This window comes from Legionella nagasakiensis, from assembly GCF_900639915.1.
In the GTDB taxonomy this organism is placed as follows: domain Bacteria; phylum Pseudomonadota; class Gammaproteobacteria; order Legionellales; family Legionellaceae; genus Legionella_A; species Legionella_A nagasakiensis.
In genome coordinates, this window is record NZ_CAAAID010000016.1 from 1 (window position 1) to 51,311 (window position 51,311).

A 51,311-nucleotide genomic window follows, 5' to 3' on the forward strand; every position below is an offset into this window, starting at 1 on the left:
GAATGCATGACCCTCATCTGCTTCATGCTCTTTTATCCAACGACTAAGCACATTCGGATTAAGCGACAAACTGCGAGCTGCTTCCGCCCGACTGTAGCCTTGATCTTTTACAAGGCTAATTGCATCAAGCTTAAATTCTTGTGAAAATTTTCTTCTAATTGTCATATCTTTTACTCCAGTTAAGTTTATTATCTCTTAACTGGTGTGTCCGAATCCATTAAACCACATCAATGTTTCTGAAGTGAGTCATGATTTGGTTAGGTTATACTTAGACCGCGACCGCTTAACGGCCAGCGGAGTATGGTCGCATGTAAAAGATGATATAGTTGTGAATGATGATGGTTATGTCATATTTTGGTAATGCACATCAGGTGATACGAGGAATTGGGCTAGTCAATTCGACTAAAAGGTATGCCTGAACATTTAGCGATGAAAATGTTTTCTGTTGCTGTTTCTTCCAACAGGACAGATTATGTCGTGACTAACGACCATTCTCAGCACTGCACTGATGATACAAAGAAAATTTGTGCCATCAGATGGTTTGTTGAGCAATTTCATCGCGAAATAAAACAGCTTACCGGAATTGATAAATGCCAATGTAGAAAGCAACGAATACAGCGAAACCACATTGCATCCGCTATTCATGTTTGGGTTAGTTTGAAAAAATTGGCATACAAAACAGGCCAAACTGTTTATTAGATCAAGAAAAATTTGCTCAAAAATTATCTGGTATATCAGTTACGAAATCCATCCGTTGTTATGAGTTTTGCGTAAGTCCTGATTTAGCATGCTCAATGATTTGGGTGAAATTATAAATATGATTAAAAAGTGGTCTTCAATTGAGGACATGCCCTAATGTAAGAGAAACATTAAAGCCAATCCAAATGATTTTCACCGCGGCACTACTGCACCCCATTATTTTGAATTAATCAAAAATATGAAGATTTAACGCTTCCTGCGCCAGATTATTTTCTGGCGCCTTTTTTATACAAAAGTGCATGGCCTTGGTGAAGCATAGCCAGTAGATAATTTATATTATTACCTTGCTGTGCCTGATTTGAGGAATCCAGGAAGCATAAAATCGAATTCCCCAGCCTTATAATACTGGGTCAAAGCAGCCCCAAGCCGCACCCCACCGTCACCCATCCCTGACCACTGACCAGCCCCTCCTGAGACCTCAGATAAACTATTTTTATCTAATGGTGTATGCTTACCTTTAGAAATAAGCTGCAGCGGGATAGTTTTGGGAGGTAAGTTTACTAATTCGGACTCATCTGAAATCATTTTAAAGTCAAAACCCTTCTTTAATCGTCCCCCTGCAGCAAAAAATACTTCATTAAAGTCCTTAATTTCATGATTCATTAGTGCAAGAGCCTTATTAAGGGCCACATCAAAGTCTTCCTTTGTCATATCCGTTATATCTGAAATTTTATAGTCAACCATACTTCTCTCCAAAAAATAAAGATATTTTGTATAAATATAGTAGATATTCAGCTGGCTTGCTGCGTTCTATGTCCAACATTGCCTAACCAGAAAATTTTAGGGTGTTACCTCATAACAGATCTAACTCAACCCTAAAGAAAAGATTTTTGCAAAGAAAATAACCACACAATAACAGTCATATTCCTGAACATGCTATAATTAACCTAATGATCTAACATGAGGGTTGGATATGCTACGCTCGGAAACTCATCGCACAGACTCGCACAACCTCAATTGTTTTGCTTACCTACGTCAAATCGTGCTTAATACACCAGACGAGATTAAGCCGCTATTTAAGGATAAAGCAATTCAACGTTTTTTCCGTAATCCAGAACCTTATGATCCAACGATATCCTATGCTAATTTATATACACGATTTCTAACCCATCTTGAATCTCAAATTGAAAAAAAACCAGGCTCACTCCTTGATGCATTTGTAGCAAAGGATGCCACTCATGGAGCAGAAAAATATCGACGATGGATTAATGCAATTTATCAAAATAGAAATAATATCTTACCAGATACCTATGAGCGATTTAGAGGTGCCTTAGCGACACGAAGATTGGTGGATTCCAGGCCGGAAGAACGAGTTCGCACCGCACTCGAAACCTCCACGATGTCTCAAGCGTCTCACGAACACACCCCTAAAGCGGCAGGCAGTTACTTGGGAAGGCTCAGGGCGACAACCTCTGATACCTTCAAGCCCATGCTAACTACGAGCATTCCTTCTACTCGAGATTATCAATATACTTTACTGTCAAGAGCAGCAGATGAGAGCTATCCGCAAGAATTAAGATTTGGAACACAAGGTCAACGTCATGACAACAAACCACGAGTCTCACCTTTATTCAAAGAATGGTTACGCCAAACACAACCTGAGGATGATAAAAAAATTTCACATGTTTATTTTAATTTATTAGGCTATGACCGAAGCCGCTATGAAGGGCTTAAAGAACGCGAGCTAAGTTTGGCATTGCATGAACTTGAAAAAGAACATCCTAACATCGTTGTCATTACCTTACCGGCTGACAAAGGGTTGATGGATCAAGATGCGTTTAAGCACACACAAAAAAACCCTGAATTAACCACCGAAGCAGCATTCGCCGAGATGATGGACATTGCAAATGGCGAGAGCTCGCGTCCAATTAAAGATTTTGTCATTAGCCCCAAAGCCAAACAATTATTATATGGAGAAGCAGCAGGCCAACCTTATGACAAAGCCAAAGAAGCGGAAGTTCTTGCCCGATTATTACACAATAGCTTTCGAGCAATGAGTCTAGATATCAATAATAAAACGTCCTTAAGTCCCGCCCAACAACAAGCTGTTTGGTTTCATTTTACCAAATATGAGATGCCGCAGTATGTTTTAACGACATTAAAACCCGACACCTGGAACGCCTCTTGCAAAGATGCCATCGACCGGGGAGGCGTTGCTTCGGCCTACCTGAATCTTATCCGTTCATTTAAATCGCTCAGCCCAATGCCCCGAGATGAATTTGAGCAGGCCCTGCATGCTGCGGCCGCATTAGTCAAAGGCCGTGGTTTAAACCATCACTATGAAATCATTTGGAATGCCATTGATAAATACGTCGATGCTAATTTTGCTAGCTTATCTGCCAACCCCGATAAAGCATGGCTGATTCACTGGCGCAATGATAACACCCCTCATGTCATTGCACGCATGCACTCAAACTTTGATAAGGTTCTCAAACAAAATGCAATACTATTGCAGCAAAAATTAGATGAACTGAGTGTTTTACCACAACCTCATGAGCCTTTTACCACCAAGCATATAGAAGCCATTAGAAAAGCTCAGGGCATATTAGCATCCGTTCAAGACCAATTATTTGATGCGGAGGGCAACCCTAAGGCAAGCAGCGGCAAACGGTTATTGCTGGAAGTCGTTTCACATACGACACAAATGGCATTATCTCCCAATACCCCGCCAGCAAAAGACTTAAGCGTGGTGCTGTCCGAATTGGGTGAAAATCCAACGTTAGGAAAAATTCGTGGGGGATTCAAAGTATTTGTTGGCTTCATAGCTTCCTTTACCGACTGGGGTAAAAAATTAATGCAAAAAGGATTCGATACGCTTGAACGATACAGTGAAGACAATCTAGAACGCCGTTCTGAGATAGAAGCCAAATTTAAAGATATGAAAGCAGAATTAGAGCACGCAAAAACACCAGTCGATGAGGAATCCCCTGGCTTCATGCCACACTGATATATAAATTTCATACTCGTTAATGACTTTATTTAATATATTTTATGCTTTAAAGCCCTCTAGGATAAACTTATTATATCCGCGGAATAATATTTAAGCGTTCTGAAAAATCTTCATCCAAAGATTTATCATATTCAATCATTTCAACCGTTTTTTCCCTGACGTATTCAATACAACGCTTAAAACGCTCGTCCGGATAATGATTGAGAATGTAATCATAAGCAGCAGCACTGCCCTCGGGCGTTGAATATCGACTTGATATAGCGGGTGCGGCAAACATGCCGATACCGTATTCCTCAAGAGAAGCAGGCAAATATCGATGGCGGCAAATTTGTTGAGTATAGTTTATCTGCTCAGCTAACTCATGGTGCAAAAACATTCCTCGCAGTGAAACACTCGGCTGCACTTCAACGTCTGCATCTTCTGCTTTAAGAATATCATGCAAAATTTTTTGTTTAGCCACCCGTTTCACCAGATGATCCTGTCCATCTGCGATAAACCGCAAGTCAACTACTAACTGTGCTGCGTGAAGTGCGCCTTCACACACAAAAAAATCTTCTAAACAAACTGCTCCCCCCTGAGCAGGCCAAGCATCCACAACCAACAACTTCTTAGCACCAGGCCCCATTAAAGAAATAATACGCTCGCTTCCAAGGTCGCCTATTACAACAAACGTATGAGGAAAGTCACGCCCGCGCATTCGCATGCCACAAATATTAATCGGCGTTCCAATAGGTAATATGGCACGCAACAACGTTGCCAACACAAAAGCATGCTGATCACAATTTCCAGTTAAACTTAATACAGCGCAGGCCGCATTTCTTGCCACGTAATTCTTATGAGCATTTTTAGGTTCATAAGCAGGAATATGATAAAAAAATGTTTGACGTAAACCCACCTCGAATAACTTTTGCCATCCTTCATCATCTCGCTTTGCTGATGTTTCTTCTCTTACACCATGATCAGTTCGGCTTAAATATAACCAGTTCGTTCGATACTTTCCAGCCTCCCATGAGCGTCCACGACTGGTTAAAACATCATCCAGGTTATTTTCCGCCCCCAAAGCAAGCAAGGCTTTTGTAAGATGAGCTGCTGCATCGCATAATGCGATTAGGCCAGGGTTTTCTCCTGAACTTAAAACATCCTCTCGCGGCCGTTTTCTTTCTGGTGCGTCTTCTTCAAGAAAACGCTTTATATCTCGTTCATTGCTGGACATATTAGCTGTTTTTTGGCAATTAATTTTCAAACAGTGTAATATTAAATCATACATTAATATAGTTTATAAAGAACTTAATGGCCAAGTTCTAAAGATAAACAAGGAAAATATTATATGTTTACTAGAATGATCATCCATGTAGCACTTATATGCAGCCTATTAGGCATCAATTTATCAGCTCACACCGCTCTCGCTGAGGAATCTACTGCCTCTGCCGCCAATAACTACGTGACATTGAAAGTCATAGAGCAGTTTATTGTTGTAAACGATAAGAAAAAGAAAGTCTATAACATCATTCAACCGGATGGTTCAGAGGGAATAAAAGCAAAAAAAGGTCAATTTTTTAATATTCTTCTTAAAAATGAAACTCCGAAGGATATTTCTATTCATTGGCACGGCCTTATATTGCCAAACAATCAAGACGGTGTTCCTTACGTTACTCAGTTACCTCTTAAACCAGGAGAGATAAGGCCCTATCACTTTAAACTTATACAGTCTGGAACTTACTGGATGCACTCTCATCTTTCTCTTGATGAGCAAGATCTTATGACCGCCCCGCTCATCATTACCGATCCCACCACGCCATCCCCTGCGGACAAAGAAGTTGTGCTGATGTTTCAGGATTTTACGTTTAAAAACCCCGAAGAAGTGTTGGCTGAATTAAAAAAGCCTAAAATGAATGACATGAAAAACACACCAATGACGATGGATAGCAAACCAGATATCAGTGATGTGAAATATGATGCTTTTCTTACCAATCGTCGTACGTTACAAAATCCGGAGATTGTCATGGTTAATCCAGGGCAAAAAATCCGATTACGCTTGATTAATGGTGCTGCAGCCACCAATTTTTGGGTTGATACTGGCCAATTAAAAGGAACAATAATCGCTGCGGATGGTGCGGATACAAAACCACTTGCAAGCACTCTGTTTCAAATTGCCATTGGACAGCGATTAGATGTTATTGTCACCATTCCAGAGGCAGGGGGAGTCTTTCCTATCTTAGGAAAACCTGAAGGCACGAACCAACAAACCGGACTTCTTCTTGCAACGCCTTCTGCAACCATTCCGCAATTAAGTGAAACGGCTTCAGTCACCATGCCCGCCTTAAACAATGGACAAGAGATGAAACTGCATGCCATGCACCCCCTTCCTCCAAAACCGGTCACTAGAACATTAAATTATCAATTAGGCGGAAATATGCAGAATTATGTTTGGACGCTTAATCATGAAATATGGCCATTAATAAAACCATTGACCATCTCGCAAGGGGATCGAGTCGAGTTGGTTTTCACCAATAATACCGGCATGGCACACCCCATGCATTATCACGGCCATGTATTCCAGGTAACTGAAATCAATGGAAAACCACTTGCAAATGGCCCATTACGCGATTCTATTTTGGTATTGCCACACCAGACAGTAAAGGTTCAATACGATGCGGATAATCCTGGAATCTGGATTATGCATTGTCATGTTCTTTATCATTTAATAACCGGCATGGCCACCACTATAAATTATAAAAATTATCCTCAACCAAGTTACTATAAGAACCTGTTGCAAGGAAAAATTAAAGAATAATCCAATGTATTTTAATTGTTTCAATCGCTGAAACTCTTATAAATCTTCTTTTTAATCAACTGCCTATCCTGTAGTTATTTCTCATAATCATATCGAAAACCTACCCTGATTCATTCTTACCCGCCATAATGACAAAATAAAACACAAGTTACTTGCTATTTTCTCAGAATATCGAGTAATCTGTAATTGGTTCACCACGTATAAGGAGATCTAAAATGGATGGAAAAGATAAGCGTTATACGAGACCACGTAAAAGACCTGCCCCCTCAAGCGCTGAACGTTCAACCACTTCTGGTTCTTCAGCAGCTGAGCATTCACTGGCTTCTAGCTCCACCCACGCCGCCTCACCTTCTCACCGCACTTCATCAGCCACAGCACCAGGTTTCTTTAATTCAGCGTCACCAAAGGTGCAAATCAGTTTTGATCAGCCTTCTCTTATTTTATTGATGGGCATATTGCAGGAACTAAGAACCCGAAATGAAATTGAGCTGGCAAAAATAAAGATTGAGGAAGCTCAAAGACAAATGGAAATAGAAGCTGCACGCGAGGAATTGGAAGCTGCGCAAAAAGCGCAAAAAGAGGACGAAGAACGATTTAACAATGAAATAAGACCTAGGATGTATGCATAAATCCATTCGAGCCTTTAATTATCCATTAAAGGCTCAGTTTTGTTTCTTCGCCCATTAAACGCAATCCCTACCAAAGGACATCAACCCAAATCATGCCATGCAAAAAAAATCACTCCGCCTATTGACCAACCATCATGAAACCTCTATTTTAACCCATCCATGCCATCTGCTATGCTTTTGATGACCCTCGGTAGGCTTTCTCATCGCTAAATATAAGGAGCATGTTCTCTATGAGGTCAAAAAACTTTCCTGCTTTAATTTTAGGATGCGGCGTTGCCTTAAGCGGTTTTTTTATTGCAAAAGGGTTAATTGACTCCAGAGAGTACAGCCGTTTTGTTCAAGTCAAAGGATTGGCCGAACGTGTTGTAAAATCCGATGAAGCCATATGGACATTAAATATTAAGCTGGTTAGCAATGAGCTCCCGGCTCTCTATCAGGCTATCGACGAAGCACAAAGTAAAACACAGCAATTTTTAAGTAAACAAGGCTTTAAAGACAGTGAAATCAGTACCAATCCAGTTGCTGTAACTGATAACCAAAGTGTTTCATACAATCAAAATCAGGATATGCCACGCTACAGTGCTGATACAGGACTAACCGTCACTACCGCCAATGTGGATAAGGTAGCGGCTACGGTACAAAAAACAGGTGATCTTGTCCAGCAAGGGATTGTCGTCACAGCGTCTAATGTAATATATCGTTTCAATGACTTGAATGCGATTAAACCAGAAATGCTGGATGACGCCACGCAAAGTGCCTATGAAGCAGCAAAAAGCTTTGCCAGCAATGCCAAAGCTTCCTTAGGCTATATCCGCCTTGCTAAGCAAGGGCTGTTTACCATTGCTGATGCCAACTCCAACTACGATAGCGGCAACGCCATTATGAAAAAAGTGCGAGTAGTCACAACGGTTGAATATCAATTGAAATAGACATGAAACAATTTTTTATGTTATGAACGTCGAATTAATATAATAAAACACCTGAAGGGTTATCAAATCCCGTCCCCTTGGAATCCCGGCATGCACTTAAAGTGCCGTCCGTTAAATCAACTAAGCAAATAAATACTTTATGCAATAAAGAATTGGGAACATAGGCGCGCGTTCCTTCATCATTAAATCCAATGTTTCCAAACCCATCAAAGCGCCCATCCGTTCTCTCGCAACTACTCAAAGTCCCCAAATTAGCATCCACTCGACAACGAATAACCCGATTATTGTTATTATTGGTAATGTATGCAAAACGCCCTGAAGGACTTATAGTAATCCCTTCAGGTCCATTAAATAAATTATCACCATTCGTAGTGATGCATACAGGACTCAGCGTCGCCCCAACAGTATTGCAAACAGAAACCGAATTACCAGTAAAGTTTGATATATAAGCTAATGTTCCAGTAGCATTAAGCGTCATATCTGATGGCGTGGCAAAATCTGGGCGCACAGCGACATTACACGGCACTTGCAATTCACCTGTTGCCCCATTAACTTGACAAATAGACACACTATGATCGGCGGCATTCGAAATATAAGCCAACGTTCCGGCGGGATTAAGAACAATTCCATCTGGTCTATTGAAAGGACCATTGTTTATGGTTCTGCAATTACTTAATGCCGCCGTTGTACTATTAATATTGCAATATGAAACTGTATTGTTACCAATATTGGCTACATATAAAGTAGCTCCATCAGGATTGACTGCAATCGCTTCAGGATTGCCAAACCCATTAAACCCACTTGCTGTGATCGCACAATCTTCCAATGAGCCATCAGCTGGATTAACCTGGCAAAGAGAAATACTATTACCCTGCCAATTGGTTATATAAGCATGCTGCCCTGCAGGAACCGAAGAAATTGCCAAACCATCATTTTGGCTTGGTTGAGAACAAAGAAATGGATCCGGACTTGGATTATTTGGTCCTTGAGTTTTACAGACCTCAGGCCCGCCATCAATGCGTGCTGGAATCTGATTGCCGTTGATCTGCAACGTCAGCAAACAATATTGTCCGGAAACCAGCGTGAACGGGTTTGAACAATAACCATTTCCACTCGTAATTTGCTTTACACCAGTGATTGATTTTATGGTTAACGTGCGAGTGATGTTTGTCTTATTGGTAACCACATACTGCACCGTCTTAATAAAGTTGATTGGCAATAAAAAAGCCGTTTGCGTCGTTGGAATGATGGTAAATTTAGGCTGTGTCTCCGCATACGCTCCATTTCCCAAGCAGAGTATGCACAATGCCAGTAATATATTCCTAACGTATCTTCCATTCATTTCTTAACCTTAGGTAACATAAATTATGGTAAATTGCAGTTGCTGAACGTGCAGATGACTGAGTTTCAATCCTTCATTGAGCGACTGATATGGCGCGCGGGCCAAATTATTGCGACCCCAATCAGCAAACTCATAACCAATCCCTGCTTGCCAGTGAGGCGACAATGATTTTTGTATGCCGGCTCCAAGGGTATAACTAAATGTTGCCTTAGTGTTGTCTCTAAAATTTGGTGCAGGAACTTCTTCGAAAATTTTAGGGGTAATAAAAAAATCATGGGCACGATTAAAACCAACACCAAGGCTGCCACTGATATAAGGTTGAAGAAAACGTTCTGCAAACCCAATAATCCGACCTTTAAATGCAACTCCAACATGATTGATTTTGTAATTATACGTAAAGTTATTAAAATCCGGATTGGCATCCTCCCAAATATCGCCGGACAGACCAGCATTTCCTGTGGCATTAATGGCCAGTCCAAATTGTCCAATAAAATTAGAATTCAGATTTTTCTGCAGCCCTAAAAACAATTCTCCTGTAGCAAAGGAACTAGAGTCTTTATTAGCTGTATACGTTTTTTCAATATCAGGTTGCAAAAAAAACGTTTGGGTTTCGCCACCATTTGCCCAAGACGGGGCAACACTAAGGCCAATGATTGGCTTCCAATTATTTTGGACCACTTCTGTGCTTATTGTACCCGCCTTGACATGAATAGAGGGCAAGACACAGCACAAAGCCATTATTTTGCTGATGTTCTTCATTGTGCGTTTAACCCATCATTTTCAGTTTGAAATCAAGATAAGGCCCATTTAAACTTAAAGTACTTTGTCTCGTATCTGTTGATTGAATAGCCATGGTTCCCGTTGCAAACTCAGGCGTTGCAACATGATCTCCTACTTGCACTAATGTTGCAGGACCAACATTGGATATGGCGTTAATATAACTGGCCACACGATAACCTAACTCAACGGTGAGGTTAGATAAAGTCTTGGAAGACCATTGATAAGCCAGTCCCAACTTCGCATCAAAAGCAGGGACAACCTGAGTCATGGTAGGAGCATCTACCCATTGCTTACTGACCGGAATTCCAACTTCCGTTAAACGTCTTGAAGTTGAGGTAAAATGATCACTGGAACGAATGGTTCCAACCGTTAACATACCCTGGGCTTGAGTGACTACACTGAATCCATGTTTCATGTGATAGCGTGCCTGTAGACCAAAATCAGGCCCAGCACCAAGGTATTTGGAAGTGTTTTTTGTTTGAAATGAATACGTAGGATCTGGTGCCAAGCCATAAGTGACCGACGTTGGCAATGCGCCAGGAAAATCACTGAATGTGGTAGTGACGGTTTGATTAAGATTAAGAATATTAATTCCACTAAATAGCCTGGCTTGCAAGGTCCCCTCATCAAAGGTAAATAATCGCCCTATCTGCAACGCAATATTATCAAAATCAATCTTCACTGTACTGCTCGCATGTTTAATGCCGAAAACAGCAGGCCCTACGTCATAAGGAGGTGCAACGAATTCAACATTTACAAGACTGACAGCTGGATCCGCTTGCTTGGACGCTGAAGTAGAGGTATTTAAATGTAACCAATCAATTGATGCATTATAAGGAGAGTTATAAAGGGAATAATCAGCACCAAGCTCGAATGCAGGTGCATAAGGAGGGTTTAGGACCTGATAAGCCCAATCCTGACTATAGGGCTGAGTATTAAAAACAAACACTGAATATTTTAAATCGTTATTAGTCGGTTGTAGATATAACAGTGACGCGTGTACATCCACTTTTCCCTTTTCAGATAGGGGGATAGCTTTTTCGCTGGACTTTGCAAAAGAACTTGAAGAACTGAAACCTAAAAAAAGACTCACTAAACAGAAAGATAACGCTCGATACTTCATAAATCTTGATCTCCTATCAAAGCAGGAACATTCCACTGTGGTACTCATCGATTCAACAATCAGGCGTTTTTAAAAACGCAAATTGCGTCGGCGATAATACTAATTCATTTAATACGGATTTAGCAAAAAATTTTTTAAAGTCTGGTAAATTGGATTTTTAGTATCTTACTTCAGCAGCCGTAGGGTTCATAAGGGAAAACATGACACAGCTTTATACACCAGAAGAAATGCTTCTTCTTCGCCGCCAGCAATAGGCTAAGACATTGTTTTTATAGCATGTTCTTTTATAAGGGATTTATCATGTTTGGAAGGCAAAAAAAGAATAGATTATAGAGGAAATTCTTGCTGCAGTTCTTAGGTTTAAGTGGATGTCTCTTGTTGTATTTTAGGCTTCTTAACTTAGATTAAGCTTGCACACCATACTAACAATCTGACTTCCTATACTAGGCTTGTTAGCTGAGCAAGAATTTCACTCTATGGTTATTATATTACGCCAAAGACGATTGGAGAACAAGACGCTCATGGACGTTAAAGTGTTAAATTTTCGAAAAATCAAAAAGCAGTTATTTGTACACCAATATAGGTTCTGGACAAATCATTGACAGTCCAACCATACCTATGACATTATTATTTAGCATTAACTATTTTTATGCATTCACTTTGAGAGAATAATGTTGTTAAAGGACATGGTTTTTTTCCGCACATTCCTTCTAGGCACCCTCCTTCTCCGCTGATGGCGGAGTATATCTATTCACACATTTTTTTCATCACCCAGTAAAAATCAAATTCGATGATCTGGAGTATTTTCTAATTATTTTCTTGAGAAAATTATGGTTATTTCACAAAGTATTGCATGGTTTGTATGGTTGATTGCGTCTCTTTTCTATGCTTATCAGTACCTATTAAGAGTGATGCCTAATATAATGCTGGTGGATATTATGCAGCAATTCAACATAGACGCGGCTGTTTTTGGGCAATTTTCCGGCATTTATTATATTGGCTATTCCTTAATGCACTTACCTATCGGCATCATGCTCGACCGTTACGGCCCAAGAAAAGTCATGACTGGCTGTATTTTGCTTACCGTCATTGGTCTATTACCCATTATCTTTGCAAAACAGTGGCTGTATCCAATCCTAGGTCGTGCATTGATTGGCATAGGCTCTTCGGCGGCAATCCTTGGGGTATTCAAAATCATACGAATGACATTCACTGAACAGCGATTCACAAGAATGCTAAGCTTTTCGGTCACCATTGGCCTTGCCGGCGCTATTTATGGCGGAGGCCCTGTCAGTTATATGTGTGCTATTTGGGGTTACAAGACGGTGGTACAACTCTTTGCTGTCGTAGGCCTGGTGCTTGCCTGCATCACTTATTTTATTGTTCCTGATATTAAGTCAAATCACAAAGCAACGATTTTTGCTGATGTAAAAGCGGTTTTTACTAACCGCAGCGTGATGTTGGTTTGTTTCTCAGCAGGCATGATGGTGGGGCCTCTCGAGGGTTTTGCGGATGTATGGGGTTCGCAATTTTTAAAACATGTGTATGGCTTTGAAGCATCAACAGCGAACTACCTTCCTTCGATCATTTTTGTTGGTATGTGTTTTGGTGCACCTGTTTTAAGCCTTATTGCCGAAAAAACGGGTTATTATTTGGGAACCATTATTGGTGCTGCCAGTGCAATGTTCATCATTTTTACTTTATTAATCACAGGAGGATTGACAATCAACTGCATCGTCATCGATTTCATTCTCGTTGGTATTGGCTGTTCTTACCAAATTTTAGCCATTTATAAAGCATCGACCTACGTTTCAGAAAATATGGCAGGTCTCACCACCGCCGTTGCCAACATGATCATCATGAGCTTTGGTTATGCATTCCACAGTGTCATTGGGTTTATCATTCATACTTATGGCGGCCCCAGTGCAAGTCATTCCTTTGCTTATGGAATAAGCGTTATCCCCATTACTTTATTGCTGGGGATGATGGGTTTTCTCATTTTAGGTTTTCTAGATAAAACCATGTTCAGAACATTAACAGTTCATGTGAATAAACCTGCTGCTGTAGATTGAGCGTATTACGGCATGCGTTGTACAGCTATATTATTTAGCGCCAAGCTATAAAACTTCAATTCAAGAATGGAGGATAAAATGTCATTTGAAAATAAATTAGTCGCGATCATAAATAAAGACATTGAAATAGGCACCGCTATGAACGCTATTGCTCATATGACAATCGGACTTGGTGCTCAGCTCAATGCTGAGATTCTACGCTTGAATGATTATCAGGATAAAAACGGTAATATTTATCCTAATATCTCTCAAATGCCTTTTATTATTTTAAAAGGAAAATCAGGAGAAATCAGGAAAGCGCTCCACAATGCCAAAGAACTGAACATTAAACACGGTATATTTACTAATACCATGACAGGAGGAACTTACCGCGAACAACTCGAGACGACGTTCGTCACTCCGGAAGAACAGCTGATTTATTATGGAGCAGTGCTATTTGGTGAATGGAATCTTATCAGCCAAATCACCAAGAAATTTTCGCTGTATAAATAACGGGGAACTCTCATCATTTTTGAACAATCGGTTGGGAGGAATTAGAGATGTTTGGTGCATCCGGATTTTTGCAAATCATCGGAGGTTGCATGGATCGCGTTTCTCCTGATTTTGATTTTTGTTTTAATCATGAGATAAACCCCTGGCAGTATAAATAAGGTAAACAGTGTTCCCCACATAAACCACTAATTAAGATCATCCCTATTGCATGGCGCGATTCTGTACCTGCGTCATGCGATAAAACAAGAGGGATAGCACCAAACACCATAGCCCCGATGGTCATCAGCGCACTGGCCTCAACCGCAACACCACTGCTTTCTCCATTGCCTCGGCGAAGGAAGTGCCCTTCTGATGAAGCTGATTTGCAAATTCAACAATCATCCAATATCCACGGCGAAGTACTGCCCTTGACCGTTAAATGGTAAACAACGTCATCTTTTTCAAAAATCAACAATAACAGATAACAAGACCAAATATTTTTATTTAAAATCAAATGATTAAACAAAATAAAACCCATGAATCACCAAGTTGGCATAACTATTGCTTGTTCTAGAGAGAAAAAGCGGACAAATGAAATGTCCATGTTGTTAGCTTAAATGGAAAGAAAAAATCATGAGTATGACGAGTTCACCGATATCAAGAGCAGAAATTTCTGAAACCCTTGAAAAAATTAGAGCGCTCTCAAGCCAGAATAAGGCTTTGAACGCTAAAAGCGTTGCTGAAGCTACGGCCGGTACAGAAGAAGCGCAATTTAATCAAGTCCTATCTGTGGCAAAGAACTCTCTATCAGACATTAACAACCTGCAACATCAAACGGAATTACTAAAAACGGCCTATATTTCCGGCGATGCAAATGTATCCGTGTCTGAAGTCATGGCGGCAAAAATGAAATCAAGCATTGCTTTTGAAGGCTTGCTCGTTGTCCGGAATAAATTATTAGATGCGTATAAAGAAATTATGAATATGCCAATTTGATAGCAAGGTGATTGAGCATGGAAAAAAAATTTGAAAGCATCCTTGAAACCATTAAATCTCTGTTTGAATTTAACCTGACGCGCCGTTTATTCTTTTTAGCCGGTATCGCAATCAGCGTCACAATTGGTTTTAGCATGTATCAATGGATACAAGAGCCTATTTATCGCCCATTAAATTATCGAGTCAACGATCAAAATTTCGCTTCCATCATTGAGGTGTTAGAAAAATCATCCATAAAATATAAAGTAAATGACATCAATGGAACCATTTCCGTCCCGGCAAAGGATATTAATCTCGCTAAAATAAGACTATCTTCCGCAGGTATTGCGAAAGAAGATGGTTTTACCTTCTCATTTTTAAATGAGAAAAATAAATTTGGCTCCAGTAATTTCATAGACAATGCCCGCTACATTCGGGCTCTGGAAGCCGATTTGGCAAAAACAATCAGTTCCATTCAAGGCATTTCAAATGCCAAAGTACACATCGCCGTGCCCCAAAATAATATCTTTGCTAACAATCACGCGAAAACGACCGCCTCTATTATTATTAATCTAGCCCCCGGTTATGAAGAAGATAAAGAAAAAATCAGAGCCATCATTCAACTCGTCGCGGCCAGTGTTCCAAGTCTTGATCCCAAAGATGTTTCAATCACCGATCAATACGGCCATTACTTGTCTTCAATGTCTGACCAAGACTCCATGCTAAACCAAGAACATCTTAACTATCAAAATAATCTACAACGCTATTATGAAAAGCGAATCCAGTCTTTAATTTACCCAATGGTGGGCGAGAATAAAGCCAGTATTAGTGTCAATACAGAAATTGATTTTACACAAAAAGAAGAATCTAAAGAAGAATATGATCCTGAACATACGCCGCTGCGCAGTGAACAATCAGTAATGGAGCAAAACTCATCTACCGGTGCTGCAGGCGTTCCTGGTGCCCTATCCAATCAAGCGCCCAACAATAATAATAACGCCCAGAATCCTGCCGGACAACAGACAGGACAAAGTCGTAATGAACTTATAAAAAATTACGAGGTCAGCAAATCAACGCACTATGTCAAGGCAACCTCGCCTAAAATTAAACGAATCTCTGTCGCCGTCGTTCTTGACAATGAAATGGTTTATGATGAAGACGCTAAAAAGACGATCAGTAAACCACTTGATGAAGAAAAAATAAAGAAAATCACTGAATTAGTTAAATCGGCAGTGGGTTATCATGAGGAGAGGGGCGATACAGTGACGGTCATTAACAGCGGTTTTATCATTAAGCAACCCGTTTCTGAAAGCCGCGCTTGGTTCTGGGAAGAGCCTTGGTTTTGGGATTTATTTAAAAAATTATCTGGCATCATTTTAGGCTTTACCTTCTTATTTATCCTCTATCGCAAATTTTCCTCAGAATTAGTAAAGAATAAAAATCAGGGAACAAATCTCACCGATCCTAATGCTAAAAATTTTTCCATCACCCCCGAAATGCTTAAATTAAAAAACCAGCAGTTGCAAATTTTACAAGACATGGTCGACAAAGATCCGAATAAAGTCGTTGGAGTTATAAAAAAATGGATAGCCAAGTAACATGGATAAGCTAAAGAATGCCGCCATTATCCTTTTAGGAATGGGCGAAAAATGTGCGGCCGACATTTTAAAAAATCTGACGCAAAAGGAAGTCGAATCAATCATTGAAATCATGAATAATATCGGTGAAATTTCAGAATATGATGTGATTAAAGCCTTAAATGAATTTTTTAATGATACCAAAAAAACCACTGGAATTAACGTTACTTCCGGAACCTACATCCGCAATACGTTAGTATCGGCCGTAGGTTCGGACCGCGCCGCCTCCCTGATTGAGGGAACGCCCAACGCCGAAGGGTTAAAAGGATTCGAATTGCTCAAATGGCAACCCTTATACTTAATTGTCGATGCTTTAGAAGAAGAACATCCACAAATCATTACCGTTATTTTAATGTGCATGGACAGCGAGAAAGCCGCTGAAATTCTGAAATGGTTACCAAAAGATCTAAGCAAAAATGTCATCAAACGTATGACCAATCTAAGTCCAGTATCTCATTATGCCATGAATACACTTTCAGACTATTTAGAAGAACAGTTTACCTCCTCTGAAAAATACAAACGGATTACTTCCGATGGCATCAATATGGCTGCCAATATTATCTCTTATCTGGATAGCGACATTGAACATGAAATCATGTCGTATTTAACGGAAGAAAACAAAGACGTCTATGAAAAATTACAAGGAAAGCTGTTTCCATTTGAAAAATTGGCAAAAATGGATACAAAAAGTTTACAACTCCTGCTTTCTGAAGTCCCGCAAGAAGATTTGGTCTTGGCGTTGAAGGGTGCAGATAATGAATTAAGAAACGTATTTTTTAAAAATATATCAGCAAAAACCGTTGATCTTATAAAAGATGATTTAGAAGCCAGTGGTCCCGTAAAAATAGAAGATGTCCTTGCGGCACAGAAAAGAATGATTGAGCTGGCGAAACAATTAAGTGACGAGGAAAAAATCGTACTGCCCAGTGCAAAAACTAAAAACACCATCTTATAAGGTTAAAACATGAGCGAGTTTTACCATAACGAAAAGAACTTCAACGTTTGGCGATATCCAGACGTTGAAGAGAAATTAGACAGGGAACCTGTTTTACTGGAAACAAAAATACCAGTTGAAAATATTGAGCAGTCCGATGCCCAAAATGAACCCGAACCGCCTCCACCAAATCTTGAGTTAACGAAACGCCTGACTTATTTAGACGCCATTGCGCACGACTTGAATGCCTATGTCACTCAAATCGATCGTGAATTATTGATGTGCCTGGTTCGCGTCATAAAAAAAACAGTAAAAAAAATTATATTGAAAGAATTGCAACACGATGAATCATTACTTCCACAGATGATTGATGAAACCCTATCGCTGCTGAGTCAGCTTGAAGGATGCCAGCTTTATGTTTCTGAGAAAGATTACGCTTGTTTTACTGATAAGGAGATCATGCCGGCGCAAATTACCATTAAGACGGATAAAACACTCGAACCAGGTGATTTTATCATTAAATCAAAACATAATCAGATAGAAGCCATTTTATCAGATCGCCTCGATGCTCTTTTTGGAACTTGATTATGCAAACTAGTTATCGTTTAAAAGAATATCTTGCAAAACTTGAACACCTCAGCAAAGAAACCCAAGATATTATCGTCTATGGAACAGTAACCAAAATATCAAACTTTATGATAGAAGCTGTTGGTCTCGTTGCTGCAGTAGGTTCCATATGCAAGATTCATCTTGAAAATAAAAATAAGACCATTCTTGCCGAAGTCATTGGTTTTGCTCATGACATTACTTATCTCATGGCGTATGAAGAAACCATTGGCGTATTACCTGGAAATAAAATTAGTTTTTTTCAAAAATTTTTACACGTTCCCGTTGACCAGTCGTTACTTGGCCGGATTGTCAATGGTATTGGTGAACCCATTGATCATCAAGGCAAACTTGAAGCATCCCAATATTACCCTTTATATACTCCCACAATCAATCCTATCCAACGTACCCGCATCACGCATCCTCTTGACGTAGGGGTACGAGCCATTAATGCCTTAATGTCCGTAGGACAGGGGCAACGCATGGGAATTTTTGCCGGCAGTGGCGTTGGCAAAAGCATGTTGCTTGGCATGATCACTTGTTTTACCCAAGCAGACGTGGTGATTGTTGGTTTAATTGGTGAAAGAGGACGGGAAGTTAAAGAATTTATTGAGGAAAATATTGGGCCAGATAATTTAAAAAAAACCGTTATTATCGCAGCCCCTGTGGATACTTCCCCATTAATGCGAGCGAACGGTGCTTTAGTGGCAACCACGTTCGCAGAATATTATCGCGATCAGGGCCTGAATGTATTACTGATCATTGACTCTTTAACCCGTTATGCTCAGGCATTAAGACAAATCTATTTAACGTTGGGTGAACTTCCTTCCTCAAAAGGATTCTCTCCATCCGTATTTGCCAAAATTTCACAACTTGTTGAACGAACCGGCAATGGAACAGCACAGCAAGGTTCAATCACGTCTTTCTATACCATCCTCGTTGAAGGAGATGATATGAACGACCCAATCGCTGATCACGTGCGCTCTGTTCTTGACGGCCATATTGTTTTATCAAGACAATTAGCGGATGCGGGGCATTATCCGGCCATTGATATCAGTGCTTCCGTAAGTCGCACTATGATTTCGATTGTGGACGAAGCCCATATGGCCAACGTTCATCGATTTAAAAAATTGTACCATGCATACAGACAGAATCAGGATTTAATCAAAATGGGGATGTATCAGCCAGGATCAGATCCAGTCGTGGATGAATCGATGAGATATCATGAGAAAATGATTGATTTTCTAAAACAAGCGATTCATGAGCCCTCAAATTTTGCGACAGATACGGCCAGACTGATGGATTTATTTGAATGACAATCAGCCGTGATCCAAAACAACTGCAAACGATTATTAACGTTTTAGAATTAAAAAAAACAAAACTAGAACGCAAAATACATCAATTAAACGAAGCGATTCATCATAAAAATAATCTATTGCATACTTTTAAAAATTATTTACGTGAATATGAAGGTGCACAATATGAACATTCATTAAATGCAAAAATATTACAAAATCATCAATTATTTATGGGAAAAATTATCCATTTAATCCACAACGAGCAAAATGAAATAACTAAATTGGAAGCAACCAAAACAGAAGGCATTACAGAATGTAAGATGTGTCAAGGAAAGATTGAGGGGTTAAGACATATGCTGCAAAATGTGCAACATGAAGAAGTCAAAAGGATTAATCAACTTATAGAAACAGAATATCATGATTTATCAGTCATTAAGACAGGGAATAAGAAATGAGTGAATTATCCATTCTATCCGCGCTGCAACATGTATTGATGATTACCATGTTCGCCGTCTTTATCATCACCATGCCAACATTAATCGTTGGCGTTGTCATTTCTATTATTCAGGCCGCCACTCAAATTAACGAAATGACGATCACGTTTATTCCCAAATTGATGATCATGTTTGTCGTGCTGTTAACGCTTGTACCATGGTTACTAGAGCATCTCGTTTCCATGACGCAACAGTTTATGATTGATTTACCCAACTACATAAGATAACCATGATTAATGAACAATTCATCGCAGCCATTGGTCAATACGCCTCGATATTTGTTATTGTTTTGACAAGAATTGCCGCTACTTTTTCAGCCTTGATTTTTTTTAAACGTGAGGTTTTTCCGGCAAAAATTGCCGTTTTATTCTCAATGGCTCTAACAGTATTTATTTTGACGAATCACATCGACAAAATTCATATTGAACCCGGCTATTTTCCATTGTTGTTCAATTTAATCATTCAATTATTTCTGGGCTTTATCGTTGCTTTTATCATGAATTTGTTTATTGAAATATTTTTAAGCTTAGGTCAAATCATTTCAATGCAATCAGGAATGGGATTTGCTAATTTACTCGTCCCCCGGGTAGGACCTATTACACCTATATCCGAGTTTTTTATGATAACGGCCACCTTAATTTTCTTTGAACTCAATGGCCATTTGGTTTTAATCAAAATGATTGTTGAATCCTTTCAAACGGATTTTTTGCAATTCAATACCTTCAATCCTGAATTGTTTATCCAAATTTTACTATTTGCAAAAATTATATTCAGTGGCGCATTGATGCTCTCCCTATCGACGCTGATTGCCATATTATTATCAAATATTACTATCGCCGTTATGACTAAGTTCTCTCCACAGCTTAATATCTTCACGGTAGGCATTAATATTTCCATGCTTGTCTGTTTTTTTGCGCTCTACGTCAGTTTTGATTTAATCCTTGAAAACGGAAAAATTCTCCTAAATCAGTTTTTAGAATTTGTCCAGTATGTTGAAATACATGGAGCAAAAACATGAGTGAAGATACGCAAGATACGCAGGATAAGCAATTTAAGCCCACACTCAAACGGTTAAAAGAACTCAAGAAGAAAGGAAATTTTCTACGCTCAAAAGATATGGGGGGTGGAATCGTTCTGATAGCAGCGTTTATAAGCCTTATTTTAATGTCCAATGTGTTTATCCAAACCATTGAATCCAATTTCACCTCCAGCTTTACCAACATTAACAAAGTATCTTTATGGATTGAACAACCTGCCGCCTTATATAAACAATTAGCGTACAACAATTTTTTACTCCTTCTGCCATTCGCTGTTATTTTAGTTTTGGTTGTTTTTTTAGCCAATTTTGCCTTTGGCGGCTATGGATTTGCCATCGGTTTATTGAAATTCAAAGCAGAACGGATAAACCCTTTAAAGAATATGAAGCGAATTATCTCGCTCAATAATCTCATGGAATTATTCAAATCCATATTTAAGTTTCTGTTGTTCATTTTGATTCTTGTATTTTTTTTGCGAGCTAAGAATCATGAGTTATTCAACTTGATTAATCCCGATAAAAATCAAGCCTTATTCGATGGGTTTCAATTAGTAGAATACTACCTATTATTGCTGACTGCAGGCATTCTTCTGATTATGGCCATTGATATGGCATACAGCTATACAACCCATCATAAAAAGATCAAAATGACGTTTCAGGAAGTTAAGGATGAACAAAAAGAAACCGATGGCAGTCCAGAAATTAAGAAAAAAATTCGTTCGGCGCAATTAGCTCTATCCCGTCAGCGGTTGCATCAGAGCATCCCCTTAGCCACCGTTGTCATTACCAACCCAACACACTACTCGGTTGCTTTAAAATACAATGAAAAAGAAGACAAAGCACCTAAAATTATTGCTAAAGGCAAAGACAGAATCGCCTCGCAAATCCGTAAATTAGCAATAAAACATGGTGTCCCAATTTATGAAGCGCCGGAATTAGCAAGAGCAATCTATTTTACAGGGAAAATAGGCAGTTACATTCATCCAGAATTATATATGGCTGTAGCCATTGTACTGTCCTATCTTTATCAGATAAAACAATATCAAATGGGTATAGGAGAAATGCCCGCCTATGTTCAGGATTTGAATATCCCAAAAGAATTCCAGTATAAATAATTAGTATAAAATATCCGAGATCAATAAATGTTTGAACAACTTATTAATGGAAACTATTTAAAACAAGCCAGTTTAGGTTCTGCTTTTCTGGTCATTGCCATGCTGGTAATGGTCATCATACCCTTGCCACCATTGGCGCTTGATTTTTTATTCTCATTTAACATCACGGTTTCACTCATTATCCTAATGGTGAGCGTTTATGTCGTACGCCCACTTGAATTCAGTCTGTTTCCAACCGTTCTACTTATTGCCACCCTTCTTCGCCTGACGTTAAACATTGCCTCCACGCGAGTTGTGTTGTTGCATGGTCATGAAGGCCCACAAGCTGCTGGTGAAGTCATACGCGCATTTGGTGAGGTGGTTATTGGTGGTAACTTTATTGTTGGACTGATTGTGTTTGTTATTTTAATGATCATTAATTTCATCGTGGTCACTAAAGGGGCAGGCAGAATTTCCGAGGTCAGCGCGCGATTTACTCTTGATGCCATGCCAGGAAAACAAATGTCTATTGATGCTGATTTGAATGCTGGTGTTATCACGCAGGACGAAGCAAAAAAACGACGTCAGGATGTGATTCAAGAATCTGACTTTTACGGCTCCATGGATGGCGCCAGTAAATTTGTTCGCGGCGATGCCGTTGCCGGTTTGCTCATTTTATTAATTAATATGATTGGTGGGATCATTATTGGCGTCTTTCAAAACGGGATGACTTTGGATTCAGCCGTTACAACATTTTCTATATTAACCATTGGTGATGGACTTGTCGCTCAGATTCCTTCGTTGTTGTTATCCATTGCGGCAGCCATCATTGTAACGCGCGTTTCTAATGAACAGGATATGAGTCAACAGACATTAAGTCAGTTGTTCAGCAACCCTAAACCATTGATCGTCTCCGCCATGATTTTATTTAGTATCGCATTGATTCCCAATATGCCTCATGTGCCGCTCATGTCCTTCTCATTGCTGGTTCTCCTATCCGTCATGTATCTAAACAAAAAAAACGAAAAAAGCACAGCACTTCCGGCATCAGAAGGCACGCAAGCAGAAGCAGTAAATACCCCGATGGCAGACATTGATTGGAATGATGTGGTTTCTATTGATAGAATTGCATTGGAAATTGGCTATGGCCTTATCAATCTAGTTGGCATTAAAAAAGATGGTCAACTCATTGCAAGAATCAAGGGAATTCGCCGAAAAATTTCGCAAGATCTTGGATTTTTGATTCCAACCATCCACGTTAAAGATAATTTAAATCTCCCGCCAAACACCTACCGAATCTATCTAAAAGGCGTTGTCATTGCTGAGGCAACGGTATATCCTGATAAATTATTAGCGATTAATCCTGGACATATCAAAACACCACTCCATGGCATCCCAGGCAAAGATCCTACGTTTGATCTTGATGCTTATTGGATTACTGAAGAGCAGCGAGATTATGCCCAAAATGCAGGCTATACCATTGTTGATTTAAGTACCGTCATTGCCACAAACATCAACCAAGTGATTCGCAGCAATGCGGCTCACATTCTGGGCTATGATGAAGTGCAACAACTCATTAACCGTTTGACTGAAAACGAGCCAAGACTCGCTGAAACATTAAACTCCAGCGCTAATGGCATACCGTTGAACATCATATTTGGTATTCTGCAAAAGTTATTGCAGTCTGGCATTCCCATCCTTGATTTTCGAACAATTGCTGAAAAAATGGTGGATTCATGGTCCAAATCAAAAGATCAAGAGCAATTACTCGACGCTGTGCGAGTCGCTTTAAAACACCTTATCGTTTACAGCATTTGTGGTAATCAAAAAGAACTGCCTGTCGCAGTGATTGACAATGAATTGGCACAAATTTTGCTTAAATCTGTACAGGTAAATCAAAGCCTTGGTGAACGAATGATTATCTTGGAACCATCCCTCACAGAAAAAATCTACACAAAGCTACTGGAATACGTTCACAAGTGCGAACTTAATTCATACCCAGGAATTTTATTATTAACTAATGAGTTACGTCATCTTATCGAGAAATTATTTAAACCTAACATTCCTAACCTGCATTTCTTATCGTTTGCAGAAATACCGGAAGATAAACAACTAAAAATTATCGAAAGAATTGGTTAGGCTTAACATCAATAAAGGATTATGAGCATGAATAAGTCAGTGAGAGTCATATCAATAGCCGGTGGTAAAGGCGGGGTTGGCAAAACAACGCTTTCGGTAAATTTAGCCGTTGCACTAGCAAAACAAGGCAAGAAAATCTTATTATTTGATGCTGATTTAAGCTTGGCCAATGTCGATCTACTATTAGGCATAAGAGCAACCAAAACCATCCATGATGTATTAGCTGGTACTCATACGATTCGCGATATTTGTCTTACGGTTGCCCCAGGATTAAAAGTTATTCCCTCTGCATCCGGAATACAAAGTCTTGCTGATTTGAATCCGCGCCAAACCAGTGAACTCATTCGTTCATTCTCTGAATTGGACGACGAAGTTGATATGATGATTGTCGATATCGCCGCCGGAATATCGAATCAAGTGATCCATTTAACCAATGCTTCCCAATATATTGTCATTGTACTTTGCAATGAGCCTTCTTCTTTAACCGATGCTTACGCCATGATGAAAATTCTTTATCAGCGACATGGTCGTGCTCAATATGGCGTCGTCATCAATAAAAGCGCCAATGAAAAAGAAAGCCAGGACGTGTTTTTACGGTTTCAAAATGCGGCAACAAAATTTATAGACATTAACATTCAATATCTAGGATACATCCCTCACGACGATTATATCATATTTGCAAGTCGTGAAAAAAAATCTGTGGTTAACCATTATCCTCACTCAAAAGCCACTGCCGCTTTTCGACAATTATCAAATACCATCTTAAGTTGGCATCAAGACTCTCTCACTTTCGGAGGAATCCAATATTTTCTTGAGCGGTTTGTTCAATGCAGTGAAGCGTAATGGAGAAAAAGGCCATGCAACGTATTAATTCTTACTTGCATGTTGAACAACAGACTGATATGACTGATTTTGTCAGTCAACACGCTATTCTAATAAAAAAAATTGCTCTTCATATTAAAGCCACGTTACCGCCCCACATTGAGTTAGACGATTTATTGCAATCAGGCTTGATTGGCTTATTGGAGGCCAAAGCCAATTTTTCCCCGGAAAAAGGGGCATCCTTTACCACCTATGCTGCGATAAAAATACGCGGCGCGATTATTGATGAGCTGCGAAAAAACTCAGGAATAACACGTGATATCGGGCAAAATATGAAACGAATCGCGGAAGCGATCACTAAAATTGAGAATAGCATGCAGCATAATCATCCCATTATTTCAGCAAAAATGATTGCAGAAGAAATGGGTATTTCGCTGGAAAAATATGAGCAAATGGAAGCAGAAATAAATACTTATAAATCCATTTCCACCCCTGACACAGAACTCATTGAAGAGCTGCCAAGCACTGATTTTATTGATCCCTCAACCCTGGTTGAGAATGACGATATCCGTAAATTAGTTAAGAAAATGATTCTGATGCTCCCACAACGCGAACAAATCATTTTAGCTTTATATTATAATGAACAGCTTAATTTTAAAGAAATAGCAAGCGTCCTTAATTTAACTGAAGCACGAATTTCACAGCTGCACCAACAATGCCTCATTAAAATTAAAAAACGCTGCAATGAACATATGGGTAAATGATGGTCATCCAAGCAAAACTTATGGCCATACTGTTATTGATAAGCATGAATAGTTTTGGTCAAACCTGGTATGGGCAAAATTTATGTAAGCAGGCAGATTATCATTGCATTAAAGCAAAAAGAGGGGATAGCTGGGGAACGTTATTCCCTAATACAGAAAAAAGAGACCTCATACGCCGAATTAATCGCATGAATATTTTTTTACAACCCGGTATGGTAATTGCTGTTCCAAATAATCTTAACAATCTAACGATCTATGATGTTTCTCCCTTTCCTCGTTACATCGAATCTGACGGAGAAAAATCCATTTATGTTGATTTGCATAAGCTGGCATGGGCTGCTTATGATGTGGATGGAAAACTGTTATGGTGGGGCCCAATTTCTCCAGGCGCTGGTCAAATATCCAAGTATCCCAATGCACCCACAACGCCCACAGGAACCTTTCATATTTTTCGCAAACAAGGCGCAGACTGCATATCCAATTCTTTTCCTCAACGCATCGATGGTGATAATGGTGGCGCCAAAATGCCATTTTGCATGCATTTTTACCGTGGATATGCACTCCATGGCAGTGTTGAATTGCCAGGATATGCTGCAAGTGAAGGCTGCCTTCGATTGTTCATTGAAGACGCCCAGTGGTTAAATGAACGATTTGTTGATCTTCCTTCCGCCAATAAGAAGGGAACACGAGTGGTTGTTTATGCGCAAGGAAATCCGTTTGGCATTAAAATGCCTACTCAATGAATAGGATAAACACAAGATAAGGAGAAAAAAATGAGGATGTGGGCGATGTTATTGATGTTTTTTGTGGGATCCGCATTCTCACAGGACCTGATTACAAAAGTCATTAATTTGCATTATCGCCAAGCTAATGAAGTGACTCCTTATCTACAACCATTATTGAAACCAGGAGAGTCTGTCAATGGCACCGGGACATCCCTCATTGTCAACGTCAGCCCGGATACCTTAACGCGTCTGCGAGTAGTGCTCAATAGCCTCGATAAACCTCCCGTCACCTTTGAGATCAGCATCCATCAAGATGCAGCAGATTGGTTGGATAATCAAGATGACGATGATAATGTCTATGCAACCTCTTCTGGGGCAATCGCCAAAAATGATCAATCCGTTCAAGTGAGTAACGGTGAATCCGCACTCATCACCACAGGCAGCACACGGCCCGTATTAAGCTCAGTTTCTGGAGGAATTTGGCCTGGTGTCAGCTATCAGCAGCAAGCTGTTAAGCAAGGATTTTTAATTGAACCCTTACTGCAAGGCAAGAATGTAAAGATCAAGATTCGCCGCCTTCGTGGGGAAGTCAATCAAGTTAATCAGGAACAAACAACCAATCAACAGCTTGACACAACCACCATCATTCCTTTGAACCAATGGGTCAAACTCGGCTCAGCGGAGCAAAGCCAAATGGACTCAGACAGTGATACAATAAGCTATCAAGCAGGTAATACATTTTCAGCCGACTCAACACTATTTATACGAGTGCGAGTCATTCAATGAACGAACGTCAGACAATAAGGCAAAACAAACTATTTTGCGAAATAACGATTCGCCGGAAAAACGGTCTTAGAGCTTGTTAACAAATTCTACTAACCTCCCTTTTAAAAAAAGGAGGATTTAAGAAGTCGATTTATGCAGCAACAACTATTTTAATTGAAGCTAACCTCATAAAAAATCTTTATTTTTCTATAAATTGACAATAAAAAAAAGGGCTGTTAATCTGAATTAGCGGATTGATTGATTTAATATGGACATATGGTAGACATTATTTATGACAGAGGTAAACAAACACCTGTTTCTTCATGATTCATGTACTTCCTGTAATTACTTGCAACATTCTTTTTATTTGTTAAAAATTCCTGTTCACACATTAACGCCATCGGAAGGAAAGTCATTACAACTTAACGCACCCCATAAAGGCATTATTTTTCTTTGCGAGCATACTTTATCAATGTTCAATCAATCGCCTGAGCTGCAGAATCAGACGTTTTCTGAGAGTCAGCTCATTGTTGCTGTACAAAATCCAACCCGAATCACCCCCGGATTTCCCTACACCGCTATAAAAACACCTTTTTCAATCTATGAATTGAATTCAGCATTACTGGCAGCAAAAGAACAAGCCGACGAATATTACAATTTTCATCCCAAGCTAGACACTTTAGTAGGCAACAGCAAGCTCATTAACAAGCTCAAATTAATGATAATTCAGGTTGCCCCATTTAATACAAGCGTGTTAATTCAGGGGGAATCTGGTGTAGGGAAAGATGTGGTCGCCAATTGTATCCATCAATTATCGGTAAGAAAAAACAAAGCCTTTGTGCCCGTTAATTGTGGCGCAATACCCAGTGAGTTAATGGAAAGTGAACTGTTTGGACACGAAAAAGGAGCATTTACGGGTGCTTATTGTCGAAAACAAGGGCGCTTTGAAATGGCCAGTCATGGTACACTTTTCTTAGATGAAATTGGCGACATGCCATTTTCCATGCAAGTAAAATTGCTGCGTGTTATCCAGGAGAATAAAATTGAGCGCGTAGGCGGCAGCACATCCATTGATGTGGATGTGCGCTTGATTGCCGCAACCAATAAAAACATTGAACATGAAATTCTGGAGAATCGTTTCCGGGAAGATTTGTATTATCGCCTCAATGTATTTCCTATCTACGTTCCCAGCCTGCGCGAACATCCTGAGGATTTACCCTTATTAATTGAAAATCATTTGCAGAAAATCCAGTCAAGACTGCAAAAAAATATCTCATTAGCTAACGATACGCTTGAACTTTTAACGCATTATGAGTGGCCGGGAAATATCAGGGAACTTGCCAACTTCCTGGAACGTATGGTTGTTCTCTATCCAGACCAAGTGCTTACACCCGATCTTATCGATGAAAAATACAAAGTAAAAATCAAAAAAAGTCGTGGTCGGTCAAAACAACATGCATTTAAGGAAGGTCATAATCTTGAAGCTGTTTTTTAGCAAACCGATGGTTGTTTATAAACGAGGCATCTCGATAAACCATTTATTCTGCATCATGAGAGGCTGTCTGTGCGATATGGTTGTTTTCATTCGCCAGAAGCGAGTGTGGGTATTGCTGCTTGCTTTATGGTCACACAACATACAAACACACGCTGATGAATGGCAAGAATCCGGCACCATTGAAGCTCTAGTAAAAACGTACGTCACGCAAAATATCGAGCTTCGTCCAGATGAAACGCTTGAGGTACGATTTAACCAACTTGATCCCAACAGTAAATTACTGTCCTGCTCAAAAAAAATCGATATTAGCTTTGCACAAGGCTCAACCCCAATGCAGGCAAACGCTGTGGTTTTAAAGTGTATGGAACCTTCCAGCTGGAATCTGATCGTACCGATTTCAATACAAATTTACACGAAAGTCATCGTTGCAGCTCGTAATCTTGCAGCAGGCGACATCATCACTGAAGAAGACATTGTTTACGAAGCACAAGATAAAAATCGATTATTTGATGGCTATTTTAAAAACGCTGATGAAATCATCGGTTTGGCAGCCACACGTTCAATCACCGCTGGTGCGAGATTTACCAAAAAAAATATAAAACCGGTCGCCTTAGTAAAAAGAAATCGACCAGTTACTCTAGAATTACGACACGGCACTATTCAAGTTGACATGGTTGGCATTGCAAAATCGGATGGTTATCTCGATCAAGCCGTAAAAATTTTAAATCCTTCTTCAAAAAAAATAGTAGATGCAATCGTTATCGGCAAAGACAGGGCTAAAATTATTACATAATAAGTGGTTGATGTTTTTAACAACTGCTAATAGAACAAGAGTTATTATCATGCTGGTTATTGTTGGTTATTTAATCATCCTGTTTTCCGTGTTTGGCGGATTTGCCATGGCCGGCGGACATCTCTACGCGCTCCTGCAACCCATTGAACTTCTTATGATTGGTGGCGCAGCACTTGGCGCCTTTGTTGCAGCCAATAATGCAAAAACCATTAAAACAACGTTTAAAGCCGTATTTTCCACCATCACCAGCTTTCATTACTCTAAGACATTTTATGTGCAATTATTATCATTATTGTATGAACTGGTGAATAAAATTAAACGTGATGGCGTCTTATCCATTGAAGCGGATATAGAAAATTATAGAGAAAGTGCAATTTTCAGCATTTATCCCCTCATTCAAAAAGAAGATCAAATCATGGAGTTTCTATGCGATTACCTGCGATTAATTATTACCGGGCGGGTCGATGTGCATCAATTAGAAAATTTAATGGAACAAGACATTGAAACATTTGAATGTGAAAAAGAGCAGCCCATTCATGCCATTAATAAGGTCTCCGACGCTCTTCCAGCCTTTGGTATTGTTGCCGCCGTTATGGGCGTAGTTCATACGATGGGTTCGGTTGGAATTCCACCTGAAGAATTGGGAGAGCGCATCGCGCAAGCCATGGTGGGAACTTTTTTAGGGGTGTTGCTCAGTTACGGATTTACAGCACCCCTTGCTGCCTTACTTGAGCACAAAATGAAAGCCACGCTTAAAATATTAAATGCAATTGAAGTTGTTCTGCTTGCCACCGTCAATCAGTTTGCTCCCACCATTGCGGTAGAATTCGGCCGAAAAGTCATTTATTCCACCGACCGACCCAACGGCAAAGAATTGGAAGACATCATTAAAGACATCAAGATCAAAAAATCAGGTCCGCAGAATGAGTGAACAGGGAAATAAAATCGTTATCATTAAACGGATAAAAAAAAATAAAGCACCTCATCATGGCGGCGCCTGGAAAATTGCCTACGCTGATTTCGTAACAGCGATGATGGCTTTTTTTATGCTGATGTGGCTACTTTCTTTACTCAATAAATATGAGCTCGAAGGCATTGCTGAATATTTTAAAAAACCTCTGGTTGGAACACACGCAAACAAAAAAGATAAAATATCTCCAGAAAAAATTGAAGATACTTTACCTGAAGAATATGAAGAAGAAGAAAAAAACTCATCAAATCAGGAAACTACCCCCAAAGATACCTCACTTGAGGAAATCAAGAAAAATCTAGAGGAATCGTTATCAAAAAACGAAGAGATAAAACATTTTTCTGACCAGCTTAATTTCGAAGTGACCGAAGATGGTTTAAAAGTTGATTTGCATGAACTGGAAAATAAGGCAATGTTCCAAATAGGCAAATCGGATTTTAACGATCATGCCAAGCGTATTATTCAATGGCTAAGTAAAGAATTGAACAACACCTCTCATAAAATTGTGATTATCGGCCACACAGACTCTTATCAGTTTAAAAACGATGGCCGCTACACCAACTGGGAACTTTCTGCCGACCGAGCCAATTCCATGCGTAAACTTCTGATACAATATGGCATGAGCTCTGATAAAATCATTCGCATTCAGGGAGCTGCGAATACCGATTTACTCGACAAAACAAATGGCGATGCCCCTAAAAATCGCCGAATTGAAATTATTATTTTAACGGACCGTGCAGCAACAAAACTTACGAATTGAGTAAAAGACTTATTATGGATAATTCAAAGGTAATGACAGAAGAAGAATTGGACGCGATTGTAAGCCTTACAAACGCTGCAAATCATTCCAACAGCCTTTTGTCTCAAAAAAACGGTAAACTCGTTCCGCTGGAAAATGCAAAAGTGCTTAATCTCATCGAATCTTTTGTTGCTGAAAGCCAAAAGAAACTGTCCTCCTTCTTAAGAAAAAAAATTATCGTTCAGTTTATTTCAATCACTGCCTGTGATTTAGGTAAGCTCCATAGTGAAGAAAATAATATTATTTTTTCAACCTTTGAAATACCCTCATTGAAACAAAAAGGACTTATTTATTTTGATTTTTTATTTTTGCATACCGTCATCAATCTGCTGTACGGAGGCAACATTGATCCCAATGAACCCACCATAACCGGCTTAGGTAAAGCCGGCATCAAGATCGCTGGTCATATCTCTGGTGTGTGTCTGAATATATTGCAAAAAGCGTTGGAAGAACTAATAACAACGGATATCAATTTACTTAAAACGTCACAACAATTAAATTTACTTATCAGTCAACCTACCCCAGAGCCTTGTTTTCATCTTGTTTTTCAAGTTAATTTTGGCGAGATTTCATCGCATTTAAACTTCATCATCGCCGAGCAGGGGTTACAACACCTCGTGGCAGACCAATCTACTGAGCCTGTTGAGACGAACCATTCAGCAAGCCAGGATGAACATTTCCGCGCCTTATTAAAAAACGAACTGATTGACTCCACCGTAACCATTCGTGCCTGCTTGCCAGAAATTAAATTAAAAGTCAAAGATGTTATGAATCTCAAAGCCGGTGATATGATACCCATTGGTGACCCAACCATTGGGTATATTATGCTGAATCAAAAAAAATTATTTAAAGTCCTGGCCGGAAAATCAAATTCCATACGCGTTCTTAAGATCATTGATAATATTTAAGGAGAATATAGCCATGCCCTCCAAAAAAAACCCTGATAAGCCCATTGAAGAAAATCCAAATAAACAAGCGGCAGAGAATGTTTCCGAACCCATAGACACGCCAATATTTTCGAATGAAAACATTGATATTCTGCACGATATTACCTTGGAAGTAACGGTTGAAATTGGCAGTACAAAAATCAAATTGAGTGATCTGTTAAATCTGAAGAAAGGTTCTGTTATTGAATTAAACCAGGAAGCGGATGAACCTTTAACCATTTATGCAAATGATAAACCGATTGCCAAAGGTCTCGTCATGGAAGCCAATGGAAAATACTGCATACGAGTGATTTGATCATGAATACAATGATTTACAACTATGCCGTTTTATTTTTTCTTATTCCTGTTCTATTGATTACTGCATTCATGCTAAAAAAATGGCTCCCCCTTCGTTTTAAAGGAAATGAGCATATTAAATTGATTAATCAGATTTCTATTGGTTCAAAAGAGCGTGTCGCATTATTAGAATTCAATGACGCTCGAATTTTAATCGGCATAACAGCCCATAATATTTCAACATTATATGTTCAAAATCATGATGAACACGAAAACTAATTGTTTGAAATGGATTATTTTTCATCTTATTTGTTTCTTATTGCTTTATAGCGCCACCGCCTCAGCAGATTCAACAACCATTCCTTTGCTCGTTTCAAAATCAACCAACGGTGAAGTCAGTTATAGTTTAAGTATTAAAATTCTTATCGTGATGGCTTTTCTAACCGTCTTGCCAGCACTCCTTATTACAACTACTGCGTTTACCCGCATTATCATCGTATTTTCTATTTTAAGACAAGCCGTAGGGGTGCCTAACGTTCCCAGCAATCAAATTATCCTCGGCTTATCCTTGATCATGACGATTTACGTGATGATGCCAGTCTTTGAAAAAATGAATGCTCAAAGCCTACAACCATTTATGCAAAATAAAATCAGCGAACAAAAAGCGTTGGAAATTGCCAGTGATGTGCTTAAAACCTTCATGCTCAAACAAACAAGACAAGCCGATTTAAATATGTTTGTTAATTTGGCAAAGCAAAAAATCCACAACGCCGATTATCCCTTGTATGTTCTAATGCCGGCTTTTATTACCAGCGAACTTAAAACAGCCTTTCAAATTGGATTTTTGATCTTTTTACCTTTTTTGGTCATCGATCTGGTAACGGCCAGTGTGTTGATGTCAATGGGAATGATGATGTTGTCGCCGATGATTATTTCTCTGCCATTTAAAATACTGTTTTTTGTTATGGTCAATGGGTGGTCGTTGATCATCACCAGCGTGGTTTCAAGTTTCCGTTAGCAACTTTAAAAAAATTTAATCTGTATCGATGTATGTTTTTAAATGCTTTAAATTATTAAGCACCGCCGCTGTTTTCTCATATTCTATTTTTAACCGCGTCAGATTATTTTGTTCTTCTTGCATCAATTCGCGCAACTTAGCCACATTTTTTTCAGCGACAAGCCGATTAATTTCCTGAGTTCTGGCTTCGAGAAGGCGTTCCATCATTAAGATGGCGTCTTTTCCTGAGTCATCCAGTGCTGCAATAATGTCATTTATATTCAAAATTATCCCACCAGGAATTCAAATGATTGATGATTTCACGGCAACGTTGTAATGCTGCCGCATCGTTTTTATTATTAGCCACGAACAATTGTGCCTCCAAATACCCATAGATGCCATCAAGCCTTTTTTCAAGTTCAGAGCGCCCTTGTTCTTCTTCAGCAAGCAAGCCTCGTAAAAAAACAACAATGTGATGCGCCTTGGAAATTGCCTCGCATTTCTTTTTTATGTCTTGCTGTTCCAACGCTTTAGAAGCAGTCTCGACGTCTGCGCTTAACTTATTAAAAAGCAACTGAATCTGTCGGTGACCGGAGGCGCCCAACACTTCACTATACATTGCAACATCCTGATACGCTTGTACTGAATGCATGATAGCCCCTCCTGCTATGATTTCTTGGTAAGCATATTTTCGATGGAGTCAAGTTGCTGGGTAAGCCAACTGAGTTTTTGATCCTGCATGGTTAATAAGGTATCCAGTTTTGTAAAGCGCTCTAATAATTGCGCCTCCACCCGACCTAGACGCTCTTGCTCTTTATTAATAAGATAATCATTGCGTAATGCCTCTTGTTGAACGGCATTGAGGCCGGTGATGAGGGGACCTGCTATCTGGGTTAATTCCGTGATCCCTTGATTTAAATATTGAATAAACCCGTTGGCAGGCGTTTCACCCCCGGTAATAAAGTCCCGTTGAGCAAAAAACGCAGCAACTTCATCGTAATGCTCATTTAATGCCGCATACAGCACATCCGGATCAAAGCTCAACTTGCCACTCGCTGTATATTCCACGCCATTGCTGTTTGTTAATTTTTCACTTGCTGCAAGTTTAATGCCCAAATCAAACAAAGAGTTCACCGCCCCGCCTGTTCCACCAATTGATTGGTTCATCATATTATGCAAATACGTTTTAACATGTCTAAACGCATTGTCTTTCAACAGTGGCTGGGATTGCGTTTTATCAATAAAACTCATGATGTTGTTATAGGCATCCACAACCGATTTCAAAGCATTGGCAATATTATCCGCTCGGTTCACATTATCTGGGGTGACCGTCAAAGTCGCGCTGCTGGCCGGACTATTCAGGGTAAACGACACGCCTTCAAGAACATCGCTGATGGTATTGGATGAGCGTACGACATCAAACCCATCTACTTTGAATTCTGCATCTTGTCCTTGCACCAGCACATTGAGTTCGTCGCCTTCCTGGTTTAAGCCCAACAAGGCAGACTGAGATTCGGGAGGGATGGCAAACGATTGAGAAAGCCCCGATAATCCGGATTGAATAATTAAACGATAGGCCGGAACGCCGTCTTCGGTGGTCGCGATGATGGTGGCAACAAGGCCGGTAGTATTTTGCTCTGAATGATTGATGTTATCGCGAATCTGCTCCAGGGAGTCCGTAGGATTAATTTGAACGTTAAGAATTTCTTCTGCATTATTGTTGTGTAACACAAGCGCCTCATTAAGACCAAGGGCAACATCACGCTCACCGAATGCTGCACCAGCCACTTTGTGAGCTTGCGCCAGTTGTGTCACTTCAATCAAATGCGCTCCAGGCGCTGTGGAAGAGGTATTGTTTAGTAAGGCACTGACGCTATTGTCGTTTGATGACGTAATGCGATAAGCATTTTTATTTAATAAAGTAGCAAGCTTATCGAAGCTGCTGTTTAAGGTGGTCAAAAGTTGGCTCAGTTGATTATATCCTTTGGATTTCTCAGTCAGTACGCTTTGATTCTGATTTAAGCGATTCAGTTGTTTTTGTTCATATTGCATCAGACCGCTGACGATTCCCTGGATGTCTAACCCACCAGACGAAGCATTGACGCTAGCCATGACAAATCTCCTTTCATCCCTCACAAAATACTTTTTTCACGAGACACAAACCAGTTTAGTGAATAACCTGGCTACCACCAAGTTGATAAATGTTATAAAACCCTGGATAGTGTAAAACACTATCCAGGCTACCGTCTTGTTTTTATTGTTGTAACAGTTGCAAAATGAGCTGCGGTTGAGTATTCGCACGTGCTAACATCGATGCACCCGCTTGTTGCAAGATTTGGTATTTGGCCAAATTCGCACTTTCTTCCGCATAATCCGTATCGACGATACGAGAGCGAGACGCTTCAAGCTGGGTAATATCACTCAGATTACGATTGACTGCTGCTTCCAGTTTGGAATTATCCGCCCCCAGTCTGGACAAGGTTTTCGTCACCGAGGTGATGGCATCTGCAATGCTGTCCAATGCATCATTTGCATCCGTGTCGGTTAAAATATTCATCGCGCCTGCCCCAGCGCCAAGAAGCGTTGCTGCACGCGCATCAACGAGACTCAAAGACACAGGCGCACTGGTTCCAAGATAAATACTAATGGTTTGCGGATCTCCTGAATTGGGGTCCAAATGCTCGCCTGCGACACCACCCCAGGCTGCCCAGTTAGCCCACTCAGCCCATTCATCATCGGCAAGATTCGTCAAGGCCGTTTCCAGAGCAGTATCAAGATCGGTAACAACACCTGCTGCATCGGCACCAGCACCGCCTGCAACATCACCACCAATCCCCTCAATCAGCGCAACCAGCGCCCCGGTAATACCGGCTTGTAATTCAGCAGTCATTCCCGTAACACCGGAGGTTTCGTTGGTCACAAGCGCTGTCAATGCAGCAGTTTCATTACCACCACCATCCGTATACAAAGCCAACTGCGCGGCAACAGCGTCCCTGGCATCTTGACCAGCATTACCGTCACCTGCAGCCGTAGCCGCCTGTGCCAAGGAAGCATACAAATCATTGAGAATGTTCGTTGCAGCAGTAACAACGGTAGGATTCACGGCATCAGCCTGATTAGCGACATTCAACAAGGCGACTCCATTAAACTCCGTTGTATTAGCCACATTATCCAATTCTGCCAAAAGGGCAACAAACTCATTATTTAAATTATCACGGTCACTGGCAGAATACGTTCCAGATGCTGCCTGAGAAGCGAGCTGACTCATGCGCTGCAATGAACCAAGGGTGGCATTCAACGCTGTTTCAGCGGTCTGCAACAGGGAAATACCGTCGTTACCATTACGAACGCCCTGTTTATAACTGTTAACTTTAGTTTCCAGTCCCGCAGCGATGGCAAGTCCGGCCGCATCATCTTTCGAACTTAAAATACGAATCCCCGTTGACAAGCGGTTAATGGTTGCAGACATTTTGTCCTGCGTCTGGTTCATATAACGTTGTGCCGTTAATGAAGCCATATTAGTATTAATTGAGAGTGCCATGGTTTTCTCCTTATTCTAGGCATTCACTTCATCTATCGGGGATTTAAGATGCAACTTAAATTTATTTTATGCTCGATGATGTTCAGTCACCGGATCGGTAATTCGGTAGCCTGAATAACACGAAGCAATGTCCGGGAAACCCTGTGCGGCATGATGATATGCAAGAAATTAGGAGCAATCCTTATGAATTAACAAGCGATTACTCTTTTGCCAATTGCCCGGAACGGTCATAAACCGGATCGGCATGGATTTTATGTTGTGTGAGAGACGCTAAAATGTCCTTGAGATAACTCAGATTATTATTGATGATGTTATGATTGACGGTCATCAGTTCATTACACTGTGAAAATTCCTGCTGTAACGTCGACAAGGCTGCAGTTATCTCTTGTTTTTTATGACGCTTAGCAAAGTCTGTAATCCTGCCAAAAACATCGCCTTTATCGGCCGACAAATCCGGAATACGGTCAAGAGCATGCATTAATTCATTTAAACGCTGTGTGGTTGCTATTTTGTGTATGGCATTTTCTTCGAGTAAATCCAGGCGATTCTGGGTAAAATACTCTTGATCCTTGCGCAGCAAATCACTCATTTTACGAATGTTGTGGATGAATTCATTTAATATGGATAACAGCGTCTCATGAGTCATCGTATTTGCTTACTCCCCAGATAAATAACCCTACACCCTAAAAATCATTTATAATATGTTGCGCTAATTGATCAAAATCAATTCTGTAGGCATTAGCGGCTATTTCATGTTTAAGCTGGCTGATTTGCTTTTCTGAATCAATCTCTTCAGGAGCATTCTTGACCAATTGAATCAAGTAGGCAAGTTGATTGACCTCTGCTTTGTTTTTTGCCGACTGAGATAGGCCATTCTTGGTAACGGCTGGCGTTACTTCATTTGTTCTTTGTGGAAACCCGATGGGGTTGTTGTTGTCTATCGTAGTCATCTTGCCCTCCATCCAACTCAAACCAGCGCCACCTATAGGTATATCGGGGAAATAAAACAAAACTTAAATCTGATTGTTTACCCTTTGCTTCTTAACCCGGTAGCCTAGATAACGCGAAGCGATATCCGGGAAACCCTAGGCACTTATACCTGGTTAACGCAGGCGTTAACCAGGCTACCATTAGACATACTTCATAACACCTAATTGCTCAATTAACTGATTAAATTTCTTGCTCGCAAAAATCTCCATGATTTTTTCAGCGTATCGTTCATCAGTCGCGTAATGAGCATTTTGCAATGATTGAGCAAATTGCTCAGGGTTCGAGGCTACTTTTAAGGCATCTCTATATCGCTCATTGTGCTTTAAAAAATTAACATAGTCGAGAAAACTCTCGCGAAATGAATCATAAGCCCGAAATTTTGATGTTTCTTTTACGAGAACCCCATCTTGCTGTTCAATGGTCTCTAAGGACGTCATGTTATCCTGCCAACTCTTATCAGCCTTAATATTAAACAAATTATGCGTCGTACGTCCATTCTTATGAGCAAGGATATTTTTACCCCAATTGGTTTCTAATGCAGCCTGAGCCAGAAGAAATCTGGGATCGGAATTAAGCAACTGGGCCGCAGCCTTGGCATCCGACCAAAGGGATTTAATAAAATCAACCGCACTGTCGAATTGAGACTTCACTGGCGTTAATTCAGTCGTTTGACTGTTCTGCATCATTTGCCGGAATGGCTTGGGAATCACTTTTTGCAGATTTTCTTCTTCCTCAGTTTTAATTTGAGTACTTCCTTGTGTTTTACTCAGATAATTTTCAATATTTTTCGCCAACCCAATGCCTGATTTAGACATGACTAAAGCAAGTTGTTTATCAAATAAATCCTCATAAAAAGACCCTTCCTCACTCGACATAAGGCCGCTGGCAAACTCCTTATTGCTATCACGCATGCTTTTAATCAGCATTTGCAACAAAAGAGACTCAAATTGCTCAGCGACTTCTTTTTGCGCCATATCCGGATTGTTTTTGTACTTGTGCCGCAGTGCTTCCAAGCCTTGAATATTCGTGTATAACCCTGGGTCATTTAATTTAATATTATCCTGCATACGATATCCTTATATGACTTCTAAATCAGCATGCAATGCTCCCGCCTGCTTAATGGCTTCTAAAATGGAAATCAGATCCCCAGGAGCCACACCCACTTTATTGAGGGCGTTGACAATTTCTTTGAGTGATGGCCCAGGGGCAAAGACAAAAGCGCGCCCTTTTTGCTGATCAATTTTGACATCAGAATCCTTACCTTGCACCGTTCGTCCATCAGAAAAAGGTCCGGGCTGACTCACAAACGGCGTTTCCGATACAGAAATGGATAAATTGCCATGAGAAATGGCAATGGGTGAAATTGTTACATCTTGTCCTACCACGATGGTTCCGGAACGAGAATTTACCACCACACGGGCAGCAGACTCACCAGGCATAACTTTTAGATTCTCAAGATCTGAAATAAAGCTGACGTAACTATTGCGCTTCAGATAATTTCCCTTTGAGGTGCTGTAATTGCTTCCTGCCTGCACTGCAACAGCACCTGCATCCAGTGGCTGCGCCGCTTTGTACCCCAACTCTCTATTAATGGTTTCTGCAATCCGCCGGGCGGTTGTGAAATCCGGATTATTAAGCTCAAATACAATGACACCGTTGTGAACATAAGGAGACTCAATCGTTTTTTCAACCGTCGCGCCATTGGCAATACGGCCCGATGCCGTGACATTAACCGTTACCTTAGAGCCATCAGCACCGCGCGCACCAAACCCTGAGACAACAACATTCCCCTGGGCCATGGCATAAACCTGATTGTCTGCACCCCGCAACGGTACCATCAGCAAAGTCCCTCCCCGTAAACTCGGCGCATTCCCCAAAGAAGAAATGGTGACATCGATCTTTTGTCCGATACGGGCAAAAGGGGGCAACATAGCACTGACACTGACTGCGGCAACATTTCTAAGCTGAACATTTTTGCCGGCAGGCAAGCGAATGCCAAATTGCAGCAGCATATTACGGAACGTTTGATCGGTGAAGGGAGCCTGCGCTGTACGATCGCCCGTTCCATCAAGCCCAACCACCAAACCATAGCCAACCAGTTGGTTTTCTCGCACACCAGCCAGTGTCGTAATGTCTTTAATACGTGCTGCCTGACTATTTACGGCGATTAAGACAACCATAAATAAAACAATAAAAACCTTATTCAACCATGGAATAAACTGGAGCGAAGTGCCATTTTTTATTGTTTTAATAAGCTCTAACGCCATTGAAATTCCAGATTAATCAATTTCCTAACCTAATAACCTTACAGCCTGGATAGCGCGAAGCGATATCCAGGAATCAAAACTCACTTAACTCTTTAAGTCTATCCAAGCAATTTTCATGCCAGTTAACTATTCCAGCGATTCAACAAAGCAAAAAATGTTTCCTGAATTCTCAAATAACTTTGCTGAGTCACTTGGATAGCAGCTAATTTTTGTGACAAATCGGCAATCACCTGCGCCATATCCGCATCTGACAATTTACCCAAAAGAATTTTTTGTTCCGTAACAACATTTTCAGTAAATAGCTTTTGATCATCGATGGTTTTGGCACGATTACCCAATTCATTTAGCCTTAACTGCAAATGATTGAATATTTGTTGCATGGAAGAAGCATGTTCATTCATTGCCTGATGAAAGTCAGCCTTTTCCTTGGGAGTATTTACAGGCGATTCTAAAGTATCGATTATCGCTTGCAAGGTATTAAATACATTTTGTCTGCTGCTGGGTTTAACATTAAATGTGTCCCCAGCATGGGGCTGCCCACTTACCTCGAGGCTAACTCCATTAAATTGAATCACCGCTCCAGGCTGATAAACCGGCGCCTCATCAGGCGGAACAGGAATAACCTGGCCAGATTCCTGGCCTGTCACTTTATAAGCCAGTTTTCCACTGTCATTTACAATAAAGGTGATGGTGTATTCATCAGGAATATAATTGGTTAAAGCCTGGCCTGAGCTAATAACGCCTGTACCCGTATTATTTATAACATCTGCACTGACTGAAAACGTCCCATTTCCTAGAAAAATATCCCCAAAAACAAGATAACCTGAATCATGATAAGTGATAGCCTGATCGCCACCGATGGGAATCATGAATGCTTCCTGGCTTCCCTGATATTCAAAACCGGATGCACCTAATTGATAAGCAGGTGTCTTTGTATTAAGACCTGAAAAAATATAATCACGATTACCATCCTGAGCATTGGCAATCATCAGCAAGCTGTTTAAATGCCCTCTTAATTGCTCCGCAATATTTTTTTTATCCTCTTCGCTCGTTACGTCACTGCGCGCACGTTGCATCAGCTGCTGTATCTGGCCGACGAGATTGACTCCCTCCTGCAAATGAGAAAAAGCCAATTGCGTTTGGCTTTCTGCCAAAGCATTGTTTAATTCAAACGATTTCTGCTGTTGCAAGTGCTCTTCGACCGCTCGAATCCGATTGGCCAGCGAGGGGTCATCAGAGGCACGTTGAATTTTTTTCCCATTTGTCGCCTGCAATTGCAATGCTTGTATCTGATTAAATTGTTGTGCCATTGCATTCATTTGAAACTTAAATTGACCAACAGTCGGTAGACGCATCGTTAGCTCCTTGCCAAACCAATAACGGTGTCAAATATTCGTTTTACCGCTTCGATAATTTGCGCGTTTGCCTGATAAGCTTGTTGAAGTCTTGCAAGATTCATGGTTTCTTCTTCAAGACTCACTGCAGACACCTGATCACGCCTCGCTTCTGCCTGATTTTTTATGATTTCGTTGCTTTCATGCGTCAGGGTTGCAGAATACGTTTTGGAAGCCACATCGCCGCTTAACGTATGAAATGCCTGATTAAAATTTAACGATCCATGCTCCACTACCCCAGTATTGTATAAATTGGCTAGTAAAAGACCATTGCGATTATCTCCGGAACTGTGCACATTATAATCGATATTAAATTCATCCCCTGCCTGTACCGTACCACTGATACGAATGCGATAGCCAGGATCAGGAACTATCTCTGTACCATTTGGATCATAATCAAGATCGTCTTCAATGATGCTGTCATCATCTGCATTAACCAATCGATATTTATCGGCTGATAAAAACTCAATACGAATCGGTGGACTCAATTGTTTTGCAACTGCAAATGCTGCTGTATTCGTGTCGATTATTTCTATTGCGCTGATAATCGCATTCCCTGCATTCTGTGGCGACGACTCAGCAATAATAGGTAACGCCAATGCCAAATGACTCGAATCCGTCATGCTGACCTGAAAATCACCAGCAGCTCCACGGGTTGGAGCGATGGTAAATTTATCTCCGGCATCAAAATCATCATTTTCGATTTTGATGGAAAATCCATCGACATCTATAAAATAAGGATCATCATCAATCTCACCGGTTGCAACGACTTGCATGTCTGATTTACGAATCAACCGATATTCGGTTGGACTGTCAAATTCAAGCAGGTAATCACTGGTGGTCAATTGACCTGCATCTTCAATGATAACGGCGATATTACCTTCTCCTTCATTGGTAGAATGGGCCATCACCCGATTTGTTATGGCCTGTAGAGAGTTAATATCTTTAAATAGATCTTGCCCCAGATTGCCGTTTGCATCGAGGCCCAAATGATTCTGGGCGTTAATTTTTTGGGCAAGCACCAAGGCAAGACGCCCTAAAGCATTTTTTGCCTCATCCACAGCCGCTGATTGATAGGAGAGGAGCCCACCGATTTCTCCCCCTTGCAGTAAGTGAGTCAGTGAGATGTTTGATTGTGCTGAGGCTATACCAATTTCAAAATGATTCGGTATCTCGGACGATGGATACACAATCAATGTTTCTGCCTTATTTCCAAAAACCAAAGGAAGACCATTCTTTAATTGAATGGTTAAACTGCCACTATTGGCATCGGTAGACGTCTCAAAATTAATATAGTTTGATAATTCGTTAACGACTTTGTCACGCTGGTCGAGCAATGACAGGCGCTCTTGTGCGGATGAATTGGCCACCTGTTCATTCAATTTGGCAATTTTTTGTAAAACACTGTTAACGGCAACAACATCTTCTTGTAATAATTGATTAATATTGCTTTGTTCACGATTGAGATTCGTATTCGCATTATTAATTCGGGTCGCAAGATTTTTTATTTGATATAAATAAGCATTCCTGGAATCCACCGACGCCGGCTGCGAAATAAGCGCATTTAAGGCATTGAGCGATTCATTAATAGAACTTGCAATGCCACTGTTTTTATCATCCAGTAAAAATTCAAGACCTTCAAGTGACTGCAAATAAATAGCCGATTTGGCAAACTGACTGCTGCTCTTATGCAAATTCTGATTCGCCATGGCGTCATACACACGACGAACCTCCGTCAATCTTGCTCCATTCCCATATAAGCCATAAAAAGCTTCCGAGAAATCTGCTGTTCTTCGACTGTAAAATGGGGTATTTGCATTCGCAATATTTTGACTGGTGACCGCCAGTGCTTTTTGCACAGCCAACAAGCTGCCTATTCCTATGTCTATGAGTGAACCCATTGTAGCTCCTTTTCAGTCGACCACCTAAAGCCCCCTAGTCTTATTAAATCTTAGCCTAATCTTTAATAAGGTGCATACCGATTAAACAATTGCGTTAAGAGCCCTCCGCGCCTAGCATACCCGGCCTGACCTCTGGAAATGTATTTAATTTGCGCCGCAGCAACACGTTGTGAGGAGACGATGTTATTAGGTAGTATATCCTCAGGTCGGACAATACCCGTTAACTGGATAAGTTCTCGGCTCTGATTAATGGTCACCCACGACTCTCCTTGCACAACCATACTGTAGTTTGGCAACACCTGCATGACGGTTACAGAAATCGTCCCGGATAATTTATTGCTTTGATCACTGTCTCCTCTGCCATCAAATCTTTGTTGTGTGTCGGTTTGAACTTCAAGAAATGGCATGACTTTGCCAAAAAAAGTCGGGATAGGGTAATCGAGGGTAGCTCGTTTGTCCGTTCTTGTTTTTCCACGCGATTCCCCTCGGGTGGTTTCTTCCAAACGGATTGTTAATACATCCCCGACACGATGAGCCACTTTATCCTCATAAAGCTGCACTTCAAACCCTTGTTGATAGATGGTTCCTTGCTTTTTAGGCGGTGGCCGAACATCAACCGGCAAGGCCGCCGGAGTCGGCACATCTGCTATAAACAAAGGCTCACACCCTGCTAAAAACAAGGAAGAAAGCGCAAAAATGTACTTTATTTTCTCTTGTCCAGGGAATGATCTGCTTTTAAATGACATCACAGATTCCCTTACAACTCTTTTGCAAAGTCCTTATGGTGAAACAAGGCCGAGCCAATTGGGGCATTTACACTTCCCTATTTAAATTTTGCAACATATTGTCAATAGCAGACACCGCCTTTGAAGTAACCTCAAAAGCACGCTGCGCTTCGATCAAATTAACCATTTCTTCAACAACATTGACATTGGACGACTCCAAAACGCCTTGCTGTATGGAACCAAATCCGTCAATCGCTGGCGTTCCAATGATAGGCTGACCACTGGCAATGGTTTCTTTATAAATATTATTACCAATCGCTTGTAATCCAGCCTGATTAATAAAATCAACCAACTCAAGGCGACCAACTTCTTCAGGAATATTATTGGCACCAATCACTGAGACGATTCCATCCTGACTTATATTGATTCTTTGCGTATTTTCTGGAATAACAATGGTCGGTTCTATGAGATACCCATTAGACAGTGACAATTGTCCTTGTTCATTGATTCTTAGTGAACCGGTGCGAGTATAAGCCATTTCGGCTTGATTAGGTATTTGCACCCGTATAAATCCACGACCATTAATGGAAATATCAAGCGCACTGTCTGTTTGAATCGGTGACCCGTCAGAAAAGTCTTTCTTGTTAGCAGCCAACTTAACACCCGTACCCAATGCAAGCCCGTCTGGCGAATTGATTTCTTCGGTCACCGGCGCGCCCGATTGTTGAATGATTTGATAGGGTAAATCCTGAAATTCAGGACGATTCTTTTTAAAGCCCGCCGTGTTAGCATTCGCCAAATTGTTACTGATGATGGCAATGTTTTGATGGTGTGCTTCCAAACCTGATTTAGCTGTCCATAATGCAACGTCCATGGTGCGACTCTCCTCGTTATTTGGATATATTTAATAATTGGTTAGCAACCGTTGCGTTTTCTTCTACGGTTTTCATTAATTTTGTGTGCATTTCAAAGTTTCTTGAAATATCTATCAATTCCGTTAAGGCACGTACTGGATTGACATTGCTGCCTTCAAGCGACCTGGGAATCACATTAATTGGATCTTGGGAAGTCAAATCAACATTGGCATCCTCTTTTAAACGGAACAAACCATCCGGCCCTTTATAGATTTGATCAATTGGCAGTTTGACAAGCTTGAGCTGGCCAAGCTGAAGCACTTGATTTTCGGCCTCTTCCGGCAACTTGGCGGAAACCTCTGCACGTTCACTAATGGTGACACGACTGCCTCGTGGCACGTTAATAACTCCTCGCGAACTTAACACCAAATCACCTTTACTCGTGACGACAATACCATCCGGCGTAATTTGCAGATTACCTGCGCGAGTGTAGGCTTCTTCACCGTCCTTAGTCTGCACGGCAATGAATCCCGGCCCATCAATAGCTATATCCAACGCTCTGCCTGTTGCAATAATTGGCCCTTGAGTAAAATCCGAATAACTCTGGTTACTGGCTACATGAACACGTGTTTGCATTTTATCTTTGGTGCTAGTCGGAACAGGAATTTGCGTTTCATAATCAGCCTGAAAACCGATGGTATTGGTATTGGCAAGATTATTGACGGTCATACGCATCGAACGCATGGCTTGTTTAGTTCCGGCGAGATCAACGTATAACGCATGATTAACCATATTGGACTCCATTAGAGAACCGTTAAATTAAATAGCTACTTTTAAAAATCCCCGACTCGCTTAAAGCTCGCTGGCCCCCTTTAAAAAAGGGCAAAATAGCGTGGTTTCATCCATCTCCCGGTAAAGGGGGCAGGGGATTTTTTTTGCAATATCAATAACGCCTACAATTTTTCAATGGTTTGCAAAATCTGATTATAAGTTTGCTGAGCTTGGGCATTCGCCTGAAAATCATGCTGGGCACCAATAAGACTTACCAACTCTTCCGTCAAATCAACGTTTGACAACTCCAATGTCCCTGAATGAATAGCGCCATCACTGTTTTCCATACTAAGCAAAGGATCTCCAGACTCAAGCGTTGCAAGCCAAGCCATGTTTGCTGTTCTTACCAATCCCTGAGGTGCTTTAAACCGCGCTACAGCAATTTGCCCTTCAATTTGAGAACGCCCATTACTGTAATAAACATTGAGTCGACCATCGCCATCGAGGTTAAATCCGGTTGGCACCCCTGCAGGAAATCCATCCTGGGTGTTATCATATAAAGTATTATCGCCTGCAAATTGGGTCGTGCCTGTGAAATTCATAGAAAACGCTTGTGGAATTGACGCGCCTCCTGCGCCACCACCAGGATTCCAGCTTAAAGCATCAAAACCAGTAGCATTATTGAGTAGACCATCCCCTGTGAATTCAAGAGTGCCATCACCAAGCGCTGCATTATCCATGGTTATTTTTGCTGTCCACTCATTATCATCGGATTTAATAAGAAACAGCGATAAAGCATGAGACGTTCCCAAACTGTCATAAAACGTTGAATCGGTGCGATAGGTATAGGTTGTTGCATCATCAATATCAAAATCATCCGGGTCAAGAACAGAAGCACTTGCATCAAGATTCAGTTTTAAGCCAACGGATGATGTCGCTTGCGCAGGAATAGACTTATCCGGGATACGCATATCAATAAGGCTTCCAGAAGCAATGACTCGGCCATCTACTGCAGGATATCCTTGCAAATACCCTCCCACCCCGACAAGAAATCCCTCTTTATCAACATCAAGCTGACCTACCCGCGTATAACTGATCTGACCATGTCCTTTTTCTTTTTGCACAAAAAATCCATCATTACTGAGACTTAAATCCAAACCACGATCCGTCAACTCAATTCGCCCCGTTGAAAAGTCCTGCTGGATTGAGCTTGTTTTTACGCCCAAACCGGATTGCTTGCCGCTAAGCGCGCCCCCCATATAAATATCCGCAAAATTAACATGGGATTTTTTAAATCCGACCGTATTAGCATTGGCAATATTATTACTTATGGTTTCGATATTAGTCATCGCGGCCTTAAGGCCTGTTTGTACGATATTTCCAACTCCCATGGCGTGTCTCCTTGTTTGCTGAAACATTTAGAACCTGCCTTCAGAGTCGCTAAGCTTTTAGCCATACCTAGTTAGACTATGAAGACAGGTTCTTAGTGCCGTTAAATTTCTGTCATCCGTTCACGACAAAATTTTAATGACCTCTCCAATTCCAATTCCACCGATTCCTTCCAAATTTAAAATAACCCCCTTGCCATTCCTATCAAGGGCAACACTGTTTACCGTAAATGTGCCGGCTGTTGGTACAGATACGGTTTCTCCACGAATGGAAGCATTCGCCGATAAAGTATAAAAGCCTGGCGATTGAGGCTTACCTTCCGCATCAAGGCCATCCCAAGCAAAATCAACAACACCCGCGGATGAAGCCCCAAGCTCGATCGTTTTTATCGTCTTGCCAGCAGCATCCTTGATGGTCACTGTCAAACCATCCACGTCGTCAGGAAGAACGACAGATCCTTTTAATCCCTCACCAGCAATCAATGGACTCGTGTCTTTAAGTACTTGCACTTTTTTGCCAACAATATGAGAGGCTTCAAGTACTTGCGACGTTCCCATATTTGTATTCAAATTTTTTATCGTCTGTTCAAGTTCATGAGTGGCGCTAAGTGTCGTCAGCTGTGAAATTTGCTGCATCATCGTATTGCTATCGAATGGATTGGTTGGACTTTGCAGTTTGAGTTGTGTTAACAGCAGTTTGATGAAATCATCCTGGGATAATTGATTGCCTCCCGGGGTTTTAACACTCTGCGAAAGACCATTACCAAGATTTTCAAATAGACTATTATTGACTTGCATAAGATCCCTCTTCTATCAACTATTCATGGCCTGTATTGTCTGTAACAATAAGCTTTTTGTTGTATTCATTACCTCAATGCTTGACTGATACTCTTTCGAGGCGGCAATCATGTTCATCATTTCTTCTATCGGGTTAACATCCGTGATATAAATACGACCTTTTTCATCGGCTAATGGATTATCTGGTTCATATCGCCATTCCAAAGGCGCTTTACTGGTGAGAATATCGGTCACTTGCACGCCACTCACGGGCTGGCCTCCTTTTAATCCTGAAGCCAAGGTATTTTGATTAATTTCAGCAAAAACTGGATGTTTTGCCCGATAAGTTGATTCCTCAGAACGACCAATGTTTCCGGCGTTAGCCAAGTTACTTGCCGTTGTATTTAACCGAATGCTTTCAGCGCTTAAGGCACTGGCCATGGTATCTAATATTCTATTCAGCCCAATGGACATTGTTATTCTCCTTTAATGGCTTTCATCAATTGCGCATATTTTCCCTGAACAAAATTTAGATTCGCTTGATAATGGAGGGAATTCTCCATAAAATTCTTTCTTTCCAGCTCATCATCCACGGTGTTTTGATCCAGTTTTTCCTGCATCGGCACTCGGTATTGTAAAGGCTGGCCACCAATTGAACTTTTATTGCTCATCGTATGAACATGATTTTTATGGGTGGTTATAAGCTGAGAATGCTCTGTTGCTTGTTTTAAAGCCTTTTGAAAATCAAAATCGCGGGCTTTATAGTTTGGTGTACTAACATTGGCGATGTTATGCGATAAAATCCCGGCCCGTTCTTCACATAATTTCAAGGCTTTTTCTTCTAACCCCAAAATACTACTCATATCCTTTTCTCCAATTCCCCTTTGTAATTTTTACAAGCAAATACTGCGCCAAGTTTTATGCATACGTATCAATCACCGACGTAGGCTTTTGATTTTTATTTATTTTTACCTTTGATGAATCCATTGTCTGACGATTTTTTTCTGATGGAAGCGCATCATAAGGCGAAGGATTATGCTGATTAAACGCATGTTTCTCCTGGGAAAACTGTTGCTGGACACTTGCTTCAGCCAAATGAATGTTCGAATCATGGAAGGTTTCTCGCAATTGATGCAAATTGGCTTCCAGAAAAGCTCGAACATGAGAATTATCCGCGGAAAGTACAAGCTCCGCTTTACCGCCATGCATTTGAATATTTGCCGTTATTAATCCGAGATCTTCCGGGTAAACATTGATTTTTGCACTATATTGTTGGAGATTATACGTTGTTTTAATCCCACTGCCGTGATGACCGTTTTCCAATCCGTCTAATTGAAAAGATAAATGAGTCCCAAATGGCAGTCGGCTGACAATCGGTTTATCACCTTGTGTCTGCATTTGAGCGCTTTGCCGATTCATAAATTCTGTTAAATGAGTCAATGTCGTTTCTACCGGCTTATTTTGCATGGAAACATCTACAACATCCTGTTCTTTTAATAAATTTCTTGAGGTAATACTTGCCTCTTTTGTTTGTTCGATGATATTTGTTCGCTCATAAATAGCATTCATTTTCGCGCTAGACGCCGATTCAAGAGACAATTGCTCTTTCGTATTAACTTGGTCTTTATTTACTGGATGAGACTGAGACGCATGTCCAGCAACCTTTAAATCCTCTTTTATAGAGGACTCGTTGGCGTTCAATACTTTAATTCGTGTTTTATCCAGAGAAATGTCTATTGATTTATCCCCTGGCATATCAAGACTTAGATCACTCTTTTCTCGAATTGATTTAGGTAAATCCAGCGGTACCACCGTTTTTTCTGAGGCAATAGGCATGGATCGTTCATCAAATTCATTGAGCGCCAATTGGCTTTTTAAAGATCCTTTTTGCTCACTATGCAAAACATTATCCGATGCCTGAAACGTCCTATGAAAACTGGCAGTTTGCTCATTTCCTCCTACCGTCAACCTCGAGGAATGACTCATATTATTCTGTTCTTTATAGGCCAAAGCAGGGGCGGACACCATCCTGTTGGAGGCGTCATTGTTATCAATCATCATCGTAAAATGAAGGCAATACAAAAGATCGACCAACGGAGGAAACATTGAACCTTCAAGATTATTTTCTTCGCTCTTAAGGGACTCTGCCATTGCATCCTTACCGTCTGCTATGGACTGTGGGGACTTGACTTCGCTTCTGATTTCAATAAAATTCTTCAGAAACAAGTCGGGCGATTGCAACCATGCATTTTCAGAATCAACTTCTCCGACGCCAAGGGCATCTAACATTGCGCCTGACTCCGTTGTCCCGCTCTGAATTTTCATAAATACTCCCTGTATTCATTGATTCTTCTTTACAAGCAAATTGCATGCCAATTGTAATTTTTAGGCGATCAACAGCGCTCTAGCTGCACAGCATTTTGCGTTCATAAGACGCTAAAACGCCCATGGATTCGCGATACTTAGTAACCGTTCGGCGAGCAACTTGAATACCTTGCTCGCTTAAAAGCTCGGCTATTTTGTTGTCGCTTAGTGGTTTTTTACGATTCTCCGCTGCAATTAATGTTTTAATCATAGCTAAGATAACAGTAGAAGAACAGGAATCTCCAGTTACTGTGGTGACATGACTGGAAAAAAAGTACTTTAATTCAAAGACACCTCTTGGTGTTAAAATAAACTTTTGTGAGGTTGCCCGAGAAACAGTCGATTCATGCATGTCCAAAGAGAAAGCAACATGACTAAGAATCAACGGTTTCATTGAAGCTTCGCCATGCTCTAAAAATCCTTGCTGATACTCCATGATGCAACGCGCCACTTTTAATATTGTATCCTGCCGGCTTTTGATGCTTCTTATAAACCACCGCCCCTGCTGTAAGTTATGTTTCAAATATTGATTATCGGCACTATTGTGAGTTTGCTGTATAAGAGAAGCATAATAAGGATTGATGTCTATATTGGGTAAAAGATTTGGATTAAGGAACACTTGCCAACAGCCGTCGATTTTTTTTGCAATCAAATCCGGTATAACATACTCAACAGGCAAGGATTGTATGACACTTGATGTGGTTTAATGGATTCGGACACACCAGTTAAGAGATAATAAACTTAACTGGAGTAAAAGATATGACAATTAGAAGAAAATTTTCACAAGAATTTAAGCTTGATGCAATTAGCCTTGTAAAAGATCAAGGCTACAGTCGGGCGGAAGCAGCTCGCAGTTTGTCGCTTAATCCGAATGTGCTTAGTCGTTGGATAAAAGAGCATGAAGCAGATGAGGGTCATGCATTC

At 40.5% G+C, this 51,311-nt stretch carries 54 protein-coding genes and 2 pseudogenes; 30 read left to right on the forward strand and 26 right to left on the reverse strand.

Annotation, left to right across the window (positions count from 1 at the left end; genetic code table 11):
• A partial coding sequence (locus E1O52_RS11420; RefSeq protein ID WP_133126957.1) for a transposase occupies window positions 1-165 on the reverse strand: 165 nt, incomplete at its 3' end.
• Window positions 166-229: 64 nt separating this feature from the next.
• Between E1O52_RS11420 and E1O52_RS11425 the strand changes: the two are divergent.
• A pseudogene (locus E1O52_RS11425) lies at window positions 230-774 on the forward strand (IS701 family transposase); the annotation flags it as partial.
• Window positions 775-1,038: 264 nt separating this feature from the next.
• Here E1O52_RS11425 and E1O52_RS11430 read toward each other — a convergent pair.
• Window positions 1,039-1,443: a hypothetical protein gene (locus E1O52_RS11430; protein ID WP_133128843.1), complete on the reverse strand. Its 405-nt coding sequence runs from the start codon at window positions 1,441-1,443 to the stop codon at window positions 1,039-1,041.
• A 229-nt stretch (window positions 1,444-1,672) separates the two neighbouring features.
• Between E1O52_RS11430 and E1O52_RS11435 the strand changes: the two genes are divergently transcribed.
• Entirely contained in the window at window positions 1,673-3,706 is a 2,034-nt protein-coding gene (locus E1O52_RS11435) for a hypothetical protein (protein WP_133128844.1), read from the forward strand.
• A 73-nt stretch (window positions 3,707-3,779) separates the two neighbouring features.
• Here the strand turns inward: E1O52_RS11435 and E1O52_RS11440 are convergent, their stop codons facing one another.
• On the reverse strand, window positions 3,780-4,922 hold the full coding sequence (locus E1O52_RS11440) for a hypothetical protein (RefSeq protein WP_133128845.1): 1,143 nt from the start codon (window positions 4,920-4,922) through the stop codon (window positions 3,780-3,782).
• A gap of 114 nt (window positions 4,923-5,036) precedes the next feature.
• On the opposite strand from E1O52_RS11440, the gene E1O52_RS11445 reads away from it, so the two are divergent.
• From E1O52_RS11445 to E1O52_RS11455, 3 genes are all read left to right on the forward strand, one after another.
• Complete coding sequence (locus E1O52_RS11445) at window positions 5,037-6,503, forward strand: multicopper oxidase family protein (RefSeq protein WP_133128846.1); 1,467 nt, start codon at window positions 5,037-5,039, stop codon at window positions 6,501-6,503.
• A gap of 215 nt (window positions 6,504-6,718) precedes the next feature.
• Window positions 6,719-7,132: a hypothetical protein gene (locus E1O52_RS11450; RefSeq protein WP_133128847.1), complete on the forward strand. Its 414-nt coding sequence runs from the start codon at window positions 6,719-6,721 to the stop codon at window positions 7,130-7,132.
• A 230-nt stretch (window positions 7,133-7,362) separates the two neighbouring features.
• Window positions 7,363-8,061: an SIMPL domain-containing protein gene (locus tag E1O52_RS11455; RefSeq protein ID WP_165474804.1), complete on the forward strand. Its 699-nt coding sequence runs from the start codon at window positions 7,363-7,365 to the stop codon at window positions 8,059-8,061.
• A gap of 34 nt (window positions 8,062-8,095) precedes the next feature.
• Here the strand turns inward: E1O52_RS11455 and E1O52_RS11460 are convergent, their stop codons facing one another.
• From E1O52_RS11460 to E1O52_RS11470, 3 genes are read right to left on the reverse strand one after another with little or no spacing between them, the layout of a single operon-like run.
• Window positions 8,096-9,403 (reverse strand): lactonase family protein, encoded by a 1,308-nt coding sequence (locus tag E1O52_RS11460; protein WP_133128849.1) that lies wholly within the window; start codon window positions 9,401-9,403, stop codon window positions 8,096-8,098.
• A 9-nt stretch (window positions 9,404-9,412) separates the two neighbouring features.
• Window positions 9,413-10,162: an outer membrane protein gene (locus E1O52_RS11465; protein ID WP_133128850.1), complete on the reverse strand. Its 750-nt coding sequence runs from the start codon at window positions 10,160-10,162 to the stop codon at window positions 9,413-9,415.
• Window positions 10,163-10,169: 7 nt separating this feature from the next.
• Window positions 10,170-11,306, reverse strand: a complete 1,137-nt coding sequence (locus E1O52_RS11470) for an Lpg1974 family pore-forming outer membrane protein (protein ID WP_165474806.1) — start codon at window positions 11,304-11,306, stop codon at window positions 10,170-10,172.
• 830 nt (window positions 11,307-12,136) lie between these two features.
• Here E1O52_RS11470 and E1O52_RS11475 point away from each other — a divergent pair.
• Window positions 12,137-13,378, forward strand: a complete 1,242-nt coding sequence (locus E1O52_RS11475) for an MFS transporter (RefSeq protein ID WP_133128852.1) — start codon at window positions 12,137-12,139, stop codon at window positions 13,376-13,378.
• A 78-nt stretch (window positions 13,379-13,456) separates the two neighbouring features.
• On the forward strand, window positions 13,457-13,870 hold the full coding sequence (locus E1O52_RS11480; RefSeq protein ID WP_133128853.1) for a DUF2000 domain-containing protein: 414 nt from the start codon (window positions 13,457-13,459) through the stop codon (window positions 13,868-13,870).
• 41 nt (window positions 13,871-13,911) lie between these two features.
• On the opposite strand, the pseudogene E1O52_RS11485 reads toward E1O52_RS11480, so the two are convergent.
• Window positions 13,912-14,251, reverse strand: a pseudogene (locus tag E1O52_RS11485) (efflux RND transporter permease subunit); the annotation flags it as partial.
• Between the two features lie 231 nt (window positions 14,252-14,482).
• On the opposite strand from E1O52_RS11485, the gene fliE reads away from it, so the two are divergent.
• From fliE to fliP, 22 genes are all read left to right on the forward strand, one after another.
• Window positions 14,483-14,845: a flagellar hook-basal body complex protein FliE gene (fliE, locus tag E1O52_RS11490; protein ID WP_133128854.1), complete on the forward strand. Its 363-nt coding sequence runs from the start codon at window positions 14,483-14,485 to the stop codon at window positions 14,843-14,845.
• Window positions 14,846-14,862: 17 nt separating this feature from the next.
• Window positions 14,863-16,422, forward strand: coding sequence for a flagellar basal-body MS-ring/collar protein FliF (gene fliF / locus E1O52_RS11495; RefSeq protein ID WP_133128855.1), 1,560 nt, complete (start codon window positions 14,863-14,865; stop codon window positions 16,420-16,422).
• 1 nt (window position 16,423) lies between these two features.
• Window positions 16,424-17,416, forward strand: coding sequence for a flagellar motor switch protein FliG (locus E1O52_RS11500; protein WP_133128856.1), 993 nt, complete (start codon window positions 16,424-16,426; stop codon window positions 17,414-17,416).
• A 9-nt stretch (window positions 17,417-17,425) separates the two neighbouring features.
• A complete protein-coding gene (locus E1O52_RS11505; RefSeq protein WP_133128857.1) occupies window positions 17,426-17,980 on the forward strand; it encodes a FliH/SctL family protein in 555 nt (184 codons plus the stop codon).
• A gap of 2 nt (window positions 17,981-17,982) precedes the next feature.
• Window positions 17,983-19,317, forward strand: a complete 1,335-nt coding sequence (locus E1O52_RS11510; protein ID WP_133128858.1) for a FliI/YscN family ATPase — start codon at window positions 17,983-17,985, stop codon at window positions 19,315-19,317.
• A complete protein-coding gene (locus tag E1O52_RS11515; protein WP_133128859.1) occupies window positions 19,314-19,754 on the forward strand; it encodes a hypothetical protein in 441 nt (146 codons plus the stop codon). Before E1O52_RS11510 ends, E1O52_RS11515 begins: the two co-directional genes overlap by 4 nt.
• A complete protein-coding gene (locus tag E1O52_RS11520) occupies window positions 19,751-20,020 on the forward strand; it encodes a flagellar biosynthetic protein FliQ (RefSeq protein WP_133128860.1) in 270 nt (89 codons plus the stop codon). Before E1O52_RS11515 ends, E1O52_RS11520 begins: the two co-directional genes overlap by 4 nt.
• Before the next feature lie 2 nt (window positions 20,021-20,022).
• Window positions 20,023-20,811: a flagellar biosynthetic protein FliR gene (locus E1O52_RS11525; protein ID WP_133128861.1), complete on the forward strand. Its 789-nt coding sequence runs from the start codon at window positions 20,023-20,025 to the stop codon at window positions 20,809-20,811.
• Window positions 20,808-21,944: an EscU/YscU/HrcU family type III secretion system export apparatus switch protein gene (locus tag E1O52_RS11530; protein ID WP_133128862.1), complete on the forward strand. Its 1,137-nt coding sequence runs from the start codon at window positions 20,808-20,810 to the stop codon at window positions 21,942-21,944. Before E1O52_RS11525 ends, E1O52_RS11530 begins: the two co-directional genes overlap by 4 nt.
• Before the next feature lie 27 nt (window positions 21,945-21,971).
• Window positions 21,972-24,062, forward strand: coding sequence for a flagellar biosynthesis protein FlhA (flhA, locus tag E1O52_RS11535; RefSeq protein ID WP_133128863.1), 2,091 nt, complete (start codon window positions 21,972-21,974; stop codon window positions 24,060-24,062).
• A gap of 27 nt (window positions 24,063-24,089) precedes the next feature.
• On the forward strand, window positions 24,090-24,905 hold the full coding sequence (locus E1O52_RS11540; protein ID WP_165474807.1) for a MinD/ParA family ATP-binding protein: 816 nt from the start codon (window positions 24,090-24,092) through the stop codon (window positions 24,903-24,905).
• Between the two features lie 14 nt (window positions 24,906-24,919).
• Complete coding sequence (gene fliA / locus E1O52_RS11545) at window positions 24,920-25,648, forward strand: RNA polymerase sigma factor FliA (protein WP_165474808.1); 729 nt, start codon at window positions 24,920-24,922, stop codon at window positions 25,646-25,648.
• 20 nt (window positions 25,649-25,668) lie between these two features.
• Complete coding sequence (locus E1O52_RS11550; protein WP_242602240.1) at window positions 25,669-26,391, forward strand: L,D-transpeptidase; 723 nt, start codon at window positions 25,669-25,671, stop codon at window positions 26,389-26,391.
• Between the two features lie 30 nt (window positions 26,392-26,421).
• Window positions 26,422-27,159 (forward strand): type II/III secretion system protein, encoded by a 738-nt coding sequence (locus E1O52_RS11555; RefSeq protein ID WP_133128867.1) that lies wholly within the window; start codon window positions 26,422-26,424, stop codon window positions 27,157-27,159.
• Window positions 27,160-27,430: 271 nt separating this feature from the next.
• Window positions 27,431-28,633: a sigma-54 interaction domain-containing protein gene (locus E1O52_RS11560; protein ID WP_133128868.1), complete on the forward strand. Its 1,203-nt coding sequence runs from the start codon at window positions 27,431-27,433 to the stop codon at window positions 28,631-28,633.
• The gene (flgA, locus tag E1O52_RS11565) at window positions 28,617-29,426 is read left to right on the forward strand and encodes a flagellar basal body P-ring formation chaperone FlgA (RefSeq protein ID WP_165474810.1); all 810 of its coding nucleotides are present in this window, start codon (window positions 28,617-28,619) and stop codon (window positions 29,424-29,426) included. Before E1O52_RS11560 ends, flgA begins: the two co-directional genes overlap by 17 nt.
• A gap of 49 nt (window positions 29,427-29,475) precedes the next feature.
• On the forward strand, window positions 29,476-30,357 hold the full coding sequence (motA, locus tag E1O52_RS11570) for a flagellar motor stator protein MotA (RefSeq protein WP_133128870.1): 882 nt from the start codon (window positions 29,476-29,478) through the stop codon (window positions 30,355-30,357).
• Window positions 30,350-31,156, forward strand: a complete 807-nt coding sequence (locus E1O52_RS11575) for a flagellar motor protein MotB (RefSeq protein WP_133128871.1) — start codon at window positions 30,350-30,352, stop codon at window positions 31,154-31,156. The genes motA and E1O52_RS11575 overlap by 8 nt, the downstream gene beginning before the upstream one ends.
• A 14-nt stretch (window positions 31,157-31,170) precedes the next feature.
• The gene (locus E1O52_RS11580) at window positions 31,171-32,103 is read left to right on the forward strand and encodes a FliM/FliN family flagellar motor switch protein (protein ID WP_133128872.1); all 933 of its coding nucleotides are present in this window, start codon (window positions 31,171-31,173) and stop codon (window positions 32,101-32,103) included.
• 13 nt (window positions 32,104-32,116) lie between these two features.
• Window positions 32,117-32,437 (forward strand): FliM/FliN family flagellar motor switch protein, encoded by a 321-nt coding sequence (locus tag E1O52_RS11585; protein WP_133128873.1) that lies wholly within the window; start codon window positions 32,117-32,119, stop codon window positions 32,435-32,437.
• Between the two features lie 2 nt (window positions 32,438-32,439).
• Complete coding sequence (gene fliO, locus E1O52_RS11590; protein WP_133128874.1) at window positions 32,440-32,697, forward strand: flagellar biosynthetic protein FliO; 258 nt, start codon at window positions 32,440-32,442, stop codon at window positions 32,695-32,697.
• Window positions 32,678-33,436, forward strand: coding sequence for a flagellar type III secretion system pore protein FliP (fliP, locus tag E1O52_RS11595; protein ID WP_207384203.1), 759 nt, complete (start codon window positions 32,678-32,680; stop codon window positions 33,434-33,436). Before fliO ends, fliP begins: the two co-directional genes overlap by 20 nt.
• Window positions 33,437-33,451: 15 nt before the next feature.
• On the opposite strand, the gene E1O52_RS11600 is transcribed toward fliP, so the two are convergent.
• The 19 genes from E1O52_RS11600 to E1O52_RS11690 form a co-directional block, all read right to left on the reverse strand.
• A complete protein-coding gene (locus E1O52_RS11600) occupies window positions 33,452-33,700 on the reverse strand; it encodes a hypothetical protein (protein WP_133128875.1) in 249 nt (82 codons plus the stop codon).
• Complete coding sequence (gene fliS / locus E1O52_RS11605) at window positions 33,687-34,067, reverse strand: flagellar export chaperone FliS (protein WP_133128876.1); 381 nt, start codon at window positions 34,065-34,067, stop codon at window positions 33,687-33,689. Before fliS ends, E1O52_RS11600 begins: the two co-directional genes overlap by 14 nt.
• Window positions 34,068-34,081: 14 nt before the next feature.
• Window positions 34,082-35,527 carry a flagellar filament capping protein FliD gene (fliD, locus tag E1O52_RS11610; RefSeq protein ID WP_133128877.1) on the reverse strand — a complete coding sequence of 482 codons (1,446 nt, stop codon included), beginning with the start codon at window positions 35,525-35,527 and terminating at the stop codon, window positions 34,082-34,084.
• A gap of 142 nt (window positions 35,528-35,669) precedes the next feature.
• Window positions 35,670-36,956, reverse strand: coding sequence for a flagellin N-terminal helical domain-containing protein (locus tag E1O52_RS11615; RefSeq protein WP_133128878.1), 1,287 nt, complete (start codon window positions 36,954-36,956; stop codon window positions 35,670-35,672).
• A 199-nt stretch (window positions 36,957-37,155) separates the two neighbouring features.
• Window positions 37,156-37,602, reverse strand: coding sequence for a flagellar export chaperone FlgN (flgN, locus tag E1O52_RS11620; protein ID WP_133128879.1), 447 nt, complete (start codon window positions 37,600-37,602; stop codon window positions 37,156-37,158).
• A 37-nt stretch (window positions 37,603-37,639) separates the two neighbouring features.
• On the reverse strand, window positions 37,640-37,906 hold the full coding sequence (locus E1O52_RS11625) for a flagellar biosynthesis anti-sigma factor FlgM (protein WP_165474811.1): 267 nt from the start codon (window positions 37,904-37,906) through the stop codon (window positions 37,640-37,642).
• Between the two features lie 180 nt (window positions 37,907-38,086).
• A complete protein-coding gene (gene flgJ / locus E1O52_RS11630; RefSeq protein WP_133128881.1) occupies window positions 38,087-39,013 on the reverse strand; it encodes a flagellar assembly peptidoglycan hydrolase FlgJ in 927 nt (308 codons plus the stop codon).
• Between the two features lie 9 nt (window positions 39,014-39,022).
• A complete protein-coding gene (locus E1O52_RS11635) occupies window positions 39,023-40,153 on the reverse strand; it encodes a flagellar basal body P-ring protein FlgI (protein WP_423202736.1) in 1,131 nt (376 codons plus the stop codon).
• 182 nt (window positions 40,154-40,335) lie between these two features.
• On the reverse strand, window positions 40,336-41,568 hold the full coding sequence (gene flgL, locus E1O52_RS11640; protein ID WP_133128883.1) for a flagellar hook-associated protein FlgL: 1,233 nt from the start codon (window positions 41,566-41,568) through the stop codon (window positions 40,336-40,338).
• Between the two features lie 2 nt (window positions 41,569-41,570).
• Window positions 41,571-43,508, reverse strand: coding sequence for a flagellar hook-associated protein FlgK (gene flgK / locus E1O52_RS11645; protein ID WP_133128884.1), 1,938 nt, complete (start codon window positions 43,506-43,508; stop codon window positions 41,571-41,573).
• A gap of 62 nt (window positions 43,509-43,570) precedes the next feature.
• The gene (locus tag E1O52_RS11650; protein WP_133128885.1) at window positions 43,571-44,254 is read right to left on the reverse strand and encodes a flagellar basal body L-ring protein FlgH; all 684 of its coding nucleotides are present in this window, start codon (window positions 44,252-44,254) and stop codon (window positions 43,571-43,573) included.
• Between the two features lie 67 nt (window positions 44,255-44,321).
• Window positions 44,322-45,107 (reverse strand): flagellar basal-body rod protein FlgG, encoded by a 786-nt coding sequence (flgG, locus tag E1O52_RS11655; RefSeq protein WP_133128886.1) that lies wholly within the window; start codon window positions 45,105-45,107, stop codon window positions 44,322-44,324.
• A 16-nt stretch (window positions 45,108-45,123) separates the two neighbouring features.
• The gene (locus tag E1O52_RS11660; RefSeq protein WP_165474812.1) at window positions 45,124-45,879 is read right to left on the reverse strand and encodes a flagellar basal body rod protein FlgF; all 756 of its coding nucleotides are present in this window, start codon (window positions 45,877-45,879) and stop codon (window positions 45,124-45,126) included.
• 161 nt (window positions 45,880-46,040) lie between these two features.
• Window positions 46,041-47,249, reverse strand: coding sequence for a flagellar hook protein FlgE (locus tag E1O52_RS11665; RefSeq protein ID WP_165474814.1), 1,209 nt, complete (start codon window positions 47,247-47,249; stop codon window positions 46,041-46,043).
• 120 nt (window positions 47,250-47,369) lie between these two features.
• Complete coding sequence (locus E1O52_RS11670) at window positions 47,370-48,044, reverse strand: FlgD immunoglobulin-like domain containing protein (protein ID WP_133128889.1); 675 nt, start codon at window positions 48,042-48,044, stop codon at window positions 47,370-47,372.
• Window positions 48,045-48,059: 15 nt separating this feature from the next.
• Window positions 48,060-48,497 (reverse strand): flagellar basal body rod protein FlgC, encoded by a 438-nt coding sequence (gene flgC / locus E1O52_RS11675; protein ID WP_133128890.1) that lies wholly within the window; start codon window positions 48,495-48,497, stop codon window positions 48,060-48,062.
• Between the two features lie 2 nt (window positions 48,498-48,499).
• On the reverse strand, window positions 48,500-48,886 hold the full coding sequence (flgB, locus tag E1O52_RS11680) for a flagellar basal body rod protein FlgB (RefSeq protein WP_133128891.1): 387 nt from the start codon (window positions 48,884-48,886) through the stop codon (window positions 48,500-48,502).
• A 55-nt stretch (window positions 48,887-48,941) separates the two neighbouring features.
• Window positions 48,942-50,348: a flagellar hook-length control protein FliK gene (locus E1O52_RS11685; RefSeq protein ID WP_133128892.1), complete on the reverse strand. Its 1,407-nt coding sequence runs from the start codon at window positions 50,346-50,348 to the stop codon at window positions 48,942-48,944.
• Between the two features lie 79 nt (window positions 50,349-50,427).
• Complete coding sequence (locus E1O52_RS11690) at window positions 50,428-51,066, reverse strand: RNA polymerase factor sigma-54 (protein WP_242602241.1); 639 nt, start codon at window positions 51,064-51,066, stop codon at window positions 50,428-50,430.
• Between the two features lie 80 nt (window positions 51,067-51,146).
• Between E1O52_RS11690 and E1O52_RS11695 the strand changes: the two genes are divergently transcribed.
• Window positions 51,147-51,311, forward strand: a 165-nt coding sequence (locus tag E1O52_RS11695) for a transposase (RefSeq protein WP_133126957.1), incomplete at its 3' end; no start/stop codon positions are given.

What these genes read in the sequence shown, in the direction of transcription:
- E1O52_RS11520 (WP_133128860.1), top strand. Translation starts at nt 19,751, where the DNA reads ATGAGTGAATTATCCATTCTATCCGCGCTGCAACATGTATTGATGATT.
- E1O52_RS11500 (WP_133128856.1), top strand. Translation starts at nt 16,424, where the DNA reads ATGGATAAGCTAAAGAATGCCGCCATTATCCTTTTAGGAATGGGCGAA.
- E1O52_RS11650 (WP_133128885.1), bottom strand. Translation starts at nt 44,254, where the DNA reads ATGTCATTTAAAAGCAGATCATTCCCTGGACAAGAGAAAATAAAGTAC.
- E1O52_RS11615 (WP_133128878.1), bottom strand. Translation starts at nt 36,956, where the DNA reads ATGGCACTCTCAATTAATACTAATATGGCTTCATTAACGGCACAACGT.
- flgJ (WP_133128881.1), bottom strand. Translation starts at nt 39,013, where the DNA reads ATGCAGGATAATATTAAATTAAATGACCCAGGGTTATACACGAATATT.
- E1O52_RS11475 (WP_133128852.1), top strand. Translation starts at nt 12,137, where the DNA reads ATGGTTATTTCACAAAGTATTGCATGGTTTGTATGGTTGATTGCGTCT.
- flgG (WP_133128886.1), bottom strand. Translation starts at nt 45,107, where the DNA reads ATGGACGTTGCATTATGGACAGCTAAATCAGGTTTGGAAGCACACCAT.
- E1O52_RS11665 (WP_165474814.1), bottom strand. Translation starts at nt 47,249, where the DNA reads ATGGGAGTTGGAAATATCGTACAAACAGGCCTTAAGGCCGCGATGACT.
- E1O52_RS11430 (WP_133128843.1), bottom strand. Translation starts at nt 1,443, where the DNA reads ATGGTTGACTATAAAATTTCAGATATAACGGATATGACAAAGGAAGAC.
- E1O52_RS11525 (WP_133128861.1), top strand. Translation starts at nt 20,023, where the DNA reads ATGATTAATGAACAATTCATCGCAGCCATTGGTCAATACGCCTCGATA.
- fliD (WP_133128877.1), bottom strand. Translation starts at nt 35,527, where the DNA reads ATGGCTAGCGTCAATGCTTCGTCTGGTGGGTTAGACATCCAGGGAATC.
- flhA (WP_133128863.1), top strand. Translation starts at nt 21,972, where the DNA reads ATGTTTGAACAACTTATTAATGGAAACTATTTAAAACAAGCCAGTTTA.
- E1O52_RS11685 (WP_133128892.1), bottom strand. Translation starts at nt 50,348, where the DNA reads ATGAAAATTCAGAGCGGGACAACGGAGTCAGGCGCAATGTTAGATGCC.
- E1O52_RS11540 (WP_165474807.1), top strand. Translation starts at nt 24,090, where the DNA reads ATGAATAAGTCAGTGAGAGTCATATCAATAGCCGGTGGTAAAGGCGGG.
- motA (WP_133128870.1), top strand. Translation starts at nt 29,476, where the DNA reads ATGCTGGTTATTGTTGGTTATTTAATCATCCTGTTTTCCGTGTTTGGC.
- E1O52_RS11560 (WP_133128868.1), top strand. Translation starts at nt 27,431, where the DNA reads ATGACAGAGGTAAACAAACACCTGTTTCTTCATGATTCATGTACTTCC.
- E1O52_RS11480 (WP_133128853.1), top strand. Translation starts at nt 13,457, where the DNA reads ATGTCATTTGAAAATAAATTAGTCGCGATCATAAATAAAGACATTGAA.
- E1O52_RS11670 (WP_133128889.1), bottom strand. Translation starts at nt 48,044, where the DNA reads ATGCAAGTCAATAATAGTCTATTTGAAAATCTTGGTAATGGTCTTTCG.
- E1O52_RS11450 (WP_133128847.1), top strand. Translation starts at nt 6,719, where the DNA reads ATGGATGGAAAAGATAAGCGTTATACGAGACCACGTAAAAGACCTGCC.
- E1O52_RS11660 (WP_165474812.1), bottom strand. Translation starts at nt 45,879, where the DNA reads ATGGTTAATCATGCGTTATACGTTGATCTCGCCGGAACTAAACAAGCC.
- fliO (WP_133128874.1), top strand. Translation starts at nt 32,440, where the DNA reads ATGAATACAATGATTTACAACTATGCCGTTTTATTTTTTCTTATTCCT.
- flgL (WP_133128883.1), bottom strand. Translation starts at nt 41,568, where the DNA reads ATGCGTCTACCGACTGTTGGTCAATTTAAGTTTCAAATGAATGCAATG.
- E1O52_RS11460 (WP_133128849.1), bottom strand. Translation starts at nt 9,403, where the DNA reads ATGAATGGAAGATACGTTAGGAATATATTACTGGCATTGTGCATACTC.
- E1O52_RS11515 (WP_133128859.1), top strand. Translation starts at nt 19,314, where the DNA reads ATGACAATCAGCCGTGATCCAAAACAACTGCAAACGATTATTAACGTT.
- flgN (WP_133128879.1), bottom strand. Translation starts at nt 37,602, where the DNA reads ATGACTCATGAGACGCTGTTATCCATATTAAATGAATTCATCCACAAC.
- E1O52_RS11465 (WP_133128850.1), bottom strand. Translation starts at nt 10,162, where the DNA reads ATGAAGAACATCAGCAAAATAATGGCTTTGTGCTGTGTCTTGCCCTCT.
- fliS (WP_133128876.1), bottom strand. Translation starts at nt 34,067, where the DNA reads ATGCATTCAGTACAAGCGTATCAGGATGTTGCAATGTATAGTGAAGTG.
- E1O52_RS11530 (WP_133128862.1), top strand. Translation starts at nt 20,808, where the DNA reads ATGAGTGAAGATACGCAAGATACGCAGGATAAGCAATTTAAGCCCACA.
- E1O52_RS11505 (WP_133128857.1), top strand. Translation starts at nt 17,426, where the DNA reads ATGAGCGAGTTTTACCATAACGAAAAGAACTTCAACGTTTGGCGATAT.
- E1O52_RS11445 (WP_133128846.1), top strand. Translation starts at nt 5,037, where the DNA reads ATGTTTACTAGAATGATCATCCATGTAGCACTTATATGCAGCCTATTA.
- flgB (WP_133128891.1), bottom strand. Translation starts at nt 48,886, where the DNA reads ATGAGTAGTATTTTGGGGTTAGAAGAAAAAGCCTTGAAATTATGTGAA.
- E1O52_RS11580 (WP_133128872.1), top strand. Translation starts at nt 31,171, where the DNA reads ATGGATAATTCAAAGGTAATGACAGAAGAAGAATTGGACGCGATTGTA.
- fliP (WP_207384203.1), top strand. Translation starts at nt 32,678, where the DNA reads ATGATGAACACGAAAACTAATTGTTTGAAATGGATTATTTTTCATCTT.
- E1O52_RS11440 (WP_133128845.1), bottom strand. Translation starts at nt 4,922, where the DNA reads ATGTCCAGCAATGAACGAGATATAAAGCGTTTTCTTGAAGAAGACGCA.
- fliA (WP_165474808.1), top strand. Translation starts at nt 24,920, where the DNA reads ATGCAACGTATTAATTCTTACTTGCATGTTGAACAACAGACTGATATG.
- E1O52_RS11455 (WP_165474804.1), top strand. Translation starts at nt 7,363, where the DNA reads ATGAGGTCAAAAAACTTTCCTGCTTTAATTTTAGGATGCGGCGTTGCC.
- E1O52_RS11435 (WP_133128844.1), top strand. Translation starts at nt 1,673, where the DNA reads ATGCTACGCTCGGAAACTCATCGCACAGACTCGCACAACCTCAATTGT.
- flgC (WP_133128890.1), bottom strand. Translation starts at nt 48,497, where the DNA reads ATGTCCATTGGGCTGAATAGAATATTAGATACCATGGCCAGTGCCTTA.
- E1O52_RS11550 (WP_242602240.1), top strand. Translation starts at nt 25,669, where the DNA reads ATGGCCATACTGTTATTGATAAGCATGAATAGTTTTGGTCAAACCTGG.
- E1O52_RS11575 (WP_133128871.1), top strand. Translation starts at nt 30,350, where the DNA reads ATGAGTGAACAGGGAAATAAAATCGTTATCATTAAACGGATAAAAAAA.
- fliE (WP_133128854.1), top strand. Translation starts at nt 14,483, where the DNA reads ATGAGTATGACGAGTTCACCGATATCAAGAGCAGAAATTTCTGAAACC.
- E1O52_RS11470 (WP_165474806.1), bottom strand. Translation starts at nt 11,306, where the DNA reads ATGAAGTATCGAGCGTTATCTTTCTGTTTAGTGAGTCTTTTTTTAGGT.
- E1O52_RS11555 (WP_133128867.1), top strand. Translation starts at nt 26,422, where the DNA reads ATGAGGATGTGGGCGATGTTATTGATGTTTTTTGTGGGATCCGCATTC.
- E1O52_RS11585 (WP_133128873.1), top strand. Translation starts at nt 32,117, where the DNA reads ATGCCCTCCAAAAAAAACCCTGATAAGCCCATTGAAGAAAATCCAAAT.
- E1O52_RS11625 (WP_165474811.1), bottom strand. Translation starts at nt 37,906, where the DNA reads ATGACTACGATAGACAACAACAACCCCATCGGGTTTCCACAAAGAACA.
- fliF (WP_133128855.1), top strand. Translation starts at nt 14,863, where the DNA reads ATGGAAAAAAAATTTGAAAGCATCCTTGAAACCATTAAATCTCTGTTT.
- E1O52_RS11510 (WP_133128858.1), top strand. Translation starts at nt 17,983, where the DNA reads ATGCAAACTAGTTATCGTTTAAAAGAATATCTTGCAAAACTTGAACAC.
- flgK (WP_133128884.1), bottom strand. Translation starts at nt 43,508, where the DNA reads ATGGGTTCACTCATAGACATAGGAATAGGCAGCTTGTTGGCTGTGCAA.